55 protein-coding genes (2 of these 55 running past the window's edge) are annotated in these 57,141 nt (G+C 52.5%); 25 read left to right on the top strand and 30 right to left on the bottom strand.

The annotated features are described in order from the left end of the window. On the bottom strand, positions 1-569 hold the 5' end (the start) of the coding sequence (locus ACF8PK_RS15620) for a transcriptional regulator (protein ID WP_392442231.1). 583 nt of this gene lie to the left of the window's left edge; only the first 569 of its 1,152 coding nucleotides appear in the window; its start codon is at positions 567-569; its stop codon lies beyond the left edge, outside the window. Between the two features lie 75 nt (positions 570-644). On the opposite strand from ACF8PK_RS15620, the gene ACF8PK_RS15615 reads away from it, so the two are divergent. After that, positions 645-1,370 carry an EAL domain-containing protein gene (locus ACF8PK_RS15615; protein ID WP_392442229.1) on the top strand — a complete coding sequence of 242 codons (726 nt, stop codon included), beginning with the start codon at positions 645-647 and terminating at the stop codon, positions 1,368-1,370. Between the two features lie 64 nt (positions 1,371-1,434). Here the strand turns inward: ACF8PK_RS15615 and ACF8PK_RS15610 are convergent, their stop codons facing one another. Then, positions 1,435-2,565, bottom strand: a complete 1,131-nt coding sequence (locus ACF8PK_RS15610) for an amidohydrolase (RefSeq protein WP_392442226.1) — start codon at positions 2,563-2,565, stop codon at positions 1,435-1,437. Positions 2,566-2,713: 148 nt separating this feature from the next. On the opposite strand from ACF8PK_RS15610, the gene ACF8PK_RS15605 reads away from it, so the two are divergent. The 3 genes from ACF8PK_RS15605 to ACF8PK_RS15595 all read left to right on the top strand — a co-directional run bounded on the left by ACF8PK_RS15605 (position 2,714) and on the right by ACF8PK_RS15595 (position 6,365). Then, complete coding sequence (locus tag ACF8PK_RS15605; RefSeq protein WP_392442223.1) at positions 2,714-3,580, top strand: response regulator transcription factor; 867 nt, start codon at positions 2,714-2,716, stop codon at positions 3,578-3,580. An 86-nt stretch (positions 3,581-3,666) separates the two neighbouring features. Next, positions 3,667-4,929, top strand: a complete 1,263-nt coding sequence (gene tyrS / locus ACF8PK_RS15600) for a tyrosine--tRNA ligase (protein ID WP_286213599.1) — start codon at positions 3,667-3,669, stop codon at positions 4,927-4,929. A 341-nt stretch (positions 4,930-5,270) separates the two neighbouring features. Continuing rightward, entirely contained in the window at positions 5,271-6,365 is a 1,095-nt protein-coding gene (locus tag ACF8PK_RS15595; protein ID WP_004727233.1) for a methyl-accepting chemotaxis protein, read from the top strand. Positions 6,366-6,390: 25 nt separating this feature from the next. Here ACF8PK_RS15595 and ACF8PK_RS15590 read toward each other — a convergent pair whose 3' ends face one another. From ACF8PK_RS15590 to pncB, 5 genes are all read right to left on the bottom strand, one after another. Then, positions 6,391-6,861, bottom strand: coding sequence for a heme-degrading domain-containing protein (locus tag ACF8PK_RS15590; RefSeq protein WP_392442219.1), 471 nt, complete (start codon positions 6,859-6,861; stop codon positions 6,391-6,393). Further along, positions 6,858-7,898 carry an oxidoreductase gene (locus ACF8PK_RS15585; protein ID WP_014257960.1) on the bottom strand — a complete coding sequence of 347 codons (1,041 nt, stop codon included), beginning with the start codon at positions 7,896-7,898 and terminating at the stop codon, positions 6,858-6,860. The genes ACF8PK_RS15590 and ACF8PK_RS15585 overlap by 4 nt, the downstream gene beginning before the upstream one ends. Before the next feature lies 1 nt (position 7,899). Then, a complete protein-coding gene (locus ACF8PK_RS15580; protein WP_154179352.1) occupies positions 7,900-8,667 on the bottom strand; it encodes a DeoR/GlpR family DNA-binding transcription regulator in 768 nt (255 codons plus the stop codon). Positions 8,668-8,846: 179 nt separating this feature from the next. Then, positions 8,847-10,754 (bottom strand): BCCT family transporter, encoded by a 1,908-nt coding sequence (locus tag ACF8PK_RS15575; RefSeq protein WP_004727237.1) that lies wholly within the window; start codon positions 10,752-10,754, stop codon positions 8,847-8,849. 324 nt (positions 10,755-11,078) lie between these two features. Beyond that, positions 11,079-12,386, bottom strand: a complete 1,308-nt coding sequence (gene pncB / locus ACF8PK_RS15570) for a nicotinate phosphoribosyltransferase (protein ID WP_143679823.1) — start codon at positions 12,384-12,386, stop codon at positions 11,079-11,081. A 388-nt stretch (positions 12,387-12,774) separates the two neighbouring features. Here pncB and ACF8PK_RS15565 point away from each other — a divergent pair, with 388 nt between their 5' ends. Continuing rightward, a complete protein-coding gene (locus tag ACF8PK_RS15565) occupies positions 12,775-13,491 on the top strand; it encodes an NUDIX hydrolase (protein ID WP_004727239.1) in 717 nt (238 codons plus the stop codon). Between the two features lie 150 nt (positions 13,492-13,641). Continuing rightward, positions 13,642-14,931, top strand: a complete 1,290-nt coding sequence (locus ACF8PK_RS15560) for a hypothetical protein (RefSeq protein WP_392442215.1) — start codon at positions 13,642-13,644, stop codon at positions 14,929-14,931. A 91-nt stretch (positions 14,932-15,022) separates the two neighbouring features. On the opposite strand, the gene ACF8PK_RS15555 is transcribed toward ACF8PK_RS15560, so the two are convergent. Continuing rightward, positions 15,023-17,245, bottom strand: coding sequence for a leukocidin family pore-forming toxin (locus ACF8PK_RS15555; protein ID WP_392442212.1), 2,223 nt, complete (start codon positions 17,243-17,245; stop codon positions 15,023-15,025). 735 nt (positions 17,246-17,980) lie between these two features. Here ACF8PK_RS15555 and ACF8PK_RS15550 point away from each other — a divergent pair. Beyond that, positions 17,981-19,237 (top strand): SGNH/GDSL hydrolase family protein, encoded by a 1,257-nt coding sequence (locus tag ACF8PK_RS15550; RefSeq protein WP_154179362.1) that lies wholly within the window; start codon positions 17,981-17,983, stop codon positions 19,235-19,237. Between the two features lie 149 nt (positions 19,238-19,386). Here ACF8PK_RS15550 and ACF8PK_RS15545 read toward each other — a convergent pair whose 3' ends face one another. Beyond that, entirely contained in the window at positions 19,387-20,004 is a 618-nt protein-coding gene (locus ACF8PK_RS15545) for a DUF1440 domain-containing protein (RefSeq protein ID WP_004727245.1), read from the bottom strand. A 323-nt stretch (positions 20,005-20,327) separates the two neighbouring features. Beyond that, positions 20,328-21,230 (bottom strand): EamA family transporter, encoded by a 903-nt coding sequence (locus ACF8PK_RS15540; protein ID WP_158164799.1) that lies wholly within the window; start codon positions 21,228-21,230, stop codon positions 20,328-20,330. Between the two features lie 104 nt (positions 21,231-21,334). Here ACF8PK_RS15540 and ACF8PK_RS15535 point away from each other — a divergent pair, with 104 nt between their 5' ends. The 5 genes from ACF8PK_RS15535 (at position 21,335) to ACF8PK_RS15515 (ending at position 26,275) form a co-directional block, all read left to right on the top strand. Then, on the top strand, positions 21,335-22,711 hold the full coding sequence (locus ACF8PK_RS15535; RefSeq protein WP_392442208.1) for a PLP-dependent aminotransferase family protein: 1,377 nt from the start codon (positions 21,335-21,337) through the stop codon (positions 22,709-22,711). A 162-nt stretch (positions 22,712-22,873) separates the two neighbouring features. Then, positions 22,874-23,413 (top strand): hypothetical protein, encoded by a 540-nt coding sequence (locus ACF8PK_RS15530; protein ID WP_392442206.1) that lies wholly within the window; start codon positions 22,874-22,876, stop codon positions 23,411-23,413. Between the two features lie 113 nt (positions 23,414-23,526). After that, positions 23,527-24,321 carry a PhzF family phenazine biosynthesis protein gene (locus tag ACF8PK_RS15525; RefSeq protein WP_392442204.1) on the top strand — a complete coding sequence of 265 codons (795 nt, stop codon included), beginning with the start codon at positions 23,527-23,529 and terminating at the stop codon, positions 24,319-24,321. Positions 24,322-24,458: 137 nt separating this feature from the next. Beyond that, positions 24,459-25,178 carry a helix-turn-helix domain-containing protein gene (locus ACF8PK_RS15520; RefSeq protein WP_143679816.1) on the top strand — a complete coding sequence of 240 codons (720 nt, stop codon included), beginning with the start codon at positions 24,459-24,461 and terminating at the stop codon, positions 25,176-25,178. Positions 25,179-25,348: 170 nt separating this feature from the next. Continuing rightward, positions 25,349-26,275: a DMT family transporter gene (locus tag ACF8PK_RS15515; RefSeq protein ID WP_286281286.1), complete on the top strand. Its 927-nt coding sequence runs from the start codon at positions 25,349-25,351 to the stop codon at positions 26,273-26,275. Between the two features lie 18 nt (positions 26,276-26,293). Here ACF8PK_RS15515 and ACF8PK_RS15510 read toward each other — a convergent pair whose 3' ends face one another. From ACF8PK_RS15510 to ACF8PK_RS15500, 3 genes are all read right to left on the bottom strand, one after another. Then, positions 26,294-29,179: an alkaline phosphatase family protein gene (locus tag ACF8PK_RS15510; RefSeq protein ID WP_392442199.1), complete on the bottom strand. Its 2,886-nt coding sequence runs from the start codon at positions 29,177-29,179 to the stop codon at positions 26,294-26,296. Between the two features lie 21 nt (positions 29,180-29,200). Further along, on the bottom strand, positions 29,201-30,280 hold the full coding sequence (locus ACF8PK_RS15505) for a low specificity L-threonine aldolase (RefSeq protein ID WP_158141561.1): 1,080 nt from the start codon (positions 30,278-30,280) through the stop codon (positions 29,201-29,203). Between the two features lie 118 nt (positions 30,281-30,398). Next, a complete protein-coding gene (locus tag ACF8PK_RS15500; protein WP_392442197.1) occupies positions 30,399-31,373 on the bottom strand; it encodes a diguanylate cyclase domain-containing protein in 975 nt (324 codons plus the stop codon). A 159-nt stretch (positions 31,374-31,532) separates the two neighbouring features. On the opposite strand from ACF8PK_RS15500, the gene ACF8PK_RS15495 reads away from it, so the two are divergent. After that, complete coding sequence (locus ACF8PK_RS15495; protein WP_392442196.1) at positions 31,533-32,882, top strand: MATE family efflux transporter; 1,350 nt, start codon at positions 31,533-31,535, stop codon at positions 32,880-32,882. A gap of 84 nt (positions 32,883-32,966) precedes the next feature. On the opposite strand, the gene aroG is transcribed toward ACF8PK_RS15495, so the two are convergent. Together aroG and ACF8PK_RS15485 are read right to left on the bottom strand one after the other, a co-directional pair. Next, positions 32,967-34,019: a 3-deoxy-7-phosphoheptulonate synthase AroG gene (gene aroG / locus ACF8PK_RS15490; protein ID WP_004727258.1), complete on the bottom strand. Its 1,053-nt coding sequence runs from the start codon at positions 34,017-34,019 to the stop codon at positions 32,967-32,969. 174 nt (positions 34,020-34,193) lie between these two features. Further along, a complete protein-coding gene (locus ACF8PK_RS15485) occupies positions 34,194-34,802 on the bottom strand; it encodes a TetR/AcrR family transcriptional regulator (RefSeq protein WP_172562746.1) in 609 nt (202 codons plus the stop codon). 189 nt (positions 34,803-34,991) lie between these two features. On the opposite strand from ACF8PK_RS15485, the gene ACF8PK_RS15480 reads away from it, so the two are divergent. Continuing rightward, positions 34,992-36,056, top strand: coding sequence for an MBL fold metallo-hydrolase (locus ACF8PK_RS15480; protein WP_004727260.1), 1,065 nt, complete (start codon positions 34,992-34,994; stop codon positions 36,054-36,056). Positions 36,057-36,102: 46 nt separating this feature from the next. Here the strand turns inward: ACF8PK_RS15480 and cyoE are convergent, their stop codons facing one another. The 4 genes from cyoE to ACF8PK_RS15460 are packed head-to-tail and all read right to left on the bottom strand — an operon-like array spanning position 36,103 to position 39,337. Further along, a complete protein-coding gene (gene cyoE, locus ACF8PK_RS15475) occupies positions 36,103-36,999 on the bottom strand; it encodes a heme o synthase (RefSeq protein ID WP_158141564.1) in 897 nt (298 codons plus the stop codon). Continuing rightward, complete coding sequence (locus ACF8PK_RS15470) at positions 36,992-38,041, bottom strand: heme A synthase (RefSeq protein ID WP_392442191.1); 1,050 nt, start codon at positions 38,039-38,041, stop codon at positions 36,992-36,994. The genes cyoE and ACF8PK_RS15470 overlap by 8 nt, the downstream gene beginning before the upstream one ends. A gap of 19 nt (positions 38,042-38,060) precedes the next feature. Continuing rightward, complete coding sequence (locus ACF8PK_RS15465) at positions 38,061-38,603, bottom strand: hypothetical protein (protein WP_392442188.1); 543 nt, start codon at positions 38,601-38,603, stop codon at positions 38,061-38,063. Next, complete coding sequence (locus tag ACF8PK_RS15460; protein WP_392442185.1) at positions 38,600-39,337, bottom strand: SURF1 family protein; 738 nt, start codon at positions 39,335-39,337, stop codon at positions 38,600-38,602. Before ACF8PK_RS15460 ends, ACF8PK_RS15465 begins: the two co-directional genes overlap by 4 nt. On the opposite strand from ACF8PK_RS15460, the gene ACF8PK_RS15455 reads away from it, so the two are divergent. Then, on the top strand, positions 39,336-39,563 hold the full coding sequence (locus tag ACF8PK_RS15455) for a DUF2909 family protein (protein ID WP_014257941.1): 228 nt from the start codon (positions 39,336-39,338) through the stop codon (positions 39,561-39,563). The two genes, ACF8PK_RS15460 and ACF8PK_RS15455, sit on opposite strands and share 2 nt — an antisense overlap. An 11-nt stretch (positions 39,564-39,574) precedes the next feature. Here ACF8PK_RS15455 and ACF8PK_RS15450 read toward each other — a convergent pair whose 3' ends face one another. From ACF8PK_RS15450 to coxB, 4 genes are read right to left on the bottom strand one after another with little or no spacing between them, the layout of a single operon-like run. Then, positions 39,575-40,459: a cytochrome c oxidase subunit 3 gene (locus ACF8PK_RS15450; protein ID WP_014257940.1), complete on the bottom strand. Its 885-nt coding sequence runs from the start codon at positions 40,457-40,459 to the stop codon at positions 39,575-39,577. Further along, positions 40,456-41,055 carry a cytochrome c oxidase assembly protein gene (locus ACF8PK_RS15445; protein ID WP_158108314.1) on the bottom strand — a complete coding sequence of 200 codons (600 nt, stop codon included), beginning with the start codon at positions 41,053-41,055 and terminating at the stop codon, positions 40,456-40,458. The genes ACF8PK_RS15450 and ACF8PK_RS15445 overlap by 4 nt, the downstream gene beginning before the upstream one ends. A 10-nt stretch (positions 41,056-41,065) precedes the next feature. Beyond that, on the bottom strand, positions 41,066-42,709 hold the full coding sequence (gene ctaD, locus ACF8PK_RS15440; RefSeq protein WP_014257938.1) for a cytochrome c oxidase subunit I: 1,644 nt from the start codon (positions 42,707-42,709) through the stop codon (positions 41,066-41,068). Continuing rightward, a complete protein-coding gene (gene coxB / locus ACF8PK_RS15435; RefSeq protein WP_392442750.1) occupies positions 42,706-43,782 on the bottom strand; it encodes a cytochrome c oxidase subunit II in 1,077 nt (358 codons plus the stop codon). Before coxB ends, ctaD begins: the two co-directional genes overlap by 4 nt. 407 nt (positions 43,783-44,189) lie before the next feature. Here coxB and ACF8PK_RS15430 point away from each other — a divergent pair, with 407 nt between their 5' ends. Then, positions 44,190-45,896: a phospho-sugar mutase gene (locus tag ACF8PK_RS15430; protein WP_392442181.1), complete on the top strand. Its 1,707-nt coding sequence runs from the start codon at positions 44,190-44,192 to the stop codon at positions 45,894-45,896. Positions 45,897-45,967: 71 nt separating this feature from the next. Here the strand turns inward: ACF8PK_RS15430 and ACF8PK_RS15425 are convergent, their stop codons facing one another. Beyond that, the gene (locus ACF8PK_RS15425; protein ID WP_392442179.1) at positions 45,968-47,011 is read right to left on the bottom strand and encodes an alkene reductase; all 1,044 of its coding nucleotides are present in this window, start codon (positions 47,009-47,011) and stop codon (positions 45,968-45,970) included. A gap of 151 nt (positions 47,012-47,162) precedes the next feature. Here ACF8PK_RS15425 and ACF8PK_RS15420 point away from each other — a divergent pair, with 151 nt between their 5' ends. After that, positions 47,163-47,741: a TetR/AcrR family transcriptional regulator gene (locus tag ACF8PK_RS15420; protein ID WP_038151732.1), complete on the top strand. Its 579-nt coding sequence runs from the start codon at positions 47,163-47,165 to the stop codon at positions 47,739-47,741. Positions 47,742-47,813: 72 nt separating this feature from the next. Here the strand turns inward: ACF8PK_RS15420 and ACF8PK_RS15415 are convergent, their stop codons facing one another. Then, positions 47,814-48,446: a LysE family translocator gene (locus ACF8PK_RS15415; RefSeq protein WP_004727273.1), complete on the bottom strand. Its 633-nt coding sequence runs from the start codon at positions 48,444-48,446 to the stop codon at positions 47,814-47,816. A 188-nt stretch (positions 48,447-48,634) separates the two neighbouring features. On the opposite strand from ACF8PK_RS15415, the gene ACF8PK_RS15410 reads away from it, so the two are divergent. The 3 genes from ACF8PK_RS15410 (at position 48,635) to ACF8PK_RS15400 (ending at position 50,667) form a co-directional block, all read left to right on the top strand. Next, positions 48,635-49,471 (top strand): AraC family transcriptional regulator, encoded by an 837-nt coding sequence (locus tag ACF8PK_RS15410; protein WP_206981090.1) that lies wholly within the window; start codon positions 48,635-48,637, stop codon positions 49,469-49,471. Between the two features lie 156 nt (positions 49,472-49,627). Further along, the gene (locus tag ACF8PK_RS15405; protein WP_038151734.1) at positions 49,628-50,350 is read left to right on the top strand and encodes an AzlC family ABC transporter permease; all 723 of its coding nucleotides are present in this window, start codon (positions 49,628-49,630) and stop codon (positions 50,348-50,350) included. Continuing rightward, positions 50,347-50,667: an AzlD domain-containing protein gene (locus ACF8PK_RS15400; protein ID WP_004727277.1), complete on the top strand. Its 321-nt coding sequence runs from the start codon at positions 50,347-50,349 to the stop codon at positions 50,665-50,667. Before ACF8PK_RS15405 ends, ACF8PK_RS15400 begins: the two co-directional genes overlap by 4 nt. 32 nt (positions 50,668-50,699) lie before the next feature. Here the strand turns inward: ACF8PK_RS15400 and ACF8PK_RS15395 are convergent, their stop codons facing one another. After that, positions 50,700-51,314 carry a fumarylacetoacetate hydrolase family protein gene (locus ACF8PK_RS15395; protein ID WP_014257933.1) on the bottom strand — a complete coding sequence of 205 codons (615 nt, stop codon included), beginning with the start codon at positions 51,312-51,314 and terminating at the stop codon, positions 50,700-50,702. 104 nt (positions 51,315-51,418) lie between these two features. Then, entirely contained in the window at positions 51,419-51,895 is a 477-nt protein-coding gene (locus ACF8PK_RS15390) for a MarR family winged helix-turn-helix transcriptional regulator (protein WP_004727279.1), read from the bottom strand. Between the two features lie 123 nt (positions 51,896-52,018). On the opposite strand from ACF8PK_RS15390, the gene ACF8PK_RS15385 reads away from it, so the two are divergent. The 4 genes from ACF8PK_RS15385 to ACF8PK_RS15370 all read left to right on the top strand — a co-directional run bounded on the left by ACF8PK_RS15385 (position 52,019) and on the right by ACF8PK_RS15370 (position 54,796). Further along, complete coding sequence (locus ACF8PK_RS15385; protein ID WP_392442176.1) at positions 52,019-52,444, top strand: organic hydroperoxide resistance protein; 426 nt, start codon at positions 52,019-52,021, stop codon at positions 52,442-52,444. A gap of 175 nt (positions 52,445-52,619) precedes the next feature. Next, the gene (locus ACF8PK_RS15380; protein WP_004727281.1) at positions 52,620-53,594 is read left to right on the top strand and encodes a porin; all 975 of its coding nucleotides are present in this window, start codon (positions 52,620-52,622) and stop codon (positions 53,592-53,594) included. A gap of 175 nt (positions 53,595-53,769) precedes the next feature. Next, the gene (locus tag ACF8PK_RS15375; RefSeq protein ID WP_206981083.1) at positions 53,770-53,967 is read left to right on the top strand and encodes a hypothetical protein; all 198 of its coding nucleotides are present in this window, start codon (positions 53,770-53,772) and stop codon (positions 53,965-53,967) included. 214 nt (positions 53,968-54,181) lie between these two features. Beyond that, complete coding sequence (locus ACF8PK_RS15370; RefSeq protein WP_392442174.1) at positions 54,182-54,796, top strand: glutaredoxin; 615 nt, start codon at positions 54,182-54,184, stop codon at positions 54,794-54,796. A gap of 67 nt (positions 54,797-54,863) precedes the next feature. Here the strand turns inward: ACF8PK_RS15370 and ACF8PK_RS15365 are convergent, their stop codons facing one another. The 3 genes from ACF8PK_RS15365 to ACF8PK_RS15355 all read right to left on the bottom strand — a co-directional run bounded on the left by ACF8PK_RS15365 (position 54,864) and on the right by ACF8PK_RS15355 (position 56,754). Further along, a complete protein-coding gene (locus tag ACF8PK_RS15365) occupies positions 54,864-54,998 on the bottom strand; it encodes a hypothetical protein (RefSeq protein WP_004727284.1) in 135 nt (44 codons plus the stop codon). Positions 54,999-55,108: 110 nt separating this feature from the next. Then, the gene (locus tag ACF8PK_RS15360) at positions 55,109-55,459 is read right to left on the bottom strand and encodes a hypothetical protein (protein ID WP_004727285.1); all 351 of its coding nucleotides are present in this window, start codon (positions 55,457-55,459) and stop codon (positions 55,109-55,111) included. 89 nt (positions 55,460-55,548) lie between these two features. After that, a complete protein-coding gene (locus ACF8PK_RS15355) occupies positions 55,549-56,754 on the bottom strand; it encodes a multidrug effflux MFS transporter (protein ID WP_041943295.1) in 1,206 nt (401 codons plus the stop codon). 87 nt (positions 56,755-56,841) lie between these two features. Between ACF8PK_RS15355 and ACF8PK_RS15350 the strand changes: the two genes are divergently transcribed. Further along, on the top strand, positions 56,842-57,141 hold the start of the coding sequence (locus ACF8PK_RS15350; RefSeq protein ID WP_004727287.1) for a LysR family transcriptional regulator. The gene runs 597 nt beyond the window's last position; 300 of the gene's 897 nt are visible here — the first part of the coding sequence; its start codon is at positions 56,842-56,844; its stop codon lies off the right edge, out of view.

Raw genomic sequence — 57,141 nt, 5'->3', positions numbered from 1 at the left:
ACTAATATGGTGGTACTCAATTTTCGTTCTTTTACTGCTGGAATATTATTAAATAAATATAAAATTTTTCCATAATCAACATCATTGTTATTTATAGAGTACAACGAAACAACATCATTACTGACTTTGTGAGAATAACTATCTTGATTATTATAATAGTCGCAGAGAAGGAACATTGTAATAGAAGCACTAATACCATAGTAAATGATATTTCTAACGCTCAGATGATTAATTCTATCTATGTGATTGATTTTATTCTCTATAAAAATAAGCACGGATACATCTTTTATATAATATCCTACAGTTGGAACTGTATAAATTACATCATCAAAACCTAAATTAGAAAACTTGCGCCTTAGAGAAAGAATATATTTATTTAAACTTGAATCAGCATTAATAGAATGGGGCCATACTGCTGATTTTAAATCACTTCTAGAAGAAATATGGCCAAGTTTACTTTTATCAAAAAGTTCTACTAACAGATGTTTTTCTTTGTTACTCAAGCGCTCTTTTATTTTTGTTTTATTGTTAATAATTATATTTTTTGTTGTGTCAAACTTAACTTTCATGTTCGTAATACTTCATTAAATACGTCGTGGAAATATAATGTTTTTTATCTTATTGTCAATATATAAAGAGGTTTTATGTTCTACTTTGTTAGATTTGATGGTGACCTATACTTTCAAAAAATATTTAATTCTCCTCAAATGAGAGAAATCGGCTATGAAATATTGTTCAGACCAAGAAAAATAATAAATCGTTCTTTTTTTTGGTCTAAAATCCATAGAAACAATCTAGAAGAAAAGGTGGATTTTACAATCTTAAATAAATTGTTAACCTATTTAAGCACGATGCACTTACCTAGGCATAAAACCATCTCTATAAACATACATCACGTCAGTGTATTGGATGATTACAATCAGAAACTTATATATAAAATTGCTCAGTACCTTGAGCTAAATGAGTGTACTTTGTGTTTGGAATTAGTAGAAAATGGAGCAATCCCAAACTATTACTTGTTAAAAAAATCCCTATCGACGTTAAAAAAACAATGCACAAATTTAAAAATTCACCTGGACGATTTTTCTGAAGGGTTAAATAACATTGGGATTATGTATTACTTAGGCGGTCTAATTGATGGTATAAAGATTTCACATTCAACAATGTCTTCCGTAAAACACAAAAACCTTATCGATTTTTGTATTTACTTCTCAAAGAAATTTGATATTGGAAGCATTACGTTCGAAGGAATTGATGAGGCCGCAAAAATCGCAACCGTCAAAGGTCTTGATGTTGCACAAATATCACTGCAAGGTTTTTTGTTGCATAAACCTGCACCAATTACAGAACTCAACATAGAATCGTCTTAAATTCATCATTAGATCAAAAAAATAGGCACATCATTTGTGCCTATTTCATCATGCAGTTCAAATATCAAAAACCGTTAATCTGCTCAATCAAACTGGCAAAAATGCGCTGACCAATCGGCGTCAATTCATCGGGGAAATCGTAGTCCGGGTTGTGCAGTTGCGGGCTTTGCTGGCCTGAGCCGAGCACGAACATCGCGCCCTCTGTTGCGACCGCGGTAAACTGACCAAAGTCTTCCGACCAACGAATCGGTTCGTCAAGCAGGGTGCACGGCGTCTGGGTGTTTTGACACGCTTGCACCACCAAATCACAGCCCAGTGACGAGTTCACGCTGGCCTGAAACACATCCTGCCATTCTAGCGACCATGTCAGCCCGCTCGCTTGCGCGCTCTGCTGCGCCAACTGCGTAGCGGCGGCCACCAACGTTTCCATCGCCTGATTGGTTTCACTGCGCAGCGTCGCCATCACCACCGCGTCGCCCGGCGCGGTGCCAAACGCAATCTCGCCTAACTTGGCGTGAATGACCGTTACCCAACAGCGCTCCGTGAGCGATGCCGGCAATGCGTTTAAATGCTCAATAATCTGACACATCGCCAGCGCCGGACTCACACCGTTTTCCGGATGCGCAGCGTGAGACGTTTTGCCTTTCAGGCGAATGATCATGCCGCGTGACGCGCAATTAAACGGCCCAGCTTTGACCGCAACATGGCCCAGTGCCAGCCCCGGATAGTTGTGCAGCGCAAAGGCGAAATCCGGCATGAACGTAGCAAATTTGGCATCGTTCACCATGTTGATCGCCCCTTCCCCGGTCTCTTCCGCAGGTTGAAACGCCAACACCACCCGTCCTTTTTGCGGGCGTTGCTGGCTCAACTGTTGGCCGAGCGCACTGACGATCGCCATGTGACCATCGTGGCCGCATTGATGTGACACGCCCTGATGCACCGAACGGTGCGCAAACTGGTTGGTTTCTTCAATCGGCAGCGCATCCAACTCACAACGAATCAGGGTGGTTGGCCCCGGCGCTTGGCCCTGAAATATAAACGCCACGCCGCGGCCCCCCAATCCCGTCACCACCTCATCGGGCGAGAAAGCGCCAAATTGCGCGAGAATGCGCTCAGCGGTCTGATGTTCCTGATTGGAGAGTTCCGGGTATTGATGCAGTGTGCGGCGAAACTGCGTCCAACAAATCTCAGCCATAATGCGGCGCCTCCTAGGTTAACAAGCCTGTGAATGTTCAGCTTGCCGCAACACTGGCAATAAAATATTGATTCGCTTCACACTTTGCGGGGCGCGGCGCTTGGATGTCGCGCTCGATCTGTGGCGTGCAAACAGGCATACTGCCGTAATGTCTTCTCAATCGGTAGTGTGTGTGCACGTCTCTCTTTCCGAATATCACGCCTTAGGTGATGCGATTATCGCACTCAATACGCCCGCCTTTACGTCGCGCTATGTGGCGCTGCTGCGCGAGATTGTCGATTTTGACTGCGCGGTGATGCTTGGCTATCGCCACAACAAACACCCGATTTATCTCTACGATTCGATTCCGGATAACCGCGAACTGCTGTTTCAACGCTACCTGACGGAGTCATATCAGCACGATCCGTTCTATCGTTTGGTGGCCGATACGCAGCAAGAAGGCGTGTTTCATCTCAGCGAGATGACCGATGCGCCGCACAGTTATCAGCAACACCATTATCAACAGCAGTTTTATCCGCAGACCGGCTGGCAAGATGAAATGAGCTTGGTGGTGCAACTCGACCATGAACGCTGGATTTTGCTCTACCTTGGCCACCTTGCTGCCGGGCGCAGTTTTTCCGCGCAGGAGCGACAAGCGCTCAAACAGCGCTTTCACACGCTGGCGCCGCTCTGCCGCCAACATTGGAGCGCCAATGCACTGCTGCTGGCCCACAGCGATGACACCACGCAGGAAAGCGAGACCAACCACACGCCCGACATGCGCCGTTGGGTAGAACGCGCACTAACAAGCTTTGGCACCCAACTGCTGAGCCCGCGCGAGCAGCAAATTACCGCCTTGCTGGTACAAGGGTTGGATTCGCAAGAGATCGCGACGCAACTGGGCATCACACTCGGCACGGTCAAAAACCATCGCAAGCGCATCTACTCGCAGCTCCATGTTGCTTCGCTCAGTGAACTGTTTCAGCTGTTTTTAAATCACCTGATTGGCGCGCCCAACCATTCACCACGCGCTTAAAAAAATCACCGCGATTATCCCTTTAGGGACATCGCCGACCCAAAGCCCTTTCCGTTACTCTGCCTGCAAGACATCTTGGAGGCTGTATGAATTCCCAAACCCTATTTCATGATTTAACCGCGCGCGGCCTGATCGCGCAAAGCACATCGCTCGATGAACTCACCGCCCTATTCTCTGAACCGCAAACCCTGTACTGCGGCTTCGATCCAACGGCGGGCAGCCTGCACATTGGTCACTTGGTGCCGCTATTGATGCTCAAACGTTTTCAAGATGCGGGGCACCAAGCCATTGCGCTGATTGGCGGCGCAACAGGCATGATTGGCGACCCAAGCTTTAAAGCCACCGAACGCACACTCAACTCAGCGCAGACCGTGCAGCAATGGGTGGACGATTTACGCCAGCAGATCACGCGCACCATGACGCCGCATCTCACCCAGCCACTGCGGTGTGTCAATAACGCCGACTGGACAGGCCAAGTGAATGTGATCGACTTCTTCCGCGACATCGGCAAACACTTTTCGGTCAATGCGATGATCAACCGCGAATCGGTGAAACAGCGCCTGGCTCGTCCAGACCAAGGCATTTCGTTCACCGAATTCAGCTACTCGCTGCTGCAATCGTTCGACTTTGCCCATTTGAACCGCGAACATCAGTGTCGCCTGCAAATTGGCGGCAACGATCAATGGGGCAACATCGTCAGCGGTATCGACCTCACCCGTCGCCTGAACAACGAAACCGTGCATGGTTTAACGCTGCCACTGATCACCAAATCCGACGGCACCAAATTTGGCAAAACCGAAGGGGGCGCCGTTTGGCTGGACGCGAGTAAGACCTCGCCCTACGCGTTCTACCAGTTCTGGTTGAACACCGACGATGCCGATGTATACCGTTTTCTGCGTTACTACACCTTCCTGTCGGTGGACGAGATTGCACGCATTGAAGCCGAAGATGCCGCGCGAAGCGGCAAGCCGCAAGCGCAGCAAATTCTGGCCGAGAACATCACTGCGTTTGTGCATGGGGAAGCGGGCTTAGCGAGCGCGCAGCGCATCAGTGACGCCCTGTTTAGTGGCGCTGTTACGCAGCTCAGCCGAGATGAACTGGCACAACTGGAGTTGGACGGGCTGCCGTGCACCACCGTCAGCACTGCAGATGATGTGGTTGAACTGCTGATCGCATCACAACTCGCCAGTTCCAAGCGTCAGGCACGCGAATGGTTGGCCAATGGCGCCATTCGCGTCAACGGGGAAAAAATGGCCGACGCCGATTTGAGCCACAGTTTTGCGCTGTTCGATCGCTACTACCTGCTGCAACGCGGTAAGAAACAGTTTGCGCTGATCAAACTGAGCTAAGCCGAGCGCCTTAACATTGTCCGCCGCGCTGCTGATGTGGCGGGCAATGCCTCCATCCCCACCCCAATTTGCTCATTCTGCCGCCAAAAATGAGCGCTCAATACCGCCATCATCCGCCGCACAGATAGAAACCTAAAACTCATTTAAATAACTAATATATAAGTAATTTTTTCTTTCACAATTGCTGGGTATTTATGCATTTCTATGGTGTAACTCTCGAAATGACGGTGACTGAAAATGGCATAATCTCGAGTGCAATCGATATCACGCATCAACGCGTGCAGCACAAAGCGGCAGGGCATTGCTGCTTGTTGTTAGTTCAGCTAATTTGGGAGGCAGCAGTGTTTAACCATAAACTCAAGCGCGAGCTTGCAGACATGCGCCGTCAGCAGACGGAAACACATGAACAACATCAACGAGAGATACAGGATTTAGTCGACCAACTGGCGCAAAAAGAGCGCGAGATTTGCAATCTCCAACAGAGCGACCAAACCACCAACGCAGTCATCCGTGCGCAACTGCGCGGCGGTGCCATGCTGGAAGCGATTCGCACTGGGCTGGCGCGCAGCGCCGAAGAGATGGAACAGGAATTGAATGAGCTGCATCAGTTGGATGACATGTTTGCCCAAACGCAATCGGCCTTGAGCCGCCTGTCTGAACGGGCGACACGCATCAATCAACAAGCGATCAGCAACATGGAAGCTGCCGCCATTCTCGACACCACGGCGTCGTCCATCGGCCAACTCATCAATGCGATTCAAGAGATCTCTGCACAAACCAACCTGCTGGCGTTGAATGCCGCCATTGAATCGGCACGCGCTGGCGAAGCCGGACGGGGGTTTGCCGTGGTCGCCGATGAAGTTCGCGCGTTGGCGGGCAAAGCGCACCACGCCAGCGATCAAATTGAACACTTGGTGAAACAGGTGATCACACAAACTTCCGACATCAAAGCATCCATCAACAGCAACCAAACGTATTCGTTGGAAGTGGCAACCTCCTCGGAGCAAATTGAGCAGGTGGTGAATGCGGTACTGGCGAAATCACAACACATGCAAGAGGTGATTCGCATCGCGACCGCGCGTTCCTTCCTCGATACCGTGAAAATTGATCACGCGGTGTGGAAGAACCACATCTACCAACACATTGAGCAGCAAGCATTCGACAGCAGCGTCAATGCGCACACCGAATGCCGTTTGGGTCAATGGTACTTTAAAGGCAACGGCGCCAAGCTCTACAGTCACTTGCATCACTTTGCCCGATTGAAGGAGCCGCATCAGCGCGTGCACGACGCTGGCAAAGAAGCGCTGTTGGCCGGACAGCAGCAGAACCTGAATCAGTTGGTGGATGAACTACAAGCGATGGAAAGCGCCAGTGAACAGGTGGTGGAAACCATCGATCATTTGATGCGAGAAGTGATACTCGATCAACCGGCCTAAAAAAGCCCCTTACGGGGCTTCGTGTTTATTGGGCGCTGGAGAGTTGCAGGCTTTGCAGCGCATCACTCACCATCAGGTGATCGTCGATTTGAGCCAAGCCCGACACCGTCACCGCCCCCACCAATCCCGACCCGGCAATTCGAATCGGAAACGAGCCGCCATGAGCGCAATATGCCGCCGCATCAATGTGCGGCTGCGTCTCAAATTCGCGCTGCTTTTGCGCGTTGTACAGCGACAGATAGTAAGAACTGCGGCCATAACGCAGCACCGAATTGCGTTTGCGGCGCATCCAGTCGAGATGATCCGCGCACGTGCCCGGCATGACGTATTGGAACAGCGTCTGGCCAAAACCATACACTTCAATCGCCACCGCGACTTGCTGGCTTTCCGCCATCTGTTTGAGCGTGCAGCCCAATTGCCACGCCACATCGTGGTTAAAATGGCTCAGTTGCAGCGCCTCTTCTTGCTGCGCAATCTCGGCCAGTGTCAGGCTCATAAGTTCACCTGCAACGTTTGACCCGTTTTACTGCTCTCCAGCGCCATTTCAATCAGCGCGATGTTTTGCAGTGCCTGCTCTGGCGGCACCGGGTTGGCCGTGCCGAGACGAATCGCATCCGCCACACCTTTGAAATAGAGCTGATAGCCGCCCAGTTCGGTCGCAATGGTTTCTGATCCCGTTTCGCTGTGTAGCTGACCATACAACGACGCTTCTTCCTGCGACCATTGCGGGCTGTCTGGTTGCTTGCCTTCTTTGAGGTAGGTTTCCTGTGGATCGAGGCCGTATTTCTCATACTTCGCCAGGCTGCCTAGCACTTTGTAACGCAGGTTCGGCTCTGGGCTGTAAAGGTTTGAATGCAGGTGCACCAAATGATTTGGATAGTGCAGGATCAGGTTGTAGTAATCGATGGTGGTCGCGCCCGGGCGCATCATGCGGCACTGCGCATTGATCGCCTGTGGCAGCCCAAACAGCGCCAGCGCTTGGTCCAGCAGGTGCGGCGCCAAATCAAACAAAATACCGCCGCCATCTTGCGCCAGTTCACGCCAGCGCTGACGAATTTGTGGACGGTAGCGGTCGAAGTGGGATTCAAACAGTTTGATGTCACCCAAACGCCCTTCCGCCATCAGCTTTTGCAGGGTGAGAAAATCGCCATCCCAACGACGGTTATGGAACACGCTCAGCGTGAGGCCTTTTTCCGCCGCCAATGCAATCAGCTCTTCGCCATCTTCAATACGGGTCACGAACGGCTTTTCAACGATCACGTGCTTGCCATTTTGCAGCGCGCGTTTGGCCAGCGGGTAATGCACATCGTTCGGCGCGGTGATGATCACCAGCTCCGCATCGCTGTTGTCCAGCAGGTCATTTGCATCACCAAACCATTGCGCGCTTGGCCAATCGGCCGCGACTGCGGCTTGTTGGCTGGAACTGATCGCACTCAGCGTCAGCTCAGGCAGCGCGTTGATGAAAGGCAAGTGAAAGGTTTTCGCCGAATAGCCGTAGCCAATCACGGCGGTTTTTACCGGAGCGTAAGTCATATCAAAACTGTCCTTCTGGTGCGGTCGCCACAACACACTGAATGTCGTGACGGTCAAATAATTCTTGCAGTGCTGGCGCGGGTGGCGCGTCGGTGATCACCATGTCGATCGCCGCCACATCACACACGTGATGAAAATTCTCGGTGCCCATTTTGCGCTGTTCACACACCAAAATGATCTGCTGCGCTTGTGCCATCATCGCGCGTTTCATCGACGCTTCTTGTTCATAGTTAGTGGTCAAGCCGCGCTCAGACAGGGCACACACGCCAATAAATGCTTTGTTGACATGATAGCCAGCCATTTGCTGCTCGGCCTGCGGGCCCAAAATGGCGCGGCTGTACGGATCAAAATGGCCGCCCAACAAATGGACCGTATACGAAGCCCCCTCTTCAACCTGAGCCAGCGTGTTGACTGAGTTGGTGACGATGGTCGCGGGTGCGGCCAGATAACCGGGGACGAGCGCCAACGTGGTGCTGGTATCGAGCACAATGTAATCCTGCGCATCCACCATCGATGCCACGCACTGCGCCAACGCGTGCTTGCTCGCGCTGACGGCTTTGGCCGCAAACGGTTCGCTTTTCGGCGACACTGGCGCCAGCATCGCACCGCCACGAATGCGCTGAATGCCCGGCAACTGAGTGAGCTTCACCAGATCGCGCCGCGCGGAATCACGCGACACCCCAAACTGGTCACAGATGTCGGTTAGGGTCATTTTTCCCTGCTGCTTGATCAGCATTTGTAAGTGAATTAGGCGTTCTTCTTGGGTCATAAACTTAATATCACGTAAGTGTTTTTAATGCATTATGCCGCATTGACCCCTGATGTCACGTAAAAGATCGCACGCAGCATTGAAAAATCCGCAATGCGCAGACACAAAAAAAGCCAGTCCGATTCGAACTGGCTTTGCGATCAATGGGCTGCGAATCGTCGAATTCGCAAATCGTGAATTTAGGCTTGTGCTTGCGCAGATTCCGCCTGACGCTCACGCAAAAGCTCGTTGAACTCAATCCGCGCCTGCTGCGCGCTTTCAGACGCCTGCAATTTGTATTGTTTGATGGCCATCATCTCATCCGTCAATTGCTGCAACCGATCGAGGTCGTCCTGCGAGGTCGATTCCGGCTCCAATCCCTGCTCTTTATTGGCTAACGCTTGAGAGCGCAACAGTTTCTGGATGGCCCAAATCTCGGTGCGTTTTTCGCGCTCCTGATCCGCAGCATTAACCGCTTCGGCTTTGAGCTTTTCAAAGCGGGCCAATGCAATCCCTTCGCGCGACCAAGGGTCGATTTCCGGCAACTCTTCAATGTTGATCACCGGATCCTCATACCCTTCCTGATGCATCAAATCGAGGTTCGCCGCACGAATGCCCGACATCATCAACATCACCGCAATCACCAACAGCGGCAGGCCGCCCACGATTGCCGCGGTTTGCAGCGTCGCCAGTCCGCCCATGAACATCAACACCGACGGCATCACCGACAGCGTAAAGGCCCAGAACAAACGGTTCCAACGCATCGGCTCTTCTTCAACGTTGTTTTGCACCACCGCCGCCAGAATGTAGGAGATGGAGTCAAACGTGGTCGCCGTAAAAATAATGCACAGCACCGTAAAGACCGCAATCACCACGGTGCTGAAAGGCAGTTGTTCCAAAATACTGAAAATTGCCGCTGTTGGACCGGCTTCGTTGAGGATCGCCACCACATCCAACTGCCCCGACAACTGCAACGATAAGCCGTAGTTACCCAGTACAATGAAGTACATCGCGCAGCCTGCCGAGCCATAGAAAATCGACCCCGTCACCATCTGTTTGATGGTGCGACCGCGCGAAATCTTGGCCACAAACAGGCCCATGCTTGGCGCGTACACCAACCACCACGCCCAGTAGAAAATGGTCCAATGTTGCGGGAAATGCGTGTCTTCAAACGTGCCGTAGCCACCAAACGGTTCTGCCCACGTGGCCATGGAGAAGAAATTACTCAGCATGCGGCCCACAGAATCTAGGCCGGTTTCCAGCATGAAAATGGTTGGCCCGGCCACCAGCACAAAGGCCAGCAACGCCATCGCACCCCAGAAGTTGATGTTACTCAGCACCTTGATGCCGCCATCCATCCCCTTGTACGACGAGTAAGCAAAGATCACCGTACACAGCATCAACACACCAATTTGCGACATGGTGGTCGCCGGAATGCCAAACAGGTAACTGATGCCTTCGTTGATCAGCGGGGCCGCCAAACCGAGCGTGGTCGCAGCACCGCCCAGCAAACCAAAGATAAACAGAATGTCGATGACTTTACCGGTTTTCCCAAAGCTGCGCGCTTCACCGATGATCGGCATCAGCGCCGCCGAGACTTTCAGCACCGGCTGCTTTCGCACGTAGAAGAAGTACGCAATCGGCACCGCCGGAATCAAGTAGATTGCCCACGCAATCGGCCCCCAGTGGAAGATCCCATACGTGGCCGCCCAGCGAATCGCCGCTTCACTGCCGGGTTCGAGCTGGAACGGTGGCGCCATGTAGTAATACGCCCACTCAATCATGCCCCAATACAAAATACTGGCGCCGATCCCGCCACAAAACAGCATCGCCGCCCACGACGCCGTGCCGTATTCGGGTTTTTCATCTGCATCACCGAGCTTGATTTGCCCAATGTCACTGAAGATGATGTAAATCATGAAGAAGATGGCGCCAAGGCCTAAGGAGAGATAGAGAAAACCGAGCTTGTCGGTCATAAAGGTTTTGGCAACGGCAATCCAATCTGCGCCTTCTGCTGGCCATAACGCCAGTGGCACAACCACCAGAAACAGCAGGCCAAGTGCGCCAAAAAACGTAGGTTTGTCGATCAATTCGAAATATTTTTTCATTCCATTCACTTCGCGATGATTATCCTTTCATTGTCTTTTAACGCGTCGTGAAACAATGCACAAATGCAATCATTAATGATGAAAATCAAAAACAATTATCTTACAAAACAGAAATATAACAACAAAACCATTCAAAAGCTACGTGAATAAAAACCAACGCAATCACAACAATTGTCGCCCGATTTCATCCTATCGTTGAGGCAGAAAAGAGCTGACCACGCCAGCGTGGCTCAAACGCAGCATCACGCGCAGCATCAAGTGAAGCACGCAGCAAACCCGGGAAATCCGCGACGAAAAAAAACGGCGCGAACGCCGTTTTTCTAATCATGCTGCTGCGATGTACTGCCGTTTGGCTCGCTTTTGATGTTTGAGTTCCTCAATCAGCGCATCGACATCCAACTCGATGTTGAATCGGCGTTTGAGGTTGGCCAAGAACAGCGGATCCTCACACATGGCTTTTTCAGGCTCATCGCTGATTTTAGCCACCGGACGACCATTGCATTCGGTCAGCTTAATCACGATCGACAATGGCTGATAGGCGATGTCTTGCTCATTGGTCCAACCGCCCAGATCGTTGGTCAGGAACGTGCCGATGCCAAACGAAATGCGCACGCGACCTGCGAAGTATTCACACAGATCCAGCGCTTCATCAAAGTTCAGGCCGTTGGAGAAGATAAACACTTTCGACGCGGGATCGATGCCCATATTTTGGTAGTGCGCCAACATGCGATCGCCCCATTTGAATGGGCAGCCCGAGTCGTGACGAATGCCGTCGTACGCCTTGGCAAGATGCATATTGAAGTCTTCTTGGAACGCGTCAATAGTCAGCGTGTCTGTGGGCGCAATTGACAATTGACCGTCGAACGCTTTCAGCCATTGCTCCAACGCCACACGCTGTGAATCACGCACATTAACCAGCGCCTGATGCCCCATGAACCATTCATGGGCAATGGTGCCAATCGGCTTCAGATTAAACTCGCGCGCAAAATGGTAGTTGCTGGTGCCCAGCAACAGCTCAGGCATTTCTTGCGCCAGATACGCCATCACATCCCGTTGCACTTGGCTGGAGAAACGGCGACGAGTGCCCATTTCGGTGAGCGAGAAATTGGTGATGCCTCGCTTTGCAATGTCTGCTTTGAGCTTTTGCACTTTGTCCGCCAACACTTGCAATGGCAGTTCCGCAGGCACCTGCGCCCAGCGGCGGCGGTTGCGCACTTCAGACACAATCGACATCACGATGGTTTCGTACAAAATGGTATCGCGCCAGCTGCCTTGAATCCCAATGCGCAGCTGATGTTTGCCATCTTGTTTGATCACGCCAAACTCGACCTGACGATCCGGCTGAAAATGGAAGTAGCGTAATGCTTGCAAAAATGAGGTTTTCAGATGCGGGGAGCTTTGTTTCAGATACACAATGTCGGCATCCGAGAAACGCAGGGATGCTAAATGACGAATCTCATCGCGCACTTCTTCCAACAGCTCGCTCACATCCTCATCACTGCGTACGATCAGTTCGTAACGCACCTGCGCGTCTGGATAGAGGGAGTGGATCGCCTGCATCATATTGATTTTATAGGCATCGAGATCCAACAAACTGCGGATGATGTGTGGAGAAAACAGGCGAGAGTTCATGATGCCTTCCTTCAATTCACGACATGGGGGTTAGTCATGTTAGTAACATTGTGTTCCTAACTATTTCCGGCACATTAAATGAGCACACGAAGTTTGTCAACTTTTGTGACAAACCTAACAATAGTTACATATCCACAAATCAATCATGGATATTGATGCAAAACAATCAGATTCCAAGCCTTTACAGCCAAGGAAGGCACCAACGCATTGAATAAAATTTAGTTTGTCACATTATGTTATTTACATTTGACCCAAACAGATCGCTTGCCTAGAATGAGCCCATTGTTCGTCACACAACGCACTTGCAACACGCTGGCGTGAATCACGCGCAAAACACACGACTGGCGATGAACACGAGCCAGAGATTCACTGCCGTTGGGAAAACACTATGATCGTCACCATTGATATGATTTGCCTTCGCTTGGCCCCTTCGGGGATCCAAACCCTGCTGGTGAAGCGAAGTAATCCGAACCGACCCGACTGCGGCAAATGGGCCGTTCCGGGCGGCTTGGTGTACGATGAAGACCTGACCGCGAGCGGCGGTGAACCCGCCGATGAAGATTTCGATTCCGCACGACGCCGCATTTGTCGCCAAAAAGTGCACACCTACCCCAACTTCATCAGCGACCCCTTGGTAGACGGAAACCCCAAACGTGACCCCGATGGCTGGAGCGTCAGCATTTCGCATTACGCGCTGCTCAACCCATCCAACGTGCAACAAATCGAAGATTTTGGCATCGACCGCAGTCGCGCTGGCTGGTTTGATCTCGAACCGCTGCTCCATGGCGACATGGCGCTGGCCTTTGACCATGTGGCGCAAATCCAACACGCGTGGAAAAAGCTGCGCGCAGCGGTGGAATACACGTCTGTGGTCCTGTTTTCATTGGAAAAAGAGTTTCTGGTGGCCGACATCATCGAGGCTTACGCCAAGTTTGGCGTTGAAGTGAATCGCATGACGGTCAAACGTCGCCTGATTGATACAGGCGTGATTGTCAGCGCCAACAAGATCGCGGCCTCCAGCAAGGGCAAAGGCGGCAAACCGGCGACTGTTTATCGCCTGCCCAGCAATGAAGTGACCTACTTCCAAACCTGTCTGCGCGGCTAAGCGCCCCGAACTCCTCACGCAATCGCTTGCCGTGAGTGGCTGGCTCTGATTATGATGTCAGCAAGACGACTCGCGCTTCATCACGCCCATTCCGGACGTTGCCACGTCGGCACTCAACGTCGTCCAACTTCACGAGCGTACACACAAGTTATGAATCCAACGATTGCTGCCACCGGTGGCTGGCTGCTGATGGCGAGCCTTTTCCTTTCGCTGAGCGCCCAACTGACCGATCACATCGCCGGCTTTTGGGCTGGCATTCCGATTTGGATCGCCGCAGGCTTATTTTTGCCCGCCGTCAAACCGGCGCAGAAAAAACAGATTCTGCTGCTATTTGGCGTGGGCACCGCGGGGCTGATTTATGGCCTACTGAATGGTAGCGGCGGTCACTACGTGCTCAAAGCCATCGAAGCTAACCAAAACGTGGTCACCATGCTGATTGGGGTCGGTTTTCTGCGCATTTTCGCCATGGAGAGTGTGCGTACCGGAGAGCAACTGCCGCAAGGTAAATCGGCGTTGGTGCGCACGCTGTTTGGCGCGCATTTGTTTGGCGCGGTGCTGAATATGTCGTCGGTGATCATCGTCGGCGATAAATTGTCCTCGAAAGACAAACTCACCACCACGCAAGGCTTGGTATTACTGCGCGCGTTTGCCACGTGCGCGTTTTGGTCACCATTTTTCGCTTCCATGGGGTTAACCCTCATCAGTGCGCCGGGCGCGCAACTGGGCACATTGGTGTTATACGGCTTGCCGGTGAGCTTGGTGGCGCTGTCACTCAGCGCATGGCAGATCACCCGCCGCTCGGATGCCGAGCAGATGAACGGCTACCCGATTTCGTTTTCGTCGCTGTGGATGCCGGGGCTGCTGGCGCTGGTGGTGATGTCCGGTCACACACTGTATCCACACATCAGCGTGTTGTCCTTGGTGACACTCACCGCGATTGTGTTTACAGGCAGTTGGTTGCTGCTAAAAAAAGGCAAATTAGGGCTCTATAGCGCGCGTAATCACATTACTTCCGGTGTGGCGGGTTCGGCCGGAGAAGTGGTGCTGTTTGCTGCCGCAGCCATGCTGGCAGCAGGCGTAGCGTCGGCACTGGCAGCGACGCAGATTCAGCTTGCGCCCACTCAGTTCGGCGCGCTGGAAGCCAGCCTCACTTTGGTGGTATTGGCACTGCTCGCTCTCAGCGGCATGCATCCGGTCACCAGTGTGGTACTGGCGGGGAGTGTACTCTCGCCGACGGTTAGCGATCCGGATTTACTCGGCATGACCCTGCTGATGGGCTGGTCGCTGGGCATTACGCTGTCGCCGTTTTCCGGCGTTCAGCTCAGTATTCAATCGCGCTACGACATCAGCGCGAAAGCGTTGCTGCATGCCAACTGGCGCTACATTGTGGTGATGTATCTGGTGTGTAGCAGCGTGTTGTGGTTCTACACGCACGGTTGATGTCCCACCATCGATGGTGAGGGTTGAATCAAAAAATCCCCGCCAGATGGCGGGGATTGTTCATTCCGAATGGACTGAGTTCAGTTCTCAGTTAATTCAGTTCCAGTTGCAGCCCTTTGACCAACCAGTTGTCGGCCCAAATTTTAACCGCTGTGATGGACTGACCTGCCGGCACATCAAAACGATCCTCATGCAGATGGGTGCCGTACTGTTTTGACCCAAGCGTCTGCACGCTACCATCAAGATACGTCAACGTCAGCGCCAGCAGTTGCTGTCCACCGTAGTTAAAATCGCCTGAAGTCGCGACCACCGATTGCACTTGGCGTAAATCCACTTGGCTCAGCGAGCCGCCGCTGCCACCGACCATCAACCCTTCTGCGGTGCCGAGCGCATCGATCGCCGCTCCCGAGCGCACAAACAGGGTTCCCTCAGCACTCAACGGTTGCGCGTTAAGCTGACCCACCGCCAGCCCCAATACCGGCGAAGTTTGTTGCTGGTTAAATACATCGGTGTAGGCGGTGATGGTGCGCAGGCTGACGCTGTCACTGGCGGAGGCATACAAGCCCAATGCACCCGTTGTCGTATCGTGTCCCAGCGTTTCGCCACTGTAGACGTTGGTCAGCGCGTCGCTGCCCTCTTGCCACTCCCAGCGTTGGCTGAGGCTCTGATTACATGCTTGCAGCGCATCCAACGCATTGCCGTCCAGACAGCGTTTGGTGTCCAGCGCACTCACATAACGGCCCAGTTGGTCGTAGATGAACGACTGACTCGCGGTTTGGTTGTCACACGTGCTGGCTGTCAGCGTGCCGTCAGCTTGCACCGTGACGCAGCGATCATTAAAGCTGGCCAATTGCAGATTCACCGGGCGACCACCGGTAAATACCGGATGATCCCAGTCGACAGTAAAACTGGCGGATTTAGTCACGCGGCGACGCGGCGTGTCTTCAAAACCGTGATACGACTGATGTGCGCCGACGACATAGTAGTGTTTGTACGCACCGTTGTAGATCGGGCGAATATTGACTGAAGAATCAATCACAAACTCGGTCGAACCGCTCTCGCTTGGTGACGCTTTGTAAATCACGTCCATTTTCGGCACGAAGCTGGCGTAGCCGATCGGATTGATGCGGTTCACATCCACCGGATAGGTATTGACCCACAACGCATCGGTGGAGCGGTTCAGCAGCGATTCCGCAGTGGCATACTGCTGGCGCGCCCAACTAAAGCTAATGTTCTGCGCATTTTTAGTGGCGCGTTCAATACGGTAATCCTGCGTATTGAACGTCAGCCAGCGGCTCTGTGAGTAACTCGCGCGGGCTTCGAGCTTGCCTTTCGGCCCTTTGCTGTCGGCTTCCACGCCACCCGACACGCCCAGCTCAAACCCAGACACTTCTTTGCGCTCAAAATTGGCGTTGACGTTGCTGGCCGGAAACGTTTTGAGAACCTGCGCTTTGTTGTTGGAGGCATTGAAGGCGAAGCGATAATCCTGCGCAATCGCATCGGTCGACCATTCGCGGAAATAGGCATCCAACGTCACGTAATCGGCGCCGAACTGGCGGTAACTCAGTTGATCGTTGAGATGAATGCCCGCGCCCGTGCTGTCATCATCCAAACTGATGCGGACAATTTTCGCATCCGGTGTCGCCGAGCCGACAATACCATATTGCAGTGAACGTTCCAGATTGACACGATAAATCAGGGAGATGTTGGCATCGTGACAGAATGAGCGGCGCCCTTTGTCACTCTTCCATAACCAAGAATTATCAAAGGTACACTCTTCGTCGCTGATCGCGCGGTTGACGTTAATATAGAACGCCACATGCGGCAGTGTATTGGTTTCACCACCACTGACGCGCTGGCTATCCGACAGTGAGCGGCGTACTCGCTTGGCGGCCGGCGCTTCCAGCAAAGCAGGGTTGACGTCATCCGCCGCATCAAACGGCGTAAACAGCAGTTCCCCTTTATGTTCGGTCACCAAGACGAACCGGCTCGCAAAGCTCATGCCATATTGCTGACGAAACAGCGCCTGCATCACTGCGCGCTCTTCGTTATTTTCGATCTGGCTGAAATCCATCAAAATACGTTGTTTCTCTTGCACAACGAATTGACGCAATTGTGCCAGAGTTGGCATATCGGAATCGTTTTCCTGCCAATATTGCGCGTTGAAATAATTAATCTGACTCGAATCAGAAACCTGACTCAAAATAGAAACGGCTTCGCCAACCGGATCATGGATATCGGCCAACGCATCGCCACTTGTTGAAAGTGAACATAATACCAACGTGGTTGCTGCATAAGAATTTAGTTTTCGCATAGGTGCCCTTTATTATTTTCACTCTACTTCACGTAATCACGTCAAATAGAATGGTTTATTATTAATAGGCTTTCCCCTTGTCGACAGACAATAGGAAACCGCTCCAAGCCGCTCAGAATAGAGGGCTAGATTTTATTATTCAATTGGTTAGTAAACTGACTCGTTCAGTGAGTCAACGTGAGCGCGACAACCGCAGGAAGGCTGTTCAGGTCTACAAAGATGGGGTAAATCTGCTGACGCTCAAGTGATCAATATAAGGAAGTGCATTACAAATAAAGCTGATTCACAAAAAGCATCGTACAAGATCACGTTTTAAATTCGTTTTAAACAGATTTCTTTAACATGGCGAATAAAAACACAAATAATTCATCAATATTTAATTTAGCGAGCATTGTTTTATCATTTACTTATTTTGCACACACTAATTTAGATAAGGTGAAATAACTCGTACTCATTTTATTATTGTTCATATTTTCTCATTGCATCCTTCAAATAAAAATAAACGTTGTTTTTTTGTCCGAATTTATTCATGCCGATGAACAAATGCACATTCAAGCATGATCTTCCTCCCAAGCACCACGCTTTATGCTTTCAATTGCATTAGTGGTGTGAATAGATATCGCATTGAACACCTCCGACCAGAAAGTCAGTGGCTAACCATGGCTGATTCGGTCATCGAGTACACAGACCCGACGCTGAATCAGCCATACAACCAACACAATAAGAAGAGACACGATGACATTACAACACACTCTGCTGATTGCGAGCCTCAGCGCCATTGCGCCAGCGGTATTGGCAAACGACATCAACCCAGCGCCGCTCATGGCGCCATCTGAAGCGGATTCGGCACAAACACTAGGCAGCCCGACGTACACCTACGTTCGCTGCTGGTATCGTCCGGCGGCGACGCACAACGATCCGTACACCACCTGGGAGTGGGCAAAGAACGCGGACGGCAGTGATTTCACCATTGATGGCTACTGGTGGTCCTCCGTGAGTTACAAAAATATGTTCTACACCGAGACTCAGCCCGACACCATCCTGCAGCGCTGTGAAGAGACGCTGGGCCTCACCCACGATACTGCCGACATCACCTATGCCGCGGCCGACACCCGTTTTTCTTATAACCACACCATCTGGAGCAACGATGTCGCCAACGCGCCAAGCAAGATCAACAAGGTGATCGCCTTTGGTGACAGCCTGTCCGACACCGGCAACATTTTTAACGCCTCACAATGGCGCTTCCCGAATCCGAACTCTTGGTTTGTCGGCCACTTTTCCAACGGATTTGTCTGGACCGAGTATCTGGCGCAAGGTTTGGGGCTCCCCCTTTACAACTGGGCCGTGGGCGGCGCGGCAGGGCGCAATCAATACTGGGCGCTGACTGGCGTGAATGAGCAAGTCAGTTCGTACCTGACCTACATGGAGATGGCGCCGAATTACCGTGCGGAGAACACACTGTTTACGCTCGAATTCGGTCTGAATGATTTTATGAACTACGACCGTTCACTGGCCGACGTCAAAGCGGATTACAGCTCGGCGCTGATTCGTCTGGTGGAAGCGGGAGCGAAAAATCTGGTGCTGTTGACCCTGCCAGATGCCACGCGCGCGCCGCAGTTCCAATATTCAACGCAGGAACACATCGACGAGGTGCGCGCCAAAGTGATTGGCATGAACGCGTTCATTCGTGAGCAGGCACGCTACTTCCAGATGCAGGGCATCAACATTTCGCTGTTTGACGCCTACACGCTGTTTGATCAGATGATCGCCGACCCAGCCGCGCATGGCTTTGATAATGCCAGCGCGCCGTGTCTTGATATTCAGCGCAGCTCCGCGGCGGATTATCTCTACACCCATGCTCTGGCTGCCGAGTGTGCCTCATCCGGTTCAGACCGATTTGTGTTCTGGGATGTGACTCACCCCACCACGGCAACGCATCGCTACATCGCCGACCACATTTTGGCGACTGGTGTTGCGCAGTTCCCGCGTTAAGTGCGAAGGCATCAAACGGGCCATTCAACGCCAACGCGTTATCGCAGGGCTGAATGGCCCTTTTCTTGATGTGCCGGGAAACAGTGAAACATCCCAACGGAGCGCATAAAAAAAGGTCGCCTCAGCGACCTTTTCAATAACCTACGGAATTAACGAGTTGCGGCCGTCAATGCCACTTCAGGATCCGGTTCACGCGTGATGCGGTTACGCAGATCTCTACGGATGATTTCAATCGACCAGAACCAAACCAGGTGGCCAACGATTTCAGACACGTGTTCGTACCATGGCCATTCCATCACAGGCGGAGTCAAACCCAGCAGTGGGAAGGTGATCATGTGAACGCCGATTTGTGCCAATGCACCAGCAAACAGACCTTGCCACAATTTGATTTTCGGGAATTGTTCTGCAACCACGCAGTAACCCACCGCAAAAACAATGGAGAAGATAATGTGTGTGACACCAACCCAGTTAAAAATGTGGCCTGCAAAGGTATAAACGGCTTCGTTTGGATCAACAACACCAATCCAGTCGCGCAAGAAAACGTAAGGCGGATTGAGGAAATTACGTGAGCAGTCGATGTTTTCAGCCGCACGAATCAGTGATTCTGGCGAACAGGCCGCTTGGAAAATATCCACTGGACTGCGCGGTGGAAGCGGAACTTCAGCACCCCATTTCACGAAAGCGGACACAACACCCGCGATTAAGCCAATAAAGGCAGCCAAGCCATAACGTCGACGTGACGGATCGGTTTGTTCAAATAAATTCATATTTTTATTCCCATTAACAAACTGTTACATATAAAACAATGTGAACCATATCACCTAAATCAATAAAAGAACACACATCTAAGTCAAAAAGTTGTGACAAAGTCGACTATTGTTGGTTATGTAAATAAATGGAATATTTCAAGTGATGAATAGATTCTTATGCGAGATTGACCTGTTCACGAGCATCGCAAAGGGCGTATGTCATCGATAAATCCCGCCCAAAGCGTCGAAAACGCCGCACCAAAGACACCGAGTGCGGCTGCAAGAAATGCGACTTGAAAGGCATACAGGCTGATCAACACGCCTACATGAAATCAGGTGCGTTACGACGCCGAGGGGTTCGCCACCGGCTTACCTACCGACCCCACCGGTTTGCGCTGCGGATACAGCACCAGACCAATCCCCAATAAGAACGTGCTGCACGATACCCATTGCGCCATGGACAACTGTTCATCATACAGCGCATACCCGCTCAGCAGCGCAAACACCGACACCAACAACGTCATGGGTGCCAATTGGCTCATCGGGTATTTCAACACCATCTTGTTCCACACCCAGTAACCAAACACTGTCGTTGGGTAAGCCTGAAACAGCACCGACAGCCACGCATTGCTGTTCCATTGCTGATACGTGGTGCTCAACACCTCCCATCCGTTAATTCCCACGCTGAGCGCCACCAGCGGGAGCGGCGCAAACAGCATGCCCCAAATGTTGAACGCAAACGCAGAACGCGTGCCCGATGCGCGCACAATCACGCCAGCCAGCGGCCAACAGATCGCAGCGATCAGAATCAACACCACGCCAGCAAACGTGACATTGCCATTGGTGTAAATGATCGACACCACCAATCCGGCCACCGACACCACAATGCCTGCAGCCATGCGCGGAGAAATCACCTCTTTGTAGAGCAACACCCCCACCAGCACCGTAGTCAGTACATCCGTTTGCAGCAGCACCGACGCCATGCCAGAGGACAAGCCCCACGTGATGGCACACGACGCCATCCCCCAGATTCCGGTACCAAACACCACGCCATACGCCATCAAATAGCGCCACGGCACCGTGGGTCTGCGCACAAAAAAGATGATGGGAAAAGTGGCGCAGAAAAAGCGCGCGGCAGCAATCAACAGCGGATCCATCTCGCTGACGCCCAGTTTGATCATCGAAAAATTAAAGCCCCAGATGGCCATCACACTGATGATGAGCAGTAAATCTCGTCCCTGCATGGGTGTTCTCCTTCCTGTTTTATCGAGCACTCAGTCTCCCTTGCCGAACAAAAACAGTACAGATACAATTTATTAAAATTTAACCAGTACAATTTGGTGACCGCATGGCGCGATATAAACAACTGGCAGAGAAATTCATTCACGATATTGAGGCGGGAAAGCTCAGCCCGGGCGATCGCATGTTGTCACTGCGCCAGTTTGCCAGCCAGCAAGGGGTGAGCGTCTCAACAGCGGTGAGCTGTTATGCCGAACTCGAAGCGCAAGGCTGGTTGATTGCGCGCCCGCAAGCGGGATTCTTTATTGCCGAGCAACACACCATCGCCCCCACGCCCAGTTGGCCCCCTTTTCGCAGCCAAGTGGCGACGCCAACCACGATTCGTCACCGCACACTCACGCCTTGCGGCCCGCTGGGCACCTCACGCCTGCAATTGGATAAAACAGCCCAACAAGCGCTCGATCGCAGCCTGCGCCGGGCGATGAAACGGGCCAGCCCGCAGCTCACCTACTACCCCGCACCACAAGGTGAACCCGCGCTACTCAATGCGCTGGCCCAGCATTTCACCCACAGCGGCTTTGCCCTCAACGGCGAAGAATTGGTGATCACGCACGGCTGTATGGATGGCGTCAAAATGGCGCTGATGGTGTGTACCCAACCCGGCGATACGGTCGCCATCAGTTCCCCCTGCTACAACGGTTTGCTCGATCTGCTGTCGCAGTTGTCGCTGCGTATCCTCGAAATTCCTTCGTTGGCAGAGGGCATTGACCTCGACCAATTCGAACAACACCTGCAACGCGGGACGGTGCAAGCCGGGTTGTTCTGTACCACCCACATGAATCCGCAAGGCATCACACTCTCCAGCCAACAAAAGCAACGCTTGGCACAACTCGCCAACCGCTATCGCATTCCGGTCATCGAAGATGATGTGTATTTGGAACTGCCCCATCGTCACCAACCGCCATTGCCCGCGGCCTACTACGATGAAGGGGGGTACATGCTGTGGTGTGGTTCAGTGTCGAAAACCTTGTCTCCCAGCTACCGGCTGGGTTGGTGTCGTCCGGGGCGTTACTTTCAGCCCTATCTCAAACGGGCACTGGGGGTGCCCACACTGGTTCAGTATGCGTTGGCCGATTTTATTGAGTCAGGCGCTTACGCGAGCCATCTCAAACGAGTGCGCTATCAACTCAATCAACACAAAGCCTACTATCTCCATTACTTGAGTGAGCATTTGCCGCCCGGCAGCACCATCACCCAACCGGATGGCGGCTTGGTGTTGTGGATGCAAATCCCCGGCCTCGATGCCCAAGCGGTCGGCGATGCCGCCGAACAAATGCAGCTCGATATTCGCATTGGCCCTTGGTTTACTGAATCGGAGCGTTATCAGAATTGCTTGCGCATCAACATTGGTTTTGCGCCCACAACAGCGATTGAAGACCAACTGGCGCAGTTGATGCGCTTGATTGCTCAACACCAGACTGTTTAAAGGCAATGCCCTGTCTTGCGATTAAGAATCTCGGTGCTCGATTGGACAAAATATAGACAGCGCAAAAAACAGCTTCTACACTTCTGGTGCCGTGAATAACGTGCTGAAAAACATAATAATAGCCCTGATGCCAGTTGGCTTAAATACCAAAGGAACTGCTGTATGAAACGCTTCCCCTTGTGGGCGGGTTCACTGCTGATGCTCTGCTCAACCCCGACGTTGGCTAAAACCGTCTTAACCGAGAAAAACCTCAATACCTATCTGCAAATCATGCAAGAACGCGATGCGTTGGATGACAGTTCGTACGAACCGGATGAACCGGCAACCGAGCTCACCTTCGCCACGCATTGCGACTGGCAACGCCATTACCAAGATGCGGTCGCCACCGCGCCTGCCAACGACGTGGCTGAGGTAGAAGCGATCGCCAAACGTCACGGCTTTGCGCCCGTCGACTATTATGAGTTCACCCACAAGCTGCAATGGATGAGCTTAGAAGAGATGCAGATGGTGCTCAAATCCAGCGAAGCGATGTTGAATACCTTACCCGCCGACAGCCGCGCCGAGCTGGAAATCGAAATCATCAATCAAAACAAGATCATTACACTGTTGCAGCGCTGCATGACGCAAGAAGACAAGCAAGCTGCCCAACGTCTCAAACCTGTGATGATGAAAAAAATCATGCAGATGATCGACAATAGCTGACCCGCTGCGCGAGGCGGCAGCGGTGCCGCTTCGCGTTTTCTTCCTGAGATACCGTTGCTATCTTGCTGATTTTCTGTATGTTAAAAATCACACCAAGGAATCGGAAGCGCAACATGGAATTGGAACTGTTTGTTGTCGACGCGTTTACCACTGAACGCTTTAAAGGCAATTCAGCGGCGGTCGTGCCAGTCACCCACTGGTTGAGTGATGCACAGATGCTCGCCATCGCTCAGGAAAACAACCTGTCGGAAACGGCATTTATCAAACGCTTGGCTGCAAATCACTACGCGATTCGTTGGTTTTCGCCGCTGACCGAAATTGATTTCTGTGGCCACGCGACGCTGGCATCAGCCTACGTGCTATTCAACCACTTCGCGTGTGACACCCCTTTAAATTTTGAGACCGCGGCGGTGGGCACACTCAGCGTCACTCAAACTGCAGACAAACGCATTACGATGCGCTTTCCCAACCGCGCGCCACAGCCCGTTGACGACATACCAGCGCCCCTTCTCGCCGGGTTGTCCATCACGCCGGATGAAGTTTGGCTCAGCCCACAAGCGTATTTTGCGGTGTATCACGATGAACAGGCCGTGCTTGAGGTGCTGCGCGATAATGAGCAACTCAAACAATTGGCTCCGTATGATGTCGTGGCAACAGCCCAATCGAGCGATTATGATTTTATCTCGCGCTATTTCTGGCCCGCGAACGGCGGCGATGAAGATCCCGTGACTGGCTCCATTCATGCCGGTTTGGCGCCATTTTGGGGTGAACGTCTGGGAAAAACCGAACTGATTGCGTATCAAGCCTCACACCGTGGCGGCGTGTTGCAATGCGACTGGCAAGGCGAGCACGTGATGGTTTCCGGCCACGGCGTCCTCTATTTACATGGCACAATACAGGTTGATTAACGCCTTCACCCTTGGTGAGACTTTCATTCAATGCAAGGACGACTTTATGCTTTGCGACCACGGCAAGCACATCGCGCTGAACAGGCCACGCGCCATCCCCACGACCAGCAAATGCACCAACGCCATTGGGATTGATCATGCGTGACCGGCTTTCCATTCGCTCCTATTCAGCGCACGCGACGAGCCACGTCCACCACTATCATCAGTTGGTCTTACCGCTGTCGGGCTACATCGACATCGCCGTCGATGACGTGGTGCTCAAATGCGGTTTCGGCGATTGCGTGGTGGTGCGCGCCGGGGCGCGTCATGATTTCAGTGCGCCAGAAACGTTTCGCTTTTTGGTGGCCGATCTCCATGAGCTTCCGCCCAACCTCAGCGCGTCCAGCGTGGTCAGTTTTCAATTGGATCCTGCGGCCTTAGCATACATTCAATTTGTCGATAAACAGCTCCGCACGCAGGTAGATCCCAACGTTGAAGCGATGACGTTGGCGCTGTTTTTGGCTCTGTTAGCCAAGCAAGGGTTTGCGCGCGCCATTGATCCACGCATTCAAAAAGCGGTGCAAGCGATGCGCGATCATCTGGCGCAACCGCTCACCATCAATGAACTGGCCAGCATCGCGTGCTTAAGCACCACGCAATACAAAAACCTATTCAAAACCAATCTAGGGATGACCACGTTTCAATATCTGACTCAATTGAGGATGGAACGGGCTCGCGCGCTACTGACACACTCCGATTATCCCATCGGCCTGATCGCCGAGCAGGTAGGGTTTCAAGATCCATCAGCGTTCAGTCGCAGTTTCAGCCGCTACTTTGGCCAGCCCCCCAAGTTCTACACTCGGCTTTACAGCAAATAACGACGCATCTCGACATGCCTCACTACAAGCATCACGACGCGCATCGTCCCCCACTCCGTGTTGAACATCAAAATGAGCGTTGCGGCGTATCAAAGTGTCTTTTCTGCACAAACAGGATAAAAATTCTCTTTATCATCGAGAGAACTCATAGATCAAACCGAGATTAATCCATGTTGCGAACGATGCGTTTCACCCCCTCGATATCCCTATTGACGCTGGCTCCCATTCTGTTTTTGTTGATGTGGAGCAGTGGGGCGGTCATGGTCAAACTGGGGGTCGCACAGGCGTCCGTGTGGAGCTTTTTGATCGCCCGTTCAGCCATCTCGCTGGTCTTAACACTGCTGCTGCTGCGCGTCATGCGGGGCCGTTGGCTTCCGCGTTTGGCGCACAGCTCTCGCGCCACGCGCTGGAACTTGCTGGGCTCGGGTTTGCTGCTGCAGGCTGGTTACCTCAGTACTTATTTCTTAGCCATTTCCAGCGGGCTTTCTCCGGGCCTCGTCACCGTGATCCTCGGTTTGCAACCCTTGATCACGCCGCTGCTGGCTCGCCAGCGTCAAAGCCGCCGCGCCGCTCTGTTTCTGCTGTTTGGCTTTGCTGGTTTGTGCTTGGCGGTCGCAGGTTCGGCGCAATTGGGCGCGCTCAATTGGCATGGGATCGGTTGGGCATTGCTGGCGCTGGCGGCCATTACGGTCGGCACCATCTGTCAGGGGCGAATTCAGTTGGACAACTTAGATTCCGTGGTCAGCCAAAACAGTATCGCGCTGGTGATCTTTGGTGCCATTCAACTGACTCAGCCGTGGTACATGCTTTGGAATCCGCAGTTGGTCGTCGCGCTGCTGTGGATGAGTGTGGTGGTCTCCACAGGCGCATTGCTGCTGTTGATGTTGATGCTCAAACATCAGTCGGCCAGTCAGGTCAGCGTGCTGTTTTATTGCATTCCAGTGCTCACCATTCTGTTTGATTACGCCCTATTTGGCACCACGCTCAGCGTGATGTCATGGGTGGGCGTCATCACCGTTGCCGCCAGTGTGTGGGGGTATCAACACGACAAAGCCAGACGTGCGTTGCAAGCAAGCGCAGCGTCTAGCTCAGCATGACAAGCCGCATGAGCGCCTTTACGGTTGGTGAATATCCAGCCGGTTGAGCAGCGATGGAAAACCCCAGCCATCTTGGCCCGGCACCACCGGTTCACCGGTTAAATACTCAAACAACGTCGGCGCCAACGAGCCGTTCGCTTCACTCAGCAGCGGCTCATGATGGGCGCCCACTGGCGCTCCCCAAAAGCCCAGAAACGCATCTTTTTCTAAATAACTTTCCCCCGCATGACGCCCCGGCACTTTGGTGTTGTAGCCAATACCATCACGAGGAAACAGGTTGACGGTGCCTGCGCGATCCTCTTCGTAGAGGGCCGCTAGCTGATTCACCGAATCGGGCCGCGCACTAAAGCGGGTTAAGTCGCGCCACTGAGCGGCATCACACCAACTCGCCACATCATCCGCTTTAGCGGCATAGAGGCATTGATCCACCAACTTGGCGAACTGATTGAGCGCCTGTTCGCTTGGTGACGACAGATAAGGATTGAGTACCTGCACATCCAGCAAGCGCGCCTTGCCATTGAAACCCGCGTAATAGAGTTTGTCGCCTTGTTTACGAATGATCTCATCCACCCGCTGGCCGTCGCGTTCGCCAATCAAGCGCACCGCACATTGGTTCACAGTGCAGGCACTTTCGCGTACCACCAAGTAATCCAGCGTGTCCCCTAGGCGCTGCACACTTTCGGCGATCACATCGACTGGCATATCGCTTTCCGCCGGTTGCCATTGGGTCAATTCCTGATACACCGGCTGCACCTGCCAACCCGCTTTGGCGTTAAAGAAATCGAGCATGAAGTTACCGCCCGCCGTCGAGGCAACCACCACATCAACCTGATGATAACCCGGCGGGTTGAGCGCATTGGTCAACTTTGGTCCTTCCCCTTCATCCGAAGAGATTTTTTCCAGATGAATTGTGATTCCGAGTGCTTTCGCCAGCGGGGTAAAAATCTGCTTTTCCGGATTGAGCGCAAAATAGACCGGCGCCAAGCCGTGATCCCCTGCCATCCCCCACAAGGTGCGCTCATACACACCAGCATCCCGATAGGCCTTTTCCATCCGCCCTAACCAGTAATCGAGGCGGTTGAGCTCGCCCGTGGGCATGATCACTTCATCGCTGAACGGACCGGTAAAGTGGGCGAAATGATCCGGCCACGGGTTGTACACCAAGGTGTAATCGGGCAAGCCGTGCATGTCTTGCGCGGCATAATCGGCCAGTGCCTGTTGCAACGCCCATTTGCGGCTCAGACGCGTGTAAACCGCCCATTGGGAAATGTCCTGATAGGCGCTCACCTGCTCAATCAGTGTTGCGCGCACGCCATGCAGCGATTGCTCCACTTTTGCTCGCGCTTCAAGGTCGCGCAAGCAGCGTTTTTCACCAAAATCGCGCTGCGACTCGCCGACACCGAGGTTGATTAAGCCATCGTAGGTCACATGCGCATTCCAGTCGTATTGCGCGTTGCAGTTAAGCGTTTTGAGATAATCCAAACGATCAAACATGGTTTGAACGTGACGTTCACCGACCAGCTTATCAAGCTGCAGGGCATCATTGCCGTAGAAGTAATACGCTCGGTCTGTTTGGCGATCGACAAAGTGGAAATTGGGAATGCCGGTGCCGTCATCGCCAGAGACCTTCGCCCCGGTTTTGATCAGCGGCAGGTTGCGCACGCTGATGGTGGGCGTCGAGGAAATCCCTACCTGCACGATATTGCTGTGATCACTGCTGTAGAGACGTTTAAAGAACGGCAAGTAATAGGGATCGTGATACGGCTGTTCGGCGAGGATTTGCATAAAGCGCACCTGTTGCTGAAGGGCGGGCTGCTCATCCGTCAGCGGTGAACGCATCGATGTCGCATTGACCTGACGGCGGTACACTTCACCGATAAATGGCTGGCTCGGATCAACCAGCCCCTGCATCAACCCTTGTTGCAAACCATCAACGGTCACCTGCACCGCAAAACGGCGCTGCTGCTGAGAACGCAGAAAATCCACCACCTGTGTCGGGTTACTGTCGAGCGTATCCACCAGCCAATCCGTCAACCGTTCCGTGCGTTCTTGCTGATACAAAAACTGGCGATACCCTTTGAGCACATTGAGACGCACGAAATCAATCAAGCTGACGGTCACAGCTTCCGCTTTGTTGTTGATTTTGCTGGCGTTGGCAGGTTTGGCGTCATCCATCACCGCCAGTAGCGCATGTTTCATGTCGCCATCCTGCATACCCGATGCGGCTTTCTCCAGCAGCCCAACCACGATGGGTTGAATCTTCGCGACCAAGGCCTTGTCTTGCGCGCTACCGCTTAGGTATTGATACTGCGGCGGCAGTTGATCCACATGTTGCCACTCGCCCACCTGAACCAACGCATCATAGAGCGTCACCAGAGTAGCGATGAAATCACGATCAATTTTAATCCCTTCCTGATGCGCCTGATCTTTGCTGCGCATCTCGGGTTCATCCGTGGGTTTATTCCCCACGTGATACAAGCTGTGTTCAAAGCCTTTGAGCGCCTGATCGTCGTACACCGTGCTGAGATACGCTTTGAACTGGTCGCCCGGTTCAATTCCCGCGTAACGGTCGTAATACTGATAAAGGAAATAGCCGAGCGGAATGGCGTAACGCGGATCGGTGATCTGTTTCATCACGCGAGCTTTGACTTTCGCATCCAGTGGCAAGGTCAGAATGTAGGTATCCAGCGATACGCCGGCAATGGTAAACAGCGTGGCATCTCGCGCCACGGTGGTCGAATAGCTGAGCGATGAAACAATCTGATTTTTAAGGATGGCTGCGGAGTTAAACACCCCGCCAATGAGCGGTGTATCGCCCAGCCCCGCTTGGGCAGGCGATGCGAGTAAGCAGGCCGACACCGCAGCGATGAGCGGTGCCTGACGCATCAATTTAACAGAGGACATAGAGAAACATTCCGTCACGCATTAGGCGTTGAGTTGATCGCGCATCCAATCGAGTACTTCGATCAACTGATGATCGGGCATGTTGAGCAGTCGATCGCCCACATACCACTCGATGAAGCTTTGATTGGGTTGCGGCGCACTTTGTGGATGACCGAGCCAGATTTTCTTGTCTGATGCGAGGCGGTTACGCAGCACAATGGCATTGTCGACGCTCAGCGGCAGATAGAGATGCAGCATGTTGGCTTGCGGCTCAATCGGATTAAGGGTGAATTCAGGGTAATCGAGCAGAATCTGATAAATCTGTTGTGTGCGTTCAAACAGCACGGGCATGACAGCCAAACGCGGCTCAAACTGCATCGCGGCGGATACCACATAAGGCGTGCGATGATAGACATTGCCTCCCTGACGGCGCATCCACACGGCCGCTTTATTGATAAACGCTTGGCTACCGAGCAGCATCGAACCACCCAATCCGTTGATGCCTTTATATAACGAGACATACGCGGTATGAAAACCGGCAGCGATGTCGCGATAACTCTTTTGATAAAACGCTGCCGATTCCCACAACCGCGCGCCATCCATGTGTAGGTGAATGCCCTGTTCAGCGCAGTAGGTTTTGACCGCTTCCAGCTGTTGCCAACTTGGCAACTGGCCCCCAAGCTCGCGCATCGGCAGTTCGTACACCGCCGCCGCAATTTCATCTGGCCACGCTTTGAGATCCTGCACCAGCCACGGGCGATGACGGTCACCAATGGGCAGCACCTGAAAACGTTGCTGCATCTGATACCCCTGCGCTTCATGGGTGAAGATATGACACGTTTCATGCATTGCGACTACCGAGCAACGCTTTTCCTGACACACCAGTTGCAGCGCGGTAGGTTGGGTCATGGTGCCGGTGATGACAAACAGCGCCGCCTCAAAGCCCAATCGCTCGGCGACTTGCTGTTCAAAATTCTGAATGGTGTTTCCGCTGCCGTAAGCATCATGGTCCACCGCATGGGTTTCGCACCACTCCGCCATCTGGCGAAACAGCGTGGCCGGGTCTGGTTCATGGTTACCCGCGATAAAGGTGTGGCAGTGTTGGCGAAGATCAGCATCCATACGTTCTCATCCTATTGCATATCATCTCAGCGAAACGATATCACTCTCGAATGAATTTTCGATACTGATGCATGAAAACTGTGAAACGCAGTGAGGAACGCGTTTCTGCGTCTGAGATTTAACGTGTTTTGGCCGCGCGAATCTGCGATTTCTGGCGATACATGACCTGATCCGCTTGTTCAAGCAAGGTATCAATATGCACTTCAGACAAGCCATCCCCCGCCACGGTGCCACTGCAAAACGCCAGTTGATACGGTCGATTCGCGGTGTCGTTAAATTCCGTCACCGCATGACGAAAGCGCTCGACGGCTCGCTGCGCTTCTTCGTCGAGCGTGGATGACATGAACACCACAAATTCGTCTCCGCCAAGGCGGGCAATCAAATCCGATTCGCGAAAACTGCTCAACATGAGCTGGGCAAAATCCTGTAATGCATCATCCCCAACCGAATGCCCGAGCTGATCGTTGATCGCTTTGAAACCATTCAGGTCAAAAAACGCCAAGCAATAGGGAATGCGATTAAAGCGGCAGTGCATCAAGCTTTTGCTCACCAACGACAAAAAGCCACAGCGATTCGAGATGTTGGTCAGCTCATCGACCGAGGCATTATGCGTGGCCGCCAGCTCTCGTTCAGCCATTTTGGCCAAATCCAGCAAATCGATGATCTCGTCATGATTGAGATTGCGTGGTTCAGTATCAATGATGCATAGCGTGCCCAGTTTCGAACCGTCTTGAAACACCAAAGGCACGCCCGCGTAAAAGCGAATGTGCGGATTGTCGGTGACCAGCGGATTATCGGCAAAACGTTCATCGGCAACGGCATTGTTGATGATAAACGGCTCGTCACCCAAAATGGCATGACCACAAAACGAGATATCCCGTGGCGTTTCACTCACGTTGAGCCCAAAGCTGGACTTAAACCACTGGCGCTTTTCATCCACCAAGGTGACCAGTGCAATCGGGACATCAAAGAGACGCCGAGCCAAACGAGTCACGCGATCAAAACGCTCCTCCGGAGCGGAGTCTAAAATGCCGAGCTTATGTAAACTGGCAATACGTTGTTGTTCATCGATAGGTTTGGCTGGTTTTTGCATAGCGACTAGCTGGTTACACTGTTAACATGCTTCTACAATAGTTGAGTTGCGGAGTCAGGTAAATGTTTGTCATGCAGACATGCCGGTTGATTTCCGAACTTTCGCCCGCATATTAGCTGACAAACCACTCGTTGATATTCAACAAACCGATAGGTTCCCATGCAAAACCGTCAAACCATCACTCCCCCTTCGTTGTCGCGTCAGTTGTTCCAAATGACCTGGCCGATGCTCTTCGGCGTCCTATCGCTGATGAGCTTTCAGCTCGTCGACAGTGCCTTTATCGGCCAACTTGGCGTGCTACCACTCGCCGCGCAAGGCTTTACCATGCCCATTCAGATGATCATCATCGGGATTCAGGTCGGCTTGGGCATTGCCACCACCGCGGTAATTTCGCGCGCGCTGGGCGCCGGTCAAGAAAAGTACGCCAAACAGCTGGGCGGCTTAGTCGTTGCCATGGGGAGCATCGGGGTCGCGGTCTTCGGCGTGGTGCTGTACCTTTTACGCCATCCCATTCTGGGGCTACTTGGCGCACCAGAGAGCGTGTTTCCCATCATCGACAGTTACTGGATTTGGTGGGTGGTGAGTGCATGGACAGGCGCTGTCTTGTACTTTTTGTACAGCATTTGCCGCGCCAATGGCAACACCATGCTGCCGGGCACCATGATGATGATCACCAGCGTCTTGAACTTGTTGCTGGATCCGCTGTTTATTTTCACCTTTGATCTGGGCATTAACGGTGCTGCCATCGCGACCATTTTGGCCTTTGGCATCGGGATTGTCATCGTCGCGCCGCGCGTCTCCGCCAAACACTGGATGCTGTTTGATTGGCGCGATCTCAACATCGCTCACAGTGTACGTTCTATCGGCCATATCATGGGCCCCGCGATGCTGAGCCAATTGCTGCCCCCTCTCTCTTCCATGCTGGCGACCAAATTGCTGGCCGGCTTTGGCACCGCAGCCGTGGCCGCGTGGGCGCTGGGTTCGCGCTTTGAATTTTTCGCGATTGTGTCCGTGCTGGCACTGACCATGTCCATTCCTCCGATGGTGGGTCGCTTGCTCGGTTCCGACAACATTGCAGATATTCGTAAATTGGTCACGATCGCGATTCGTTTCGTGCTGGTGTCTCAAGTGCTGATTGCACTCATCACGTTGTCGCTCGCCACGCCATTGGCAGGGCTGATGACCAGTGAAGAGAGTGTGGAGTCGATTCTGAACTGGCACCTGACCGTGGTGCCGCTCAGCTTGGGGCCATTGGGCATCTGTATGTTGATGGTGTCCGTCTCCAATGCGCTGGGGAAATCCTATGTCGCGCTGACGATTTCGGCACTGCGTCTGTTTGCGTTCTTCTTGCCATGTCTGTGGCTGGGCGCGCAAATCGGCGACCTGAAGGGGCTGTTTGTTGGCGCCTTTATCGGCAATATTTTAGCGGGTGCGACCGCGTGGAGCATTTACCAGCGCGCGCTGCATCGCATTGAAATGAGCATCAACCAAGTCGACCGAACGTGTTGAGAACGCAACGAAAAAGGCGCTCTGATGAGCGCCTTTTTTATATGGAAATATCTATCTTGGTATGGTCTCGATGGCCATCCACACTTAGCGATTGCGACGGGCTTCCACCGCGGCTGCTAACTGGCGCAGAACCGTTTCAGTGTCATCCCAACCGATACAAGCATCGGTAATCGACTGACCGTAAACCGGCGCTTGACCTTCCACCAAGTCCTGACGACCTTCCACCAGATGCGATTCAATCATCACGCCGAAAATGGCATGTTCACCACTCGAGATTTGCGTGGCGATGTCGTCTGCAACCACCATTTGACGCTGATACTGTTTCGAGCTGTTCGCATGGCTGAAATCAATCATCACTTTCTGCGACAAACCTGACGCTTCCAGTTTCTGCTTCACGTCACCCACATGGGCCGCACTGTAGTTTGGCTCTTTGCCGCCGCGCAAAATGATGTGGCAATCCGGGTTACCCGCCGTTTCAACAATCGCTGAATGGCCGTATTTGGTCACGGAGAGAAAATTGTGAGACGCGCTTGCTGAGCGAATGGCATCGGCTGCAATCTTGATGTTGCCATCAGTACCATTTTTGAAACCCACAGGGCATGACAAACCGGATGATAACTCACGGTGTACCTGAGATTCCGTAGTACGCGCGCCGATGGCACCCCAGCTGATCAGATCAGCAATGTACTGCGGCGTGATCATATCGAGGAATTCACTGGCCGTTGGCATACCCATGTCGGTCAAATCCAGCAGCAGTTTGCGGCCAATGCGCACACCGTCGTTGATTTCGTAAGTATCGTTGAGGTACGGGTCGTTAATCAGCCCTTTCCAACCCACCGTGGTACGCGGTTTTTCGAAGTAAACACGCATCACCACTTCAAGCTGGCCACTCAGTTCATCGCGCAGCACTTTCAGGCGTTTGCCGTACTCGATAGCCGCTTGCGTATCATGAATCGAACACGGACCCACCACCACCAATAGGCGATCGTCTTTGTCTTGCAAAATGTTGTGGATCGCTTCGCGGGCTTGAAATGTCGTCGAAGAAGCAACTTCAGTCGCTGGGTATTTTTCCAGCACAGCAACAGGGGGTAACAACTCTTTAATTTGTTTAATATTTACATCATCAGTTTGGTGCATCGCTTACTTCTTCCTATATCTTGCCGCTGCTGGCTGTTCGAACGGAAACAGCCTCTCCCAAGAGCAGCGTCATTTGCTCTTCCCGTAACTTATCCACTTCACGAAGCAAGCGCAACCATTATTTTTTGTCAAAAGCAATATGTGTAAATTATTTACACCAAAACTATAGTGTAATTATTTTTTTACACCGTAATGACTGAGGAAGAACTGGGCGCTTTGTTGGGCCAGTTTACGGCGCTGCGCTTCGGTTAAAGAAGGCTTTAGCCCTAAGATTTGCGGCCAGAAGCAACTGCCTTTGATCAAACTGTGCAACTGGATGTTAGCCAACTCAATGTCTTCAATCGTCAGGCGCTTCGCGTCAACCTGATGTGTCAGCCAACGCGCGAGCTGAGTCTCTTTCATCGCCATCTGCTCAGAATGCTGTGTCAATTCTTCTGGACGATACAAATAGTGCCCTAATACCACTCTCGCCAAGTCGAGGTACTCACTGGAAGCGAGGATTTCGATTTCGCTCAACAGCAGCTGTTCCAACTGCTCATTCAAGGGCAGCGAGGCCAGTTGATCCGGATCCATCAAATTGGCTGTGGCTTTCCACAAATCCGCTAGCAACGTCATCACCAGCATCTCTTTCGACGCAAAATGGTTGTAGACCGTGCGCTTTGACACCTGTGCCATGGCGGCAATTTTATCCATGCTGGTATTTTGCGCGCCAAACTCTCGAAAAGCCGCCATCGCCGCCGACAATATGGCTTCGCGCTTCAATTCACTGCGAGTCTTTTTCATCTTACTTGCCTTGGTTGCATGTTCATTTTTGGTCAATATTACACTAAGCAGTTTACTTTTCACTACTCAATATGTAAACTACACCGACTAGTTTACTTTAAAACTTCTAATATTCGTCACAAACACTTCATGTTGATCGCTAAAGATGTCTCGAGGCGTTTGTGTCACCGCACACCACAGGAGGAAGATATGAATATCGAAACAACCTGCTCAACCGCGAACGAACTTCCCATGCTCGATGGCAAATTTGCCAACAGCGAAGTCGTGACCAAAACCACCATGCGTGACTTCCTGACCATTTCATGGGCTTACTTAACCGCCGATCGTGAGGAAGCTGAGCCAAAAAAGCCGATACCTGTTCAGTCGATCACCACTGAGCAGCTAACCCAAGAAGATCAAGACGTGGTTTATCGTCTTGGCCATTCCACCGTGCTGATGAAACTGGATGGACAATGGATCCTCACGGATCCCGTATTCAGCGATCGCGCCTCCCCTGTGCAATGGATGGGCCCGAAACGCTTTCACGACACCCCCATTTCGCTTGCCGAATTACCCTTCATTGATGTGGTGCTGATCAGCCATGATCACTATGACCACCTCGACAAAGCCGCAGTCAAACTGCTGGCCAATCACGTCGGACGTTTTCTGGTACCGCTTGAGGTGGGCAAACTGATGGTCAAGTGGGGACTGCCGGCAGAAAAGATGAGTGAATTGTCTTGGTGGCAAAGTGCGACCATCGGCAACACAGAGTTTGTGTTCACGCCAACGCAGCATTTCTCAGGGCGGGGTCTGAATGATCGCAACACGACCTTGTGGGGCAGTTGGGTCATCCGTGGTCAGGACAAATCGGTATTTTTCAGCGGCGATTCAGGTTACTTCGGCGGCTTTAAACAGATTGGCGACCGCTATGGTCCGTTTGACCTCACGCTCGTGGAAACGGGGGCCTACAGCTCACTTTGGTCGGACGTTCACATGTTCCCGCGAGAAAGCCTGCAAGCGCACTTGGATCTGAAAGGTAAAGTCATGCTGCCCATTCACAACAGCACCTTTGATTTGTCCTTGCATCGCTGGTACGAGCCCTTGGAACAAGTGACGAAACTGGCGCGCGCACTGAATGTCACGGTAACCGCACCGATGATTGGTGAACGCATGCTGATTGCACAACCAGCGCCCTTGGAAGCATGGTGGCTCAATCACGCCAGTGAACGCGAGCCAAGTGCAGCAACAGCACCGTGTTTGAACACGCCAAACTAACTAAGCTACACGACCGCACGCGATAGCGGTTGAGCCGCTTGGTGCTTTAGAGGTAGTGATCCAGGAGTAACGCGATAAACAGCATCATCAAATGATAGATGGAATACTTAAAGGTATTGATCGCCGAGCTGTTTTCCGGATCGTACTTCAGCGCCCACGCGGAATAGATAAACCCAAGGCTCAGCACACTGGAAGCGGCGAAATAGATCACGCCACTCATGCCCACCAACACGGGTAACACACACACCAATGCCAGCAAAAACGTATACAGCAAAATCGATGTTTTGGTGTACTCCACCCCATGCGTCACTGGCAGCATCGGAATGTCCGCTTTGGCATAATCGTCTTTGCGATGAATCGCGAGCGCCCAGAAATGCGGCGGCGTCCAGATGAAGATGATCATCACCAATAACCACGCATTGGCATGCAATTCCCCAGTGACGGATGTCCAACCGAGCAGCGGCGGCATTGCGCCAGCCAGCCCCGCAATCACAATATTTTGTGGCGTCGCGCGTTTGAGATACAGCGTGTATACCACGGCATAGCCCAGCAAACTGGCAAAGGTCAGCCACGCGGTTAACCCATTCACGCCCCAATACAATATCGCAAAACCCACGATGCCCAGCACGAACGCAAACAGCATGACGCGGCTGGCTTGAATCTCACCAGACGGCAACGGCCGCTTGTAGGTACGAGCCATCATCGCATCAATGCGTCGATCAATCAGATGATTCAATGCGGCCGCCGACCCGGCCATCAACCCAATGCCCGATAGCCCCAAAACGGCCGCTTTGAACGGCATCAACCCTGGCTGCGCAAGGCACATGCCCACCAACGCGGTGAGCAACATCAAAGCGACCACTTTCGGTTTGGTCAACGTGAGATAAATGTGCCAGCGACTGACTGCAGAGGCGGTATGGACCGCCGCGATCGATTTACTCATGAGACACACTCCTTGTTTGACTGACGGCGAGCGTCTGCGGCCAAAGCAGATCATTGCATTTCAGCACCGCGATCAACAACAGCGCCGCGCCCAAGTTATGCAGCACCGCAATAGTCAAGGGCAAGCTGAGCAACACATTGCCCACTCCAAGCAGAACTTGCACCGACAACGCGCCGAGTACCATCTTGGCAGGTTGGAGATAACCGAGCGCTCTCAACCGCCATGCCAGCAACCCCAGCACAGCGATGGTCGCCATCGCGCCCACGCGATGCGCAACATGAATGGTGAGCCTTGCCCCGTAATCGAGCACACCAAATTCATAGCTATCGTGCCCCAAATGCACTGGCGTAAATGCGGTACGAAAATCAAGATACTGCGGCCAATTGCCTTCACAAATGGGTAAACGGCTACACATGAGCGCCGCGTAGTTGGAGGATGTCCAGCCACCAAGCATGATTTGCCCCACCACCACGCCCAACGACAGCATCGCAAGCACACGTAGGTTAAGCGGCGCAAAAGAAGGGGCTCTTGGCGTTGCCGCCTGCAGTCGCCAATACAGCAACCACAAGCCACTCAGTAAACTAAAGCCACCGATCAAATGCCCCATCACCACCAGCGGCAACAGTTTCAGCGTTACCGTCCACATGCCCAGCAGCGCTTGAAACACCACAATGGCCGCAATCACGAGCGGCAGCGTCATCGGCACAGGGCGATAGCGCAGACACAAATAAGTGATGCTAAACACCACCAATCCGAGCGTGCCAGCAAAATAACGGTGAATCATTTCCGGCCAAGCTTTATGGGGCTCAACATCTAAATGGGGATAGAGAAACTCGGCTTTTTGCAATGCGCTGGGAGAAAGCGGCACGGTGTAGTGTCCATAACAGCCCGGCCAATCCGGGCACCCCAGTCCGGCATCCGCCAAACGGGTGTAAGCGCCCAATGCGATGACCGCCAACGTCAACACAAGACTGAAACGAACCAGATGAAGCCAACTGACGCTTGGGGTAGACGCTGCAAGACTGTGCGTGTGATTCGACATACCACCCTCCCTGATGTGTTTAGCCGACGCGTGATAACTTCAGTAGTTTGCGTAGATCCGCCAGCACCTTGCGGCTCTGCGCGATTTGTTGTGACGCTTCCGGCTCGGCAAAACGCATCACCAACTGACCGAGCGGGTCTACGATCAGCACATCGCCGGCGTCGATGTGCTGCATAAACTGCGTATTCACCGGAATCTGTTGTAGCGCCATGCCCTCCAGTGCCGCGGTGTCACTGTGCGCACTCACCAGCAATACGGGCGTCACTCGGTGTTGTTCTTTGCCGAGCGCCGTATGGCTTTGCGCCAACAAATAAATTTGCTGCTGACAATCGGCGGTGCAGCTCGCTGGCACCACGTAGGCCATCTGCCAGCTCACCTGTTCAAGCGGGTTAAACACCCCAAGCGACGACATCGTCACACGCGGCTCAATCAACTCCCCCGTATTGGTCGCACCAGACTGATACCAGTGATTGGAGAGCACCGCTTGCGCCACCAAAGCAGGCAGCGCGAAAAACAGCACAATCCCCACCAAGATCAGGCGACCTTTACTTTTATCCGTCATGAATGCCTCCCTGCTCGCCAAACTCTTACGCCAATCACCAACGCAATCACCGCCAAAACAGCAGCCATCGTGAACCATTGCAATGCGTAGCCGAAATGCTTCTGCGCGCTCATCGCCAGCGGCTGCCAAGGTTGTGGGTAAGGCCAATTCTCCTGCAGTGGCTGAAATGCCACGGGCAAAATCGGTGTGCCCAGCCACTGCGACAGCGCCTCCACATTGAGATTTTGAATGCGGTGCGGATTGCCCGCCTCCAACCCCAAAGCATCACTGAAAGGATTGGCTGAACGAGCATACAAACGCCCAGTCAGCGTTTGCGGCTCAGTAAGCCAGTCCACGTTCGGTAGCACGCGGCGGTCGTTTCCTGCAGGCACAAACCCGCGCTCAATCAACATCCAATGCCCATCCTGTTGTTTCGCCAGTTGATAGGCGAGATAGCCCACTTTGCCGTCGAACGTTTGGTTATCAAGCAGGAATGTCGCGTCGGGATGCGGGTCCAACGTCACCGTGACGCGAAGCCCCGTGAGCTCAGCCATGGAGTAACGTTCCAACGCCGTCGCCAAACTCAGCGGCGCCATTTGGGCTCGTGCGGCCAAGCGGGTTTCTAAATGCAACTTTTCTTCACCACGCGCCAACTGCCAAAAGCCCAATTTGACCAGCAGCGCAAACACGACCACAGTTAAAACAGCGCCCACCCAAACTTTCCCTGACCACACGCGCTGTGAAGGAGCCGCCATGCTGCCACTGGTTGTAAAAATTGCTTTGGTTTTGCTTTTACTGTTCATCATATTCAATCTGGCCCGCGCGCTGATTCGCATGGTGAGTGACCCCAAAGAGGGCGAAGAAGAACGCCCAATGAGCTATTATCTCGGCCGCCGTTTGATGTTCTCGGCGATGGTGGTCATTGTGCTCATTTTCGCGCTCCTCAGCGGTTGGCTGCATCCCAACGCCACACCCTATTAGTTTTAAAATCGTTATAAAACATACACAAACACAAACAGACACAGCCAAACCACATCCACGAAGTGCCAATACCAACTCCCCGCCTGAAACGCAAAATGGTCTTTCGGCGTGAAGTGGTCTTTGGCGATGCGCGCCAGCAGCACCGCAAGGAAAAGCGTGCCCAAACAAACGTGCAGCCCGTGAAAACCGGTCAGCAGGAAGAAGGTATTGCCGTACACGCCCGATTGCAGCGTCAGCCCCATTTCGTGATAAGCATGCAGGTATTCAACCGCTTGAAAATAGAGAAAGAATCCAGCCAAAACAATGGTGATTTCCAACCACACCACCAGCGCCATGCGTCGGTTGCGCTCTAAACTCAAGTGCGCCATGTGCAAAGTGATAGAGGATGTCAGCAGAATGATGGTGTTTTTCAGTGGAATCCCTGCCCACGGCATCGCCTCGGTCGTGATGCCGCCCGGTGTCGTCAAGAGCGGCCACACCGCTTCAAAGCCCGGCCACAACACTTCATGCGTCATCGCGTTGTTACTGGCGCCGCCCAACCAAGGCACCGCCACCATGCGCGCATAGAACAGCGCGCCAAAAAACGCGCCGAAGAACATCACCTCAGAGAAAATGAACCAGCTCATGCCTTGGCGGAACGAACGAGCGATTTGCGCGGAATATAGCCCCGCCAGCGACTCACTGACCACATTGCTAAACCAACCCGCCAGCATGTACAGCAACACAAAAAATCCGGCGAACAGAATCACTTTGCCAATCACGCCACCCGCACCGTCGGTACCGACATGTTGCACGGTGACGCCTGCACCCACTGCCAATAGGAATAGGGCCACCGCACCGACGATGGGCCAGTGACTCTGAGCTGGAACATAGTACGCATTCGGTTTGTCACTCATTGGGTTGCTCCTTGCGAAACTGCCGTGCCCGCCTTCGCCAAGGCGGGTTGGGGCGCCGCTTTATCCGTCATGTTGTACAGCGTGTAAGAGAGTGTCAGGGTGTGGATGGTGTCCGGAATGTCCGGCTCAATGTAGAAAATCAACGGCATTTCCGCATGCGCTTTGGCCATCAGCGGCTGCTGACTGAAACAGAAACACTCGATTTTGTTGAAGTAGGTCGCCCCCTGCCCCGGAGAAACCGATGGCACCGCCTGCCCCACCAAGTCCGAACTCGACAGATTGTCGGCCAGATACGCGGTCTGAATCACTTGGCCGGGATGCACATCGATGTGCGTCAGCTTGGGCGCAAATCGCCACGGCATGTTATGACTGATGTGCGCCATAAATTCGACCCGAATGGTGCGCGACTCATCAATCTGCATCCCTTGCGGTTGAATGGCGGCGACTTCGTTGGTTTTGCCATTGATGCCAAGCTGCTGACACATCACGTCATACAGCGGCACCAGCGCAAAACCAAAACCGAACATCAGCACCACTGCCAGCAGTAGCTTGACGGTCAGTGGACGATTTGAGGATCCGGACGTTGGCTGTGTCATGATTCACCTCCTATTCGTCCACTTTGGGTGGGGTTGAGAAAGTGTGATGTGGTGCGGGGCTCGGCACCGTCCATTCCAACCCTTCGGCACGCTCCCACGGTTTCGCAGCGGCAGGCTCGCCACCGCGCACACATTTAATCACCAACCACAAGAAGATCAGTTGAGACAGCCCAAACGCAAAGCCGCCAATGGAGACAATCTGGTTCACATCCGCAAACTGAATCGCGTAATCGGGAATTCGACGCGGCATGCCTGCCAACCCTAAGAAATGCATCGGGAAGAACAGCACATTGACCGAAATGACCGAGCACCAAAAATGCCAGCGGCTCAGGCGTTCGTCATACATGTGTCCGGTCCATTTGGGCAGCCAGTAATACGCCGCGGCCATGATGGAGAACACCGCGCCGGAAACCAGCACGTAATGGAAATGTGCCACCACAAAATAGGTGTCGTGATACTGGAAGTCCGCTGGCACAATCGCCAACATCAGGCCAGAGAATCCGCCGATGGTGAACAAGACAATGAAGGCGATCGCAAACAGCATCGGCGTTTCAAAGGTTAACGATCCTCGCCACATGGTCGCCACCCAGTTAAACACTTTCACCCCAGTGGGCACCGCGATCAACATGGTGCAGTACATGAAAAAGAGCTCGGCAAACACGGGCATACCGGTCGTAAACATGTGGTGCGCCCACACCAGAAACGACAGAATCGCGATGCTGCTGGTCGCGTAGACCATCGAGTGATAGCCAAAGAGCTTCTTGCCGCTAAATGCAGGAATGATCGCCGAAATGATACCGAACGATGGCAAAATCATGATGTACACTTCCGGATGACCAAAGAACCAGAAAATGTGTTGGAACATCACCGGATCGCCGCCCCCCGCCGCATCAAAGAAGCTGGTGCCAAAGTACTTATCGGTCAGCACCATGGTGACCGCACCCGCGAGCACCGGCATCACCGCGATTAACAAAAACGCGGTGATCAGCCACGTCCAGACAAACATCGGCAGCTTAAACCACGTCATGCCAGGCGCGCGCATGTTCACGATCGTCACGATGACGTTGATCGCCCCCATGATGGAGCTGATGCCCATAATATGGACGGAGAACACAAACAGCGCGGTGCTGTCCGGCCCATAGGTGGTAGAGAGCGGCGCGTAGAAGGTCCAACCAAAATTAGGGCCGCCCCCTTCGGTAAACAGTGACGACAACAGAATCAAAAACGCAAACGGCAGAATCCAAAAACTGAGGTTATTCATGCGTGGCAACGCCATGTCCGGCGCGCCAATCATCAGTGGAATCATCCAGTTCGCCAAGCCGGTAAAGGCCGGCATTACCGCACCAAAGACCATGATCAGCCCATGCACGGTGGTCATCTGGTTGAAGAACTCCGGCTCGACCAATTGCAAGCCCGGTTGAAACAGCTCCGCACGAATCACCATCGCCATCGCGCCACCAATCAAAAACATGCTGAAACTGAACCACAGATAAAGGGTGCCGATGTCTTTGTGATTGGTGGAATAGAGCCAGCGAGTCAGCCCTTTGGGCGGGCCATGATGTTCGTGTTCATCCAGCGCCAGCGTGCTGTGTGCGCGGCTAAGTTCCGCATCCGTTACCGGAGCCGATTTGGATTGTTCGGTGGACGGTTTCATTGCCCCTCCTTGCCACTGGCTTGTGCCTGAGTTTTAAACGCATTGATGTCTGACGCCTGCACGGCATCGCCGGTGTTATTCCCCCACGCATTCCGTTCATAGGTGATAACCGCCGCCAACTCTTTCTCGCTCAATTGGTTGCCAAAGGCTTGCATCGCAGTGCCCGCTTTCCCCTCCACTACGATGGCAATGTGGTGCTGCACATCACCGGTGGTCACTGGGCTGCCTTTCATCGCCGGGAACGCGCCCGGAATCCCAAGCCCTGTTGGCTGGTGACACACAGCGCAGCGGTCGAGGTAGACTTTTTCGCCCAGCGTCATCAGTTCTTCAAGCGACATCGAGCTTTGCAGCGCTTTTTCGGCTTCCTGTTTTGCCAACGCAACTTCGGCTTTTTTATCGCTCAACCACTGGTCATACTCGTCTTCGGCCATCGCTTGCACCACAATCGGCATAAAGCCATGCGCTCGGCCACACAGCTCAGCACACTGGCCGCGATAGACGCCCGGCTCATCAATGCGCGTCCACGCTTCATTAATAAAACCGGGAATGGTGTCTTTTTTCACTGCAAAGGCAGGCACCCACCACGAATGAATCACATCATCAGAGGTGAGCAGAAAACGGATTTTGCGATGCACCGGCACCACCAGCGGCTGGTCCACTTCTAACAAGTAGTGCGCGCCTTTGGCTTCAATGCCGTCAATTTGCTTTTGAGACGTGGCAAGTAGGCTGTAGAACGCCACATCTTCATCGAAATAGCTGTAGTGCCATTTCCACTGTGAACCGGTGATTTTGATGGTTAAGTCCGATTGAGAGGTGTCTTCCATTGCCACCAGCGTTTTAGTGGCCGGAATGGCCATCGCCACCAAAATGACAATCGGAATAATGGTCCAGATGATTTCGACTTTGGTACTTTCATGGAAATGCGCGGCCACCGCCCCTTTGGATTTGCGGTGCTTATATATGGCGTAGAACATCGCCCCAAATACCACGAGCGCAATGGCGACACAGATGTAGAAAATCAGCATATGGAGGTGATACACCTGGCCACTGATTTCGGTGACACCGGGGGTCATGTTCAGTGATCGTTCAGCAGAAATCGCTGGAGCCGCAAAGCCAATCAATATCAGATCGGTCCACAGCCACAGATTGGTCACAAATCTTCTCAAGAGATCTCTCCTCTGCTCAGCCGCACGGCATGTGCGTCTCTGGATGGGCTCCGTGTGAACAGCGAATTCGACACTAGTTGTTATATTTATGTTAACTAAGGCTAGTTAGTGATTTGCGTTTGTTCAAGAAACAAACAATAAAGTCGTGAGGGAGATAAGTGTCTGAAAATTTGTCCTAAGATTGGAGAAGGCGAAGACGTCAACGGACGTGCTACAAAAGCGTGGACGCGTAAAAGTTTAGCGATTGCGCCCTCATAATCGAGAATAAATATCACTTACACTAATAACTCAATGCACAAAATAAGGTGACAACCATGATGCAACAAGTCACGCAATGGTTAGCGAAAGATCCCGATCCAAGAACCCGCGAAGAGCTTCAAGCGCTGATTGATGCGCAGAACCTCGACGAACTGCAGGAGCGATTTAAATCCCGACTGGAATTCGGTACCGCTGGCCTGCGTGGAAAAGTCGGCTGCGGCCCCAATCGAATGAACCGCTTGGTGATTCAAGAAACGGCAGCCGGACTCGGAGAATACCTCATCAAACAAGTCGACAATGCCAAAATGCGTGGTGTGGTCATTGGCTATGATGGTCGCCCAGATTCGCAGCAATTTGCCCACGATACCGCCGCAGTGCTGACCTCACTCGGCATCAAAGTTTACCTGACTTACAAAGTTGCCCCGACCCCAGTCGTGGCGTTCGGCGTAAAACACTTCAATGCGGCCGCCGCTGTCGTGGTGACCGCCAGTCACAACCCGCCAGAATACAATGGCTTTAAAGTGTACTGGGAAAACGGCGCGCAGATCATTCCCCCGCACGATTCCGGTATTGCTGGCGAAATCGACATCGCAGCGCAGCGCGCGGTGCCATTGATGGCTTTAGACGATGCTCATCAAGTCGGTCTATTGGAGTGGCTGGACGACGCCTACTACCAAACGTACCGCAAAACCATCGACAGCAGCCCGCTGTTGAATAACCACACCAACCCGCAGGCGGTGACCATTGCCTACACCGCAATGCATGGCGTGGGTGCAGACATGGCTGAAACCCTACTGCACGACGCTGGCTTTAAAAACTTGCTGAGCGTCAAAGAGCAACGTGAACCGGATGGCACGTTCCCGACCGTGAACTTCCCCAACCCGGAAGAAGCCGGCGCGATGGACATGGTGATTGCACTCGCCGACTCTATCGACGCTGAACTGGCGTGTGCCAACGACCCAGATGCCGACCGCTTTGCCGTGGCCGTGCGCAAACCCGATGGTCACTACCAAATGTTGACCGGCGATCAGGTCGGCTCGCTGTTTGGTCATTACTTACTGAGCAAAACCAACGCCAGCAAACAATTGGTGGGAAATACCATCGTCTCCTCAAGCCTGCTGGGCAAAATCGCAGCAGCACATGGGGCGAAATATTATCAAACGCTGACCGGCTTTAAGTGGCTGACCAACATCGCCATGCAACAGCAAAGCGAGCAACATCAATTCCTGTTCGCTTACGAAGAGGCGCTGGGCTACACCGTGGGTCACTCGGTGTGGGATAAAGATGGCCTGTCGGCGATGGTGGCGTTTGCCCAATTGGCGGCCGAGTTGTACGACCAAGGCAAAACCATTTGGGATCAATTGGAAGCCATTTATCGTCAACACGGTTTGTATGTCACCGCGCAGCGCAGCATCGCGCTCGATCCAGCCGCACCGCCAGTCGGCGATCGTCTACGCAGCGAACCACCGCATGAAATTGCCGGTAAAGCGGTCCTCAGCACCGATGATCTGAAGCATGCGGTACGTCGTTTTAAAGATGGCACCACCGAGAGCATCGACCTGCCAAGCAGTGACGTGTTGATTTATCACCTCGATGGCGGCGCGCGCGTGATTGTTCGTCCATCCGGTACCGAACCCAAACTGAAATGCTACTACGAAGTGGTGGGCAGCTTTGCCGACAACGAAAGCTTCGAGAGTGCGCAAGCTCGTGCGGATGAACAGATGGCGCTGCTGATCAGCGAACACCAAACCTGTCTGGCCTAACACAAGACCACGCAAAAAGCCCCGCTAAAGCGGGGCTTTTTTATGAGCGACATTAGCGCAAAACCGGCGGCTTACACCAATTCAGCCAGCATGCTTTCATCGTACGCTTTGACCGCTTGGCCATCACGCACCAGTGACACGTAATTCGGGTTGGCGATGAACGCACGGCCAATCGCCAGCAATTCAAACAGGCCTTGTTCAATCGCTTGAGCGCCAGTTTCGGCAGTGAAACCACCCACCGCCATCAGCGTTTTCGAGTAATGCTGACGCATGTATTCCGACACTTTTCCGCCGAGGTAATCGAATTCCATGCTGTCATCAAACATGCCTTCGTGCAGGTACGCCAGTTCGCGTTGCTCCAGCTCGGCCAGCAGGTAATCAAACACTGCGCGGTCACGTGGATCTGGGCTGATGTGCGCATACGCCCCCGGAGACAAACGTAAACCAGTGCGATACCCACCGATGCGTTCAATGATGGCATCAATCACCGCCAGCGGGAAACGGGCCATGTTCTCTGGCGTTTGGCCAAATTCATCCTCACGCAGGTTGGTGTCGTAGTGCAGGAACTGGTCGAGCAGATATCCGTTCGCGCCGTGGATTTCGACGCCATCAAACCCCGCCACAATCGCGTTTTCTGCCGCGACGGCGTAGTCTTCAATCAGTTGGGCAATCTCTTCTTTTGTTGCGGCTTTGGGCATGGTGTAAGTCAGGTCACGACGACGTGGCACCGTGCCTTCAAACGCGACAGCTGACGGCGCGAGTACATATTCGCTGTCAAAAAATGCTGGGTGTGCCACTCGGCCCGTGTGCCACAACTGGGCAAAAATCTTCCCGCCACGTTCGTGCACGGCCGCGGTCACTTTCTTCCAGCCTGCCACTTGCTCAGCAGAAAACAGACCCGGCGTGCTTGGGTAACCCTGACCGTCTGGGCGAATGATGGTCGCCTCAGAGATAATCAAGCCCGCATCAGCGCGGCGCGCGTAGTACGCCGCCATTTCATCGGTCGGCACCAAGCCTTCACCCGCCATACAACGAGTCAGTGGCGCCATGACAATTCGGTTATTCAGTGTGATCTGGTCATTCAGTGGATAAGGTTGAAACAGTAAATCGGTCATCGCAAAGTCCTTGCATCTATTCAATGGACTTATGCTAGATCAAACTTGAACGATCATTCAAGATATATTTTGAATGATCGTTCAAGAAATTTTGTCAGGGTGACGAAATCAGCGTAGAATTGCGCCGAGATAACCAAGTTAGAGAAGCGATGTGCGCGTAGCGGAATTTGACAGAGAGCAGGTATTGCGCTCTGCGATGTACGAATTTATGTCGAAGGGATTCAATAAAACCAGCATGCAAGACCTCAAAAGAGCCACTGGTCTGCATCCGGGTTCCATTTATTGTGCCTTTGAGAATAAACGCGGCTTATTGCTGGCAGCCCTGGCACATTACGCCTGCGAGCGTACCGAAGAGTTCAACGCCATTTTTGCCGCGCAGCCTACCGTGATGGCCGGGTTGAAAAGCTACTTCTGCATGGTGGTGGATGAATGCGCTCGTGAAGAGATTAAAGATTGCTTGCTGCAAAAAGCCTTGAGTGAATTGTCTCAGCAGGATGATGAAGTGGAGCAAGTGATTCGCGACACGTTGAATATTTGGAAACTCGGTTTGCTGGCGCAACTCAAACTCGCGCAGCAGCGCGCTGAAATCCACCCAGATGCGGACTGTGAATTCCTAGCAGAATATTTGGTGATGGGCATTTACGGTTTGCGTTCATTTGCGCACACCAAACCCAAAAAAGAATTGCTGTGCAAAATGGCCGATCAATTACTCTCGACCATTCAGGCGTAAGTTCAAGCCGCCATTCAGACACGAAAAAGGCACCCTTCGGTGCCTTTTGCTGTTGAACGCAGTAGTGCGCCATTAACGCAGTAAGTCGCTCAGCATCCACAGCGCCAGCACAAAGAAAATCAGCCCCATCAACTTGTGTTGATAGGTACGAAACTTCGCGTTTTCCAGCAGCGATTGACCAAACAGCCCCACCGCCCCCACCAGCAGCAAATTAAACAGCAAACCGCACACATTGAGCAGCAGCCCCAGCGCCAACATTTGTTCGCCCGAGGACGCGGCAATATTGCTCGACACAAACTGCGGCAGAAACATCACAAAGAACACCAATGCTTTTGGATTGAGCAAGTTGCTCACCAAGGCACGTTGATAAAAAGTGCTCGCCATCGTATGGCGGCCATCCAACGCTGGCGCTTGCGCGGCATTGGCACGCATGCAATCGAACCCCATTTTGAGCAAGTAAGCGCCGCCCAACAGGTGCAATGCTTGCAGCGCCATCGGGCTCATGGCAATCAGTGCCGACACGCCCAGCGCCGCCAACAGCGTCAGAATAATTCCAGAAGTGGCGTTACCTAAGCTGGCAAACACCCCCACTTTTCGTCCGTAGCTGAGGCTTGAACTAGCAATCAGCAACATATCTGGCCCCGGCAATAACAGGAGTGCCACCACCGCGGTGAGATAGACTGGCAAAATAGCAAAGTCGATCATAGTAATATTTCATAGGAATCAGGAAGCGGCGGATTTTATATCAACATTCAAGATCAATCCAATACCATCCTCCAATTAACCAAAGATAATTGGTTAATGATTTTATATTCAATCACATGAGCAATTTTGTACAAAAAGCGAAGCACAGTTTGAAGTACACTGGAAAGCCGTTGAGCGAAGAGTGGATTATGGATAAACAACGCGCCCCAAGATCAAAGGAAAGTGCCAAGTTTCAGGTAGCCGATGAACTCGGCGGTATTGAGCTGCTCGACGCCCAGTATGAAACCCAAAACTTCTCGCGTCACAGTCACGAAGGGTACACCATCGGTGTGATTGAACGTGGCGCGCAACGTTTCTACCGCACGGGCGGCAATCACGTTGCGCCGCAAGACAGCATCATTCTGGTCAATGCCGATGAAGTCCATACCGGTCACTCCGCCGTTGAAGGCGGCTGGGCGTACAAAGCCATGTATCCGGTTCCTGAGCAGTTTGAGGCCATTTCGCGTGAGCTGGGTAACAGCGGCTACGGCACGCCTTACTTTCCCGAAGCCGTGGTGCACGACCCAGAACTCGCCAGCCAATTTCGCTTAGTGTTTGATACGCTTGAAAAATCAGACAACCGCTTGCTGCGTGAAACCTTGGTATATGCCAGTTTGGTCAAGTTGATGGCGCGCCACGGAAAAACGCCGCCGAAGCCCGTTGAAATGTCGAAAGCGCAGCAGCAATTGACGTTGGTGAAAACGTTTCTGGATGATTTTCCACAGGCAGACGTTTCGCTAGAGGAACTGGCAAAACTGGCGGGGATCAGCCCGTTTCACTTGGTGCGTGCGTTTCAAAAGCAGTTTGGCTTTCCACCCCATGCTTACCAGATTCAAGCCCGGCTGCGTTACGCTCGCACGCTGCTCAAAGCGGGCCATTCGATTTCAGATACCGCGCAGGAATGTGGCTTTCACGACCAAAGCCATCTTCATCGTCACTTTAAAAAGGCGATGGGCATTACCCCCAAGCAATACGTGCAGCATTAAGCGCTCGCGCCATCGTCATCCGAGCAACTTTGTACAAGTATTTGCCTTCTTGCTGTGGTGTGATGGCCTGAGCCGTCGCAGCGCCAAGGTCATCGCCGCACACGGCCGCTTTACTTCCGTTGCGGATCCCGTCAGCATTCACCACAGGACGATTTTATGAGTAGTACCGTTTTGTCACAGCCTTCTTATACCGATTCCAAATCCCGCCTGTTTTGGCAGGGAACTGTCGCCATGCTGCCGCTGAGCGTGGCCGTATTGCCTTGGGGCTTACTGGCCGGCTCATTTGCCATTGATGCGGGGCTGACGCCATTTGAAAGCCAATCGCTTTCGATGATTCTGTTTGCTGGTTCGGCACAATTGGTGGCCACCGGCATGATCAAAGCCGGGGCTGGCCTCATGACCATGCTGATCACCACGTTGTTTATCACTTCACGCCATTTTCTCTACAGCGTATCGATGCGCAGCAAAATCAGCCCGCTGCCCACCCGTTGGCGTTTGGCGTTGGGTTTTCTGTTAACGGACGAGCTGTTCGCGCTGTGCGGCCAGCAAAGTGACAAGCAGTTCAACCGTTGGTATGCCTTGGGCGCCGGGCTCAGTTTCTACTTGGTGTGGAACCTGGCAACCTTGGTTGGCATTGTCGCAGGTAGCTACATTCCCGCACTCAATGAACTGGGGTTGGAATTTGCGGTGGCCGCAACCTTCATCGCGATTGTGGTGCCAAACATTCAAAGCTTGCCCGTGGTGGTTTCGGTGTTGGTCGCGCTGCTGCTCTCCGTCGGCCTGACCGTGATGCATGTTGACGGCAGCCTGATGATTGCCAGTATTGGCGCGATGGTGGCCGGCTACGCCACCGAACGACTACAAGGAGGAAAAGCATGATCATGCTCTCGATTTTCGCGATGACCGCGCTGGTGTTCATGAGTCGTTATCTGTTTCTGGAACCCAAACTGCCGCTGCGGTTAAGCCCGAGTTTGCAGCGCTTGCTGAGCTATTCAGGCCCCGCCGTGCTGACGGCCATCTGGGCACCGATTGTGTTCACACATGAACAATCGCTGTGGCTGGAAAGCACTAATCCCTACATTTGGGCGGCGCTGCTGGCAGGGCTGCTCGCTTGGCGCACCAAAAATATTCTATTGACCACCGTGGTCAGTATGGCGGTATTTTTGCTACTCAACTTGGTGGTGTTCAGTGCCTGAAACGCGTTGATTTAAAAAGAAAAAAGGCTAGCCTATTCGGCTAGCCATTCAATTTCGAGCAGGACGTGGTCGCCGCATTTCAATCGCCCGAGGAACACATCCCCTGCATGCACGACCCCAACGCCTTGCGGCGTACCCGTCATGACGATGTCCCCGTCAATTAGCGTGGTGTAAGACTGCAGCTCTTGCAGAATCATCGCCGGTTTGAACATCATTTGTGCCACGCCGCCACACTGCACACGCACACAGTTAATGAAAAGTTCCAGCGACAACTGTTCCACATCGAGACCATCGAGCGACACGAAACGGCTGAACACCGCGGAACCATCAAACGCTTTGGCGCGCTCCCACGGCAGTTGCTTTTGTTTGAGTTGTGATTGCAGTTCACGCTTGGTCAGATCCAATCCGAGTCCGACGCCCACGTACTGGCCGTTTTCCACCACAAAGCAAATTTCCGTTTCGTAATGCAGCGGTTCGTCATGAAAGGCGCGTAACGTGCTGGAAATGCTGCTATTGGGTTTGTTAAACACCACCATCTGATCAGGCATGGCGTTATTCAACTCTTTGACATGTTCCACGTAGTTGCGTCCAACACACAACACTTTGGACGGTGTGACCTGTTGCTCTTCGAAACGAACCGTCTTCATAGCTCTTCCTTGAATGATAATTGAGCGCAAAGTGTATCGTATCTCAGGCCATCGCCAACAAAATTAGCGCGCGCGATGTCAAAATTCTGATCCTTGGCAAACTCTTATCCGTTGAGCTTGCCCACCACCTTTTCACACAGTTGTTTGAGCATCACCAGTTCATCTAAGTCGAGATCAAACTTGCACACCATGGATTTGGGCACCGCAAGCGCCTGCTCGCGTAACGCCGTGCCTCGCTCAGTGAGCCACAACTCGCGAGCGCGCTCATCGGTCACGCTGCGTCGGCGCTCCACCAGCCCTTTACTTTCTAAGCGTTTGAGCAGCGGCGTCAACGTACCGGAATCTAAGTGTAATTTTTCACCCAACGTTTTCACGCTGATGGCGTTTTGCTGCCACAACACCATCATCACCAGATACTGCGGATAAGTCAGATCAAGCGCATCCAACAACGGGCGATACGCGCGCACCACCGCGTTTGCGGCACTGTAGAGCGGAAAGCAGAGTTGGTTATCGAGCAGCAACAGCTCGTCATCAGGGATCGGAAATGGGGTCTGGGAAGGGACACAACGGCTCATGTTCATCACTCACAATTAAATTGTGCACAATATACTTGCATTCTATCTCAAGATCGATTTAAGATTGCAAACAATTAGATTGCACACAACTTAATTTTACACAAAGTAACCCCTTCAAGGAGCAACATCATGAGTACGCTATACACAACAAAAGCAACTGCACTGGCTGGCCGTAACGGTAAAGTTTCAACGGATGACGGACTCCTGTCACTGGAACTGAGCTATCCAAAAGAGATGGGCGGTACAGGCGCGGCGACGAATCCGGAACAACTCTTTGCAGCAGGGTATTCGGCCTGTTTCTCTAACGCGATTCTGCATGTGGCGCGCGAAGCCAAAGTCGCACTGAAATCAGCTCCCGTGACTGCGGAAGTCGGCATTGGCCCGAACGCGAACGGCGGCTTTGCCCTGACGGTGAATTTGGCAGCGACGCTGGATCTGCCAGACGCACAAGCGGTTGAGCTGGTGAAAACCGCGCATCAGGTGTGCCCTTATTCAAACGCAACGCGCGGCAATATCGCCGTGAGTGTAATTGCCAACGGTGTCAAAATCGCTTAATTCGATTCCTCTTTGTACACAAGCCCGCCCATCGGCGGGCTTTTCATTTTTCTTCAACAAAAACAAAACTTAAACGTCACAATCTAGAAATCAAACCGTCATTTAAAAAACCTACCTTACTCTCAACCAAACGAAAGAGCATCGAAGCTCGTAAACTATGAATAAGGTAATAACAATGAAACAAGCAGCAGTAGCAACCGCGATTTTCGCAGCACTAGTTTCTGGTTCAGCAATGGCAGCAACAGTGTATAAAGCAGATGGTACAGAACTGAAAGTCGGTGGTCGTGTTGAGTTCCGCGGTGACTTCATTGGGACAGATGATGGCGCAGAAATTGAAGGCACCATGGAAGACAGCACACGTGCTCGCCTGAATCTGAAAGGCACCACTGAACTTGCTGATGACCTGACAGGTTTTGCTTTCTACGAAGCAGAGCAAAAAACAGGTAAATCTGAATTCAAAAACCGTTACATGTATGCCGGTTTCGGCACCAGCATGGGCGATTTGTCTTTCGGTAAGCAAGACATGGCTGCAGTACAAATCTCAGACATGACGGATATTACTGAATTCTCGGGCAACCAACAGTACATCGACTCTGCGTCTGACAAAACAGACAGCGTGATCGCTTACCGCGGTCAATTCGATGCGCTAAACCTACAAGCCACTTATTCTGCGAATAGCGAAAAAGACGCTGACCTATACGGCATCTCTGCGCTTTATGCGCTGCCATTCGGTTTGGATCTCGGCGCGGCCTACTCAGCAGGTGACAACGGCACAGGTAACGGTCAGCAAAACCAAGTATTGTTCGGTGCAGGTTACACACTGGATGCACTTTACCTTGCTGCAACTTACTCGTTCGGTGACCTAGATGACGACGCTAACCAAGAGTTCAAAGCACTGGAACTGGCAGCGGCTTACAAATTTACCAAGCAATTTACGCTGAAAGCGCTGTACGCGAAAACCGAAGACAAAGATTCAGGCACAAAAACAGACACCGCTGATTTCTTCGAGCTGGCTGGCTACTACAAGTTCAACTCAAACCTGAGCACTTACGTGGCTTACAAGCTGAACAATCTGGATGACGTTGTGGTTGACGGTCTGGAAACGCAAAGCGAAGACACTATGCGCCTGGGCTTGAAATACGCATTCTAAAACGTTCCTCTTAACTCCCGAGGAAACTGTCCTGATTGGCCAAGCATTGCTTGGCCTTTTTTTATGGCGTCAATTGATAGCGTGCGTTGCACCACATCACAGCAGCCTGCCCCATCGCGACGCATCTGGGCGAGCAACGGTTCCACAGGAAAAATGGGTAAGCTATTGATTTTAAATGAATGAAAAAGTTGGCACGCTGCCTGCATTATATACATTACAAATGCAGGCAGCGTTTGTGCTTCTTTTCAGTGATATGGCAGAAATCACTGGTCACTTCATGTTCTTTGACCTCCCTCTGGGAGGTCTTTTTTTTTGCGCTGCTGATGCAACGTCTGGCCAACAGCATAGTCGCTTTCCATTGCTCATGATTTGAGCACCATCAATGTTTTCGAATTCTCTCCCCCACACCGCACATTGGTTTCAATCGCGTTCACGCGTATGATGCGTGCACCGTATTGCTCCCCCTCACCTGATGGCGGCGCATCCGTTGCGTGGATGACGCATGGAAACAAAAAAGACGCCACGTGAAATAAAAGCGACGTACAACCTTTCCTATGCTGTAAGAACATCATTTTTGAGGAACTGATATGGCAACGCCGATCAACGTCACTCTCTATCGCTGGGCGGGTCAATTCGGCCCGTTAAAGGTCAAAATCCCCTGCGGTGAGTGCACTCTGACCAAAGACATCTTGCTCGATGCGTTCAGCCATGAGCTGGCAGGCATTCCGATTGAATTGGAAGTCAAAGACTGGCTCACGCATTGGTGGGAGCCGCTGCGTCATGGCGCTTGGCATGCGCCGATTGTGATTGTGGAAGGACATGTCGTCAGCCAAGGCGAAGCACTCAATCGCGGCGCGCTGGTGCAATCCATCATTCAAGCCTGGGCTCCCAGAGAACCGATCAGCGGAAATATCGTGTTTGGAAAAACCAATTGCCCTTACTGCACCAAGGCCAAACGCCTGTTGCAATCGGCAGGCATTGATTACGACGACCGCGATGTGGTGAAAGACAGCGCCGCGTTATATCGCATGATCCCTGCCGTGAAAGCTATCATCGGCGAGAAAACACCCGTGACCGTGCCACAAATCTGGCTCGATGGTGAATATATCGGGGGCTGTGATGCATTGGAGGCGTGGTTAAAAACCCATCCGCACAAGTTGAATGCAAACAACGTGGTTGAACTCGGCGCCAACATTTCGTAATTTTCTTTCAGAAAAGCAAAAGGCCTCAAGCGCAATACTTGAGGCCTTTTTAATTCTTTAAGGCGACTTACTTAGTCATTTTCTTCCACATGGTTTTGATGAAAGATTTTTTCTTTGGCTGAGCTTTGCCGTAAAGCGCTTCGTGCATCATCTGTTTTGCGATGATTTGGCCAACGTATGCAGCACCTAAATCGTTACCCATGATACTCTCCTACACTTGATTGTAATTTAACTACCTTTTTGCAGTTAATATAGCATCAAATTGGATTATAACAAGACATAGGTCACAAATTTATGTAATTAATTTTCAGATTAGCTACGTTTTGGTTGCTTGTACGTTTTACCCGCCGCTTGATACGTGTCTTTGACTTTCACATCAAACATGATGTCGAAGAACCACGCGACAAATTTCACCACGTCATCCCCTTCGTTCATGATGTGCTCAACGTATTCCTGCTCAACGCCCTGTTCGTCTGCTCGTACAGTGACATGATAAATACGCTGCTCTCCTTCAACATCAGCCAAGGCAAACTGGCCAGTCAGAGACTGCGCAGCTTCCGCAATATCGGCATCGTCACTGGCGCGCAGCATATCAAGCGCTTGTGGCAGGGCCGCTTGTGCGCACAGTTGCTTCACTAGCGCTTCAAATTCGTTCTGTTGCATGATCAATCCTCTCAGTAGCAGCGGCGGATTATACCCACAACCGGTGACAACTGCACTACAGACAATGCCAATGATGTCACTGCGTCAATTTAGGTCGAGGGTTGCGTCGACACATCGCGCTGCGCTGCCGACAAGATAAGCACCAGCAACATGCTGGAACTAGTCGCGAGATAGAACCATCCCAGCGCCCCTTGACTCGTCACACAATGTTCCACCAGAAATCCGCCGAGCACCCCGGCGATCACCATCTGAATCGACCCCGATAACGCAGAAACGGAACCCGCCTGCGTTTTATGTGGCGCAAGCAACATGGTAGTGGAAATCGGAAACGACATCCCTTGTGCCACCGTCAACCACGTGAACGCCCAGATCAGGTTGAAGACATTAAACGGCATCAACAGCAGCCAAACGCCAGCAAAAATCATAATGCCAATCGCTGCGCCAAGCAGTTGCCGCGATGAAAAATAACGATGGAAAATGTTGACCAACACACTCCCGGTGAGCAATCCCGCCGAGGGAATGATCATGATGCTGCCATATTCTGCCGCAGTCATGCCCAACTGCTTTTGCAATAGAAAAGGCAGCACAGACAACGTGACTAAGCTCGACAGGTAACTGATCCAGTTGTAGCTGGCGCTGCTTAGTACTTGCCAGTTACGCAGCAGCGCCCAGTAATTGCCCACCACTTTGGTCGCCTCAAATCGCTTTTTCGCGTAGGGCAATGTTTCCGGCAGAATGAAATACCCCAGCGTAAAAATCGCGCTGATGTAGACCATCACGAAGGTAAACACGGATTGCCAACTCAAGTGGTACGTCATCCAACCGCCCACCACCGGTGCCACAATGGGCATGATGGAGGCCGTGATGGCAATGTACGACATCGCTTTGGTCAGATGCGGGCCATCGTAACTGTCTCGCAGCACGCTGCGCCCAAGCACCGACGCGCTACCCGCCCCCAGACCTTGCAACAATCGCCCCATTTCCAATGAACTAAAATGGTCGGAGAACGTCACGCACAAAATGGTGCCGAGCAGGTATATGCCCTGCCCTAGAATAAAAGTCGGACGACGTCCCACCGCATCAGACAGTGCACCATAAAAGAGTTGTGAACCCCCAAAGCCAAGTAAAAACAAGGTAACCAGCATCTGGACACTGGCTTGATCGACCTGTAAATCTTGGCTAATCATTGGCAGTGCAGGCAAGTAAATGGCCACCCCAACTTGCCCGGTAGCGATGATCATCATCGCCAACAGCATGGGTGTTTTTTTAAAGGAATGTTGTGCTTCTCTGTTCATAAGCGCAGTGTATATTGGTAACCTACACTTGATAATGACGCTTTCAGGAAATGAATTAGTTCCAAACCGGAACAAGCAGGAGAGACGATGGATTGGTTACAAAGCGCAAAAACTTACATTCGCGTGGTGGAAGAAGGCAGCTTTAATGGCGCCGCTCGTAAATTGAACACCACCAGCTCTGCGGTCAGTAAACGCATTCATTGGCTCGAAGAGCGCATCGGCGTGCAACTGCTAAAGCGCACCACGCGTTCGGTGACGCAAACCGAAGCCGGTGTGCTGTTTTACGAACGCGCCAAAGCGCAGCTGGAAAGCTGGCAATCCGTGCTTGATGAAACGCGCTCGCTCAACCAAAGCCCGGCAGGCTTACTCAAGATTGGCGCCACACTC

Source organism: Vibrio sp. CJQ_6, assembly GCF_043106745.1.
Taxonomy (GTDB): Bacteria; Pseudomonadota; Gammaproteobacteria; order Enterobacterales; family Vibrionaceae; genus Vibrio; species Vibrio furnissii.
The sequence above is the reverse complement of the archived record's forward strand: the minus strand, read 5'-3'. Positions and strand labels throughout refer to the sequence as shown.

Excerpts from the sequence above, each read along its gene's own strand:
- ACF8PK_RS15510 (WP_392442199.1), bottom strand. The coding sequence starts at position 29,179 with ATGTCCTCTGTTAAATTGATGCGTCAGGCACCGCTCATCGCTGCGGTG.
- coxB (WP_392442750.1), bottom strand. The coding sequence starts at position 43,782 with ATGACCCCCGGTGTCACCGAAATCAGTGGCCAGGTGTATCACCTCCAT.
- ACF8PK_RS15520 (WP_143679816.1), top strand. The coding sequence starts at position 24,459 with ATGCGTGACCGGCTTTCCATTCGCTCCTATTCAGCGCACGCGACGAGC.
- ACF8PK_RS15525 (WP_392442204.1), top strand. The coding sequence starts at position 23,527 with ATGGAATTGGAACTGTTTGTTGTCGACGCGTTTACCACTGAACGCTTT.
- ACF8PK_RS15480 (WP_004727260.1), top strand. The coding sequence starts at position 34,992 with ATGAATATCGAAACAACCTGCTCAACCGCGAACGAACTTCCCATGCTC.
- ACF8PK_RS15515 (WP_286281286.1), top strand. The coding sequence starts at position 25,349 with ATGTTGCGAACGATGCGTTTCACCCCCTCGATATCCCTATTGACGCTG.
- ACF8PK_RS15575 (WP_004727237.1), bottom strand. The coding sequence starts at position 10,754 with ATGAAAAAATATTTCGAATTGATCGACAAACCTACGTTTTTTGGCGCA.
- ACF8PK_RS15415 (WP_004727273.1), bottom strand. The coding sequence starts at position 48,446 with ATGATCGACTTTGCTATTTTGCCAGTCTATCTCACCGCGGTGGTGGCA.
- ACF8PK_RS15460 (WP_392442185.1), bottom strand. The coding sequence starts at position 39,337 with ATGGCGGCTCCTTCACAGCGCGTGTGGTCAGGGAAAGTTTGGGTGGGC.
- ACF8PK_RS15565 (WP_004727239.1), top strand. The coding sequence starts at position 12,775 with ATGATCGTCACCATTGATATGATTTGCCTTCGCTTGGCCCCTTCGGGG.
- ACF8PK_RS15500 (WP_392442197.1), bottom strand. The coding sequence starts at position 31,373 with ATGCAAAAACCAGCCAAACCTATCGATGAACAACAACGTATTGCCAGT.
- ACF8PK_RS15605 (WP_392442223.1), top strand. The coding sequence starts at position 2,714 with ATGTCTTCTCAATCGGTAGTGTGTGTGCACGTCTCTCTTTCCGAATAT.
- ACF8PK_RS15450 (WP_014257940.1), bottom strand. The coding sequence starts at position 40,459 with ATGAGTGACAAACCGAATGCGTACTATGTTCCAGCTCAGAGTCACTGG.
- ACF8PK_RS15610 (WP_392442226.1), bottom strand. The coding sequence starts at position 2,565 with ATGGCTGAGATTTGTTGGACGCAGTTTCGCCGCACACTGCATCAATAC.
- ACF8PK_RS15390 (WP_004727279.1), bottom strand. The coding sequence starts at position 51,895 with ATGAACATGAGCCGTTGTGTCCCTTCCCAGACCCCATTTCCGATCCCT.
- ACF8PK_RS15395 (WP_014257933.1), bottom strand. The coding sequence starts at position 51,314 with ATGAAGACGGTTCGTTTCGAAGAGCAACAGGTCACACCGTCCAAAGTG.
- cyoE (WP_158141564.1), bottom strand. The coding sequence starts at position 36,999 with ATGAGTAAATCGATCGCGGCGGTCCATACCGCCTCTGCAGTCAGTCGC.
- ACF8PK_RS15370 (WP_392442174.1), top strand. The coding sequence starts at position 54,182 with ATGGCAACGCCGATCAACGTCACTCTCTATCGCTGGGCGGGTCAATTC.
- ACF8PK_RS15375 (WP_206981083.1), top strand. The coding sequence starts at position 53,770 with ATGAATGAAAAAGTTGGCACGCTGCCTGCATTATATACATTACAAATG.
- aroG (WP_004727258.1), bottom strand. The coding sequence starts at position 34,019 with ATGCACCAAACTGATGATGTAAATATTAAACAAATTAAAGAGTTGTTA.
- ACF8PK_RS15405 (WP_038151734.1), top strand. The coding sequence starts at position 49,628 with ATGAGTAGTACCGTTTTGTCACAGCCTTCTTATACCGATTCCAAATCC.
- ACF8PK_RS15445 (WP_158108314.1), bottom strand. The coding sequence starts at position 41,055 with ATGACACAGCCAACGTCCGGATCCTCAAATCGTCCACTGACCGTCAAG.
- ACF8PK_RS15505 (WP_158141561.1), bottom strand. The coding sequence starts at position 30,280 with ATGGATGCTGATCTTCGCCAACACTGCCACACCTTTATCGCGGGTAAC.
- ACF8PK_RS15455 (WP_014257941.1), top strand. The coding sequence starts at position 39,336 with ATGCTGCCACTGGTTGTAAAAATTGCTTTGGTTTTGCTTTTACTGTTC.
- ctaD (WP_014257938.1), bottom strand. The coding sequence starts at position 42,709 with ATGAAACCGTCCACCGAACAATCCAAATCGGCTCCGGTAACGGATGCG.
- ACF8PK_RS15550 (WP_154179362.1), top strand. The coding sequence starts at position 17,981 with ATGACATTACAACACACTCTGCTGATTGCGAGCCTCAGCGCCATTGCG.
- ACF8PK_RS15355 (WP_041943295.1), bottom strand. The coding sequence starts at position 56,754 with ATGAACAGAGAAGCACAACATTCCTTTAAAAAAACACCCATGCTGTTG.
- ACF8PK_RS15360 (WP_004727285.1), bottom strand. The coding sequence starts at position 55,459 with ATGCAACAGAACGAATTTGAAGCGCTAGTGAAGCAACTGTGCGCACAA.
- ACF8PK_RS15495 (WP_392442196.1), top strand. The coding sequence starts at position 31,533 with ATGCAAAACCGTCAAACCATCACTCCCCCTTCGTTGTCGCGTCAGTTG.
- ACF8PK_RS15590 (WP_392442219.1), bottom strand. The coding sequence starts at position 6,861 with ATGAGCCTGACACTGGCCGAGATTGCGCAGCAAGAAGAGGCGCTGCAA.
- ACF8PK_RS15540 (WP_158164799.1), bottom strand. The coding sequence starts at position 21,230 with ATGCAGGGACGAGATTTACTGCTCATCATCAGTGTGATGGCCATCTGG.
- tyrS (WP_286213599.1), top strand. The coding sequence starts at position 3,667 with ATGAATTCCCAAACCCTATTTCATGATTTAACCGCGCGCGGCCTGATC.
- ACF8PK_RS15615 (WP_392442229.1), top strand. The coding sequence starts at position 645 with ATGTTCTACTTTGTTAGATTTGATGGTGACCTATACTTTCAAAAAATA.
- ACF8PK_RS15485 (WP_172562746.1), bottom strand. The coding sequence starts at position 34,802 with ATGAAAAAGACTCGCAGTGAATTGAAGCGCGAAGCCATATTGTCGGCG.
- ACF8PK_RS15530 (WP_392442206.1), top strand. The coding sequence starts at position 22,874 with ATGAAACGCTTCCCCTTGTGGGCGGGTTCACTGCTGATGCTCTGCTCA.
- ACF8PK_RS15470 (WP_392442191.1), bottom strand. The coding sequence starts at position 38,041 with ATGTCGAATCACACGCACAGTCTTGCAGCGTCTACCCCAAGCGTCAGT.
- ACF8PK_RS15585 (WP_014257960.1), bottom strand. The coding sequence starts at position 7,898 with ATGACTTACGCTCCGGTAAAAACCGCCGTGATTGGCTACGGCTATTCG.
- ACF8PK_RS15380 (WP_004727281.1), top strand. The coding sequence starts at position 52,620 with ATGAAACAAGCAGCAGTAGCAACCGCGATTTTCGCAGCACTAGTTTCT.
- ACF8PK_RS15365 (WP_004727284.1), bottom strand. The coding sequence starts at position 54,998 with ATGGGTAACGATTTAGGTGCTGCATACGTTGGCCAAATCATCGCAAAA.
- ACF8PK_RS15425 (WP_392442179.1), bottom strand. The coding sequence starts at position 47,011 with ATGACCGATTTACTGTTTCAACCTTATCCACTGAATGACCAGATCACA.
- ACF8PK_RS15400 (WP_004727277.1), top strand. The coding sequence starts at position 50,347 with ATGATCATGCTCTCGATTTTCGCGATGACCGCGCTGGTGTTCATGAGT.
- ACF8PK_RS15465 (WP_392442188.1), bottom strand. The coding sequence starts at position 38,603 with ATGACGGATAAAAGTAAAGGTCGCCTGATCTTGGTGGGGATTGTGCTG.
- ACF8PK_RS15385 (WP_392442176.1), top strand. The coding sequence starts at position 52,019 with ATGAGTACGCTATACACAACAAAAGCAACTGCACTGGCTGGCCGTAAC.
- ACF8PK_RS15430 (WP_392442181.1), top strand. The coding sequence starts at position 44,190 with ATGATGCAACAAGTCACGCAATGGTTAGCGAAAGATCCCGATCCAAGA.
- ACF8PK_RS15535 (WP_392442208.1), top strand. The coding sequence starts at position 21,335 with ATGGCGCGATATAAACAACTGGCAGAGAAATTCATTCACGATATTGAG.
- pncB (WP_143679823.1), bottom strand. The coding sequence starts at position 12,386 with ATGAACTCTCGCCTGTTTTCTCCACACATCATCCGCAGTTTGTTGGAT.
- ACF8PK_RS15410 (WP_206981090.1), top strand. The coding sequence starts at position 48,635 with ATGGATAAACAACGCGCCCCAAGATCAAAGGAAAGTGCCAAGTTTCAG.
- ACF8PK_RS15560 (WP_392442215.1), top strand. The coding sequence starts at position 13,642 with ATGAATCCAACGATTGCTGCCACCGGTGGCTGGCTGCTGATGGCGAGC.
- ACF8PK_RS15555 (WP_392442212.1), bottom strand. The coding sequence starts at position 17,245 with ATGCGAAAACTAAATTCTTATGCAGCAACCACGTTGGTATTATGTTCA.
- ACF8PK_RS15545 (WP_004727245.1), bottom strand. The coding sequence starts at position 20,004 with ATGAATTTATTTGAACAAACCGATCCGTCACGTCGACGTTATGGCTTG.
- ACF8PK_RS15580 (WP_154179352.1), bottom strand. The coding sequence starts at position 8,667 with ATGACCCAAGAAGAACGCCTAATTCACTTACAAATGCTGATCAAGCAG.